Source organism: Vallitalea sediminicola, assembly GCF_054408565.1.
Genome location: NZ_BTPT01000039.1, coordinates 1 through 57,671 on the forward strand (window position 1 = coordinate 1; position 57,671 = coordinate 57,671).

General features: G+C 29.7%; 58 protein-coding genes (1 of these 58 running past the window's edge). 20 read left to right on the top strand and 38 right to left on the bottom strand.

Features of this window, described 5'->3' with window-relative positions; translation table 11 throughout:
• The 11 genes from ACX6CF_RS16790 to ACX6CF_RS16840 form a co-directional block, all read right to left on the bottom strand.
• On the bottom strand, positions 1-227 hold a 227-nt coding region (locus ACX6CF_RS16790), incomplete at its 3' end, for a hypothetical protein (RefSeq protein ID WP_458786510.1).
• A 49-nt stretch (positions 228-276) separates the two neighbouring features.
• On the bottom strand, positions 277-672 hold the full coding sequence (locus ACX6CF_RS16795; protein ID WP_458786511.1) for a hypothetical protein: 396 nt from the start codon (positions 670-672) through the stop codon (positions 277-279).
• Positions 673-731: 59 nt separating this feature from the next.
• On the bottom strand, positions 732-887 hold the full coding sequence (locus ACX6CF_RS16800; protein WP_458786512.1) for a hypothetical protein: 156 nt from the start codon (positions 885-887) through the stop codon (positions 732-734).
• On the bottom strand, positions 880-1,188 hold the full coding sequence (locus ACX6CF_RS16805) for a hypothetical protein (protein ID WP_458786513.1): 309 nt from the start codon (positions 1,186-1,188) through the stop codon (positions 880-882). Before ACX6CF_RS16805 ends, ACX6CF_RS16800 begins: the two co-directional genes overlap by 8 nt.
• 55 nt (positions 1,189-1,243) lie before the next feature.
• A complete protein-coding gene (locus tag ACX6CF_RS16810; RefSeq protein WP_458786580.1) occupies positions 1,244-1,801 on the bottom strand; it encodes a helix-turn-helix domain-containing protein in 558 nt (185 codons plus the stop codon).
• Positions 1,801-1,971: a DUF6906 family protein gene (locus tag ACX6CF_RS16815; protein ID WP_458786514.1), complete on the bottom strand. Its 171-nt coding sequence runs from the start codon at positions 1,969-1,971 to the stop codon at positions 1,801-1,803. The genes ACX6CF_RS16810 and ACX6CF_RS16815 overlap by 1 nt, the downstream gene beginning before the upstream one ends.
• Positions 1,972-2,132: 161 nt before the next feature.
• Entirely contained in the window at positions 2,133-2,696 is a 564-nt protein-coding gene (locus tag ACX6CF_RS16820) for a hypothetical protein (RefSeq protein WP_458786515.1), read from the bottom strand.
• 43 nt (positions 2,697-2,739) lie between these two features.
• Positions 2,740-3,000 (bottom strand): hypothetical protein, encoded by a 261-nt coding sequence (locus ACX6CF_RS16825; protein ID WP_458786516.1) that lies wholly within the window; start codon positions 2,998-3,000, stop codon positions 2,740-2,742.
• A gap of 43 nt (positions 3,001-3,043) precedes the next feature.
• Positions 3,044-3,202 carry a hypothetical protein gene (locus tag ACX6CF_RS16830; RefSeq protein ID WP_458786517.1) on the bottom strand — a complete coding sequence of 53 codons (159 nt, stop codon included), beginning with the start codon at positions 3,200-3,202 and terminating at the stop codon, positions 3,044-3,046.
• Between the two features lie 75 nt (positions 3,203-3,277).
• Positions 3,278-3,436 (bottom strand): hypothetical protein, encoded by a 159-nt coding sequence (locus tag ACX6CF_RS16835; RefSeq protein WP_458786518.1) that lies wholly within the window; start codon positions 3,434-3,436, stop codon positions 3,278-3,280.
• Between the two features lie 82 nt (positions 3,437-3,518).
• Entirely contained in the window at positions 3,519-3,710 is a 192-nt protein-coding gene (locus tag ACX6CF_RS16840; RefSeq protein ID WP_458786519.1) for a helix-turn-helix transcriptional regulator, read from the bottom strand.
• A gap of 145 nt (positions 3,711-3,855) precedes the next feature.
• Between ACX6CF_RS16840 and ACX6CF_RS16845 the strand changes: the two genes are divergently transcribed.
• The 12 genes from ACX6CF_RS16845 (at position 3,856) to ACX6CF_RS16900 (ending at position 15,634) form a co-directional block, all read left to right on the top strand.
• Complete coding sequence (locus ACX6CF_RS16845) at positions 3,856-4,257, top strand: helix-turn-helix domain-containing protein (protein ID WP_458786520.1); 402 nt, start codon at positions 3,856-3,858, stop codon at positions 4,255-4,257.
• A gap of 115 nt (positions 4,258-4,372) precedes the next feature.
• Positions 4,373-4,765 carry a helix-turn-helix domain-containing protein gene (locus ACX6CF_RS16850; protein ID WP_458786521.1) on the top strand — a complete coding sequence of 131 codons (393 nt, stop codon included), beginning with the start codon at positions 4,373-4,375 and terminating at the stop codon, positions 4,763-4,765.
• An 8-nt stretch (positions 4,766-4,773) separates the two neighbouring features.
• On the top strand, positions 4,774-5,169 hold the full coding sequence (locus tag ACX6CF_RS16855) for a helix-turn-helix domain-containing protein (protein WP_458786522.1): 396 nt from the start codon (positions 4,774-4,776) through the stop codon (positions 5,167-5,169).
• A 49-nt stretch (positions 5,170-5,218) separates the two neighbouring features.
• A complete protein-coding gene (locus ACX6CF_RS16860; RefSeq protein ID WP_458786523.1) occupies positions 5,219-5,653 on the top strand; it encodes a helix-turn-helix domain-containing protein in 435 nt (144 codons plus the stop codon).
• A gap of 10 nt (positions 5,654-5,663) precedes the next feature.
• On the top strand, positions 5,664-6,290 hold the full coding sequence (locus ACX6CF_RS16865) for a helix-turn-helix domain-containing protein (protein ID WP_458786524.1): 627 nt from the start codon (positions 5,664-5,666) through the stop codon (positions 6,288-6,290).
• 53 nt (positions 6,291-6,343) lie between these two features.
• Entirely contained in the window at positions 6,344-6,595 is a 252-nt protein-coding gene (locus tag ACX6CF_RS16870; protein ID WP_458786525.1) for a helix-turn-helix domain-containing protein, read from the top strand.
• 341 nt (positions 6,596-6,936) lie between these two features.
• A complete protein-coding gene (locus ACX6CF_RS16875; protein WP_458786526.1) occupies positions 6,937-7,809 on the top strand; it encodes an SIR2 family protein in 873 nt (290 codons plus the stop codon).
• A gap of 30 nt (positions 7,810-7,839) precedes the next feature.
• Entirely contained in the window at positions 7,840-8,286 is a 447-nt protein-coding gene (locus ACX6CF_RS16880; protein ID WP_458786527.1) for an ImmA/IrrE family metallo-endopeptidase, read from the top strand.
• A 10-nt stretch (positions 8,287-8,296) separates the two neighbouring features.
• A complete protein-coding gene (locus ACX6CF_RS16885; RefSeq protein ID WP_458786528.1) occupies positions 8,297-9,577 on the top strand; it encodes a serine/threonine-protein kinase in 1,281 nt (426 codons plus the stop codon).
• Between the two features lie 157 nt (positions 9,578-9,734).
• Positions 9,735-11,336 carry a site-specific DNA-methyltransferase gene (locus tag ACX6CF_RS16890; protein WP_458786529.1) on the top strand — a complete coding sequence of 534 codons (1,602 nt, stop codon included), beginning with the start codon at positions 9,735-9,737 and terminating at the stop codon, positions 11,334-11,336.
• Positions 11,337-11,349: 13 nt separating this feature from the next.
• Positions 11,350-14,013 carry a DEAD/DEAH box helicase gene (locus tag ACX6CF_RS16895; RefSeq protein ID WP_458786530.1) on the top strand — a complete coding sequence of 888 codons (2,664 nt, stop codon included), beginning with the start codon at positions 11,350-11,352 and terminating at the stop codon, positions 14,011-14,013.
• A 118-nt stretch (positions 14,014-14,131) separates the two neighbouring features.
• On the top strand, positions 14,132-15,634 hold the full coding sequence (locus ACX6CF_RS16900; RefSeq protein WP_458786531.1) for a recombinase family protein: 1,503 nt from the start codon (positions 14,132-14,134) through the stop codon (positions 15,632-15,634).
• Between the two features lie 24 nt (positions 15,635-15,658).
• Here the strand turns inward: ACX6CF_RS16900 and ACX6CF_RS16905 are convergent, their stop codons facing one another.
• The 8 genes from ACX6CF_RS16905 to ACX6CF_RS16940 form a co-directional block, all read right to left on the bottom strand.
• Positions 15,659-16,213, bottom strand: a complete 555-nt coding sequence (locus ACX6CF_RS16905; RefSeq protein ID WP_458786532.1) for a polysaccharide deacetylase family protein — start codon at positions 16,211-16,213, stop codon at positions 15,659-15,661.
• An 85-nt stretch (positions 16,214-16,298) separates the two neighbouring features.
• On the bottom strand, positions 16,299-20,723 hold the full coding sequence (locus ACX6CF_RS16910) for a coiled-coil domain-containing protein (protein ID WP_458786533.1): 4,425 nt from the start codon (positions 20,721-20,723) through the stop codon (positions 16,299-16,301).
• A 2-nt stretch (positions 20,724-20,725) separates the two neighbouring features.
• Positions 20,726-21,451: a DUF6063 family protein gene (locus ACX6CF_RS16915; RefSeq protein ID WP_458786534.1), complete on the bottom strand. Its 726-nt coding sequence runs from the start codon at positions 21,449-21,451 to the stop codon at positions 20,726-20,728.
• A complete protein-coding gene (locus ACX6CF_RS16920; protein WP_458786535.1) occupies positions 21,444-22,937 on the bottom strand; it encodes a replicative DNA helicase in 1,494 nt (497 codons plus the stop codon). Before ACX6CF_RS16920 ends, ACX6CF_RS16915 begins: the two co-directional genes overlap by 8 nt.
• Positions 22,938-22,944: 7 nt before the next feature.
• Positions 22,945-23,946, bottom strand: a complete 1,002-nt coding sequence (locus ACX6CF_RS16925; protein ID WP_458786536.1) for a Wadjet anti-phage system protein JetD domain-containing protein — start codon at positions 23,944-23,946, stop codon at positions 22,945-22,947.
• A gap of 165 nt (positions 23,947-24,111) precedes the next feature.
• Positions 24,112-24,939, bottom strand: a complete 828-nt coding sequence (locus ACX6CF_RS16930) for an aldo/keto reductase (RefSeq protein ID WP_458786537.1) — start codon at positions 24,937-24,939, stop codon at positions 24,112-24,114.
• Positions 24,940-25,108: 169 nt separating this feature from the next.
• Positions 25,109-25,687 carry a biotin transporter BioY gene (locus ACX6CF_RS16935; protein ID WP_458786538.1) on the bottom strand — a complete coding sequence of 193 codons (579 nt, stop codon included), beginning with the start codon at positions 25,685-25,687 and terminating at the stop codon, positions 25,109-25,111.
• Positions 25,688-25,776: 89 nt separating this feature from the next.
• Entirely contained in the window at positions 25,777-27,024 is a 1,248-nt protein-coding gene (locus ACX6CF_RS16940; protein WP_458786539.1) for an MFS transporter, read from the bottom strand.
• Positions 27,025-27,604: 580 nt separating this feature from the next.
• On the opposite strand from ACX6CF_RS16940, the gene ACX6CF_RS16945 reads away from it, so the two are divergent.
• Positions 27,605-28,894, top strand: a complete 1,290-nt coding sequence (locus ACX6CF_RS16945; RefSeq protein WP_458786540.1) for an alkaline phosphatase family protein — start codon at positions 27,605-27,607, stop codon at positions 28,892-28,894.
• 148 nt (positions 28,895-29,042) lie between these two features.
• On the opposite strand, the gene rbr is transcribed toward ACX6CF_RS16945, so the two are convergent.
• From rbr to ACX6CF_RS16970, 5 genes are all read right to left on the bottom strand, one after another.
• Positions 29,043-29,627 carry a rubrerythrin gene (gene rbr, locus ACX6CF_RS16950; protein WP_458786541.1) on the bottom strand — a complete coding sequence of 195 codons (585 nt, stop codon included), beginning with the start codon at positions 29,625-29,627 and terminating at the stop codon, positions 29,043-29,045.
• A 34-nt stretch (positions 29,628-29,661) separates the two neighbouring features.
• On the bottom strand, positions 29,662-30,045 hold the full coding sequence (locus ACX6CF_RS16955) for a desulfoferrodoxin (RefSeq protein WP_458786542.1): 384 nt from the start codon (positions 30,043-30,045) through the stop codon (positions 29,662-29,664).
• 107 nt (positions 30,046-30,152) lie between these two features.
• Positions 30,153-30,830 carry a YigZ family protein gene (locus ACX6CF_RS16960; protein ID WP_458786543.1) on the bottom strand — a complete coding sequence of 226 codons (678 nt, stop codon included), beginning with the start codon at positions 30,828-30,830 and terminating at the stop codon, positions 30,153-30,155.
• Between the two features lie 33 nt (positions 30,831-30,863).
• Positions 30,864-31,868: a lipoate--protein ligase gene (locus tag ACX6CF_RS16965; protein WP_458786544.1), complete on the bottom strand. Its 1,005-nt coding sequence runs from the start codon at positions 31,866-31,868 to the stop codon at positions 30,864-30,866.
• Between the two features lie 194 nt (positions 31,869-32,062).
• Positions 32,063-34,303: a glycoside hydrolase family 3 C-terminal domain-containing protein gene (locus ACX6CF_RS16970; RefSeq protein ID WP_458786545.1), complete on the bottom strand. Its 2,241-nt coding sequence runs from the start codon at positions 34,301-34,303 to the stop codon at positions 32,063-32,065.
• Between the two features lie 156 nt (positions 34,304-34,459).
• Between ACX6CF_RS16970 and ACX6CF_RS16975 the strand changes: the two genes are divergently transcribed.
• Positions 34,460-35,260, top strand: coding sequence for a helix-turn-helix domain-containing protein (locus ACX6CF_RS16975; RefSeq protein WP_458786546.1), 801 nt, complete (start codon positions 34,460-34,462; stop codon positions 35,258-35,260).
• Positions 35,261-35,298: 38 nt separating this feature from the next.
• On the opposite strand, the gene ACX6CF_RS16980 is transcribed toward ACX6CF_RS16975, so the two are convergent.
• The 13 genes from ACX6CF_RS16980 to ACX6CF_RS17040 all read right to left on the bottom strand — a co-directional run bounded on the left by ACX6CF_RS16980 (position 35,299) and on the right by ACX6CF_RS17040 (position 49,519).
• Positions 35,299-35,580 carry a DUF6514 family protein gene (locus ACX6CF_RS16980; protein ID WP_458786547.1) on the bottom strand — a complete coding sequence of 94 codons (282 nt, stop codon included), beginning with the start codon at positions 35,578-35,580 and terminating at the stop codon, positions 35,299-35,301.
• A 315-nt stretch (positions 35,581-35,895) separates the two neighbouring features.
• Entirely contained in the window at positions 35,896-36,861 is a 966-nt protein-coding gene (locus ACX6CF_RS16985; protein WP_458786548.1) for a PfkB family carbohydrate kinase, read from the bottom strand.
• Positions 36,862-37,064: 203 nt separating this feature from the next.
• A complete protein-coding gene (locus ACX6CF_RS16990; RefSeq protein ID WP_458786549.1) occupies positions 37,065-39,164 on the bottom strand; it encodes a glutamine synthetase III family protein in 2,100 nt (699 codons plus the stop codon).
• A gap of 317 nt (positions 39,165-39,481) precedes the next feature.
• Positions 39,482-40,051, bottom strand: coding sequence for an ANTAR domain-containing response regulator (locus tag ACX6CF_RS16995; protein ID WP_458786550.1), 570 nt, complete (start codon positions 40,049-40,051; stop codon positions 39,482-39,484).
• A 37-nt stretch (positions 40,052-40,088) separates the two neighbouring features.
• Complete coding sequence (glnA, locus tag ACX6CF_RS17000) at positions 40,089-41,423, bottom strand: type I glutamate--ammonia ligase (RefSeq protein ID WP_458786551.1); 1,335 nt, start codon at positions 41,421-41,423, stop codon at positions 40,089-40,091.
• A gap of 213 nt (positions 41,424-41,636) precedes the next feature.
• The gene (locus tag ACX6CF_RS17005) at positions 41,637-42,824 is read right to left on the bottom strand and encodes an acetyl-CoA C-acetyltransferase (protein ID WP_458786552.1); all 1,188 of its coding nucleotides are present in this window, start codon (positions 42,822-42,824) and stop codon (positions 41,637-41,639) included.
• 1 nt (position 42,825) lies between these two features.
• Positions 42,826-43,488 (bottom strand): 3-oxoacid CoA-transferase subunit B, encoded by a 663-nt coding sequence (locus ACX6CF_RS17010; protein ID WP_458786553.1) that lies wholly within the window; start codon positions 43,486-43,488, stop codon positions 42,826-42,828.
• Complete coding sequence (locus tag ACX6CF_RS17015; RefSeq protein WP_458786554.1) at positions 43,478-44,146, bottom strand: CoA transferase subunit A; 669 nt, start codon at positions 44,144-44,146, stop codon at positions 43,478-43,480. Before ACX6CF_RS17015 ends, ACX6CF_RS17010 begins: the two co-directional genes overlap by 11 nt.
• Positions 44,147-44,157: 11 nt before the next feature.
• Positions 44,158-44,988: a class II fructose-bisphosphate aldolase gene (locus ACX6CF_RS17020; protein WP_458786555.1), complete on the bottom strand. Its 831-nt coding sequence runs from the start codon at positions 44,986-44,988 to the stop codon at positions 44,158-44,160.
• A gap of 1 nt (position 44,989) precedes the next feature.
• Positions 44,990-45,988, bottom strand: coding sequence for a 5-dehydro-2-deoxygluconokinase (gene iolC, locus ACX6CF_RS17025; RefSeq protein WP_458786556.1), 999 nt, complete (start codon positions 45,986-45,988; stop codon positions 44,990-44,992).
• Between the two features lie 21 nt (positions 45,989-46,009).
• A complete protein-coding gene (locus ACX6CF_RS17030) occupies positions 46,010-46,969 on the bottom strand; it encodes an ABC transporter permease (RefSeq protein ID WP_458786557.1) in 960 nt (319 codons plus the stop codon).
• Positions 46,970-46,986: 17 nt separating this feature from the next.
• Positions 46,987-48,477 carry a sugar ABC transporter ATP-binding protein gene (locus ACX6CF_RS17035; RefSeq protein WP_458786558.1) on the bottom strand — a complete coding sequence of 497 codons (1,491 nt, stop codon included), beginning with the start codon at positions 48,475-48,477 and terminating at the stop codon, positions 46,987-46,989.
• Positions 48,478-48,541: 64 nt separating this feature from the next.
• Positions 48,542-49,519: a sugar ABC transporter substrate-binding protein gene (locus tag ACX6CF_RS17040; protein ID WP_458786559.1), complete on the bottom strand. Its 978-nt coding sequence runs from the start codon at positions 49,517-49,519 to the stop codon at positions 48,542-48,544.
• Positions 49,520-49,909: 390 nt separating this feature from the next.
• On the opposite strand from ACX6CF_RS17040, the gene iolD reads away from it, so the two are divergent.
• The 6 genes from iolD to ACX6CF_RS17070 all read left to right on the top strand — a co-directional run bounded on the left by iolD (position 49,910) and on the right by ACX6CF_RS17070 (position 56,680).
• Complete coding sequence (iolD, locus tag ACX6CF_RS17045) at positions 49,910-51,772, top strand: 3D-(3,5/4)-trihydroxycyclohexane-1,2-dione acylhydrolase (decyclizing) (RefSeq protein ID WP_458786560.1); 1,863 nt, start codon at positions 49,910-49,912, stop codon at positions 51,770-51,772.
• A gap of 37 nt (positions 51,773-51,809) precedes the next feature.
• On the top strand, positions 51,810-52,712 hold the full coding sequence (gene iolE, locus ACX6CF_RS17050) for a myo-inosose-2 dehydratase (RefSeq protein WP_458786561.1): 903 nt from the start codon (positions 51,810-51,812) through the stop codon (positions 52,710-52,712).
• Positions 52,713-52,727: 15 nt separating this feature from the next.
• Entirely contained in the window at positions 52,728-53,519 is a 792-nt protein-coding gene (locus tag ACX6CF_RS17055; RefSeq protein ID WP_458786562.1) for a 5-deoxy-glucuronate isomerase, read from the top strand.
• Between the two features lie 20 nt (positions 53,520-53,539).
• Entirely contained in the window at positions 53,540-54,463 is a 924-nt protein-coding gene (locus ACX6CF_RS17060; protein WP_458786563.1) for a sugar phosphate isomerase/epimerase family protein, read from the top strand.
• A 29-nt stretch (positions 54,464-54,492) separates the two neighbouring features.
• Positions 54,493-55,668, top strand: a complete 1,176-nt coding sequence (locus ACX6CF_RS17065) for a Gfo/Idh/MocA family protein (RefSeq protein ID WP_458786564.1) — start codon at positions 54,493-54,495, stop codon at positions 55,666-55,668.
• A gap of 259 nt (positions 55,669-55,927) precedes the next feature.
• Positions 55,928-56,680, top strand: coding sequence for a DeoR/GlpR family DNA-binding transcription regulator (locus ACX6CF_RS17070; RefSeq protein ID WP_458786565.1), 753 nt, complete (start codon positions 55,928-55,930; stop codon positions 56,678-56,680).
• Positions 56,681-56,824: 144 nt separating this feature from the next.
• Here ACX6CF_RS17070 and ACX6CF_RS17075 read toward each other — a convergent pair whose 3' ends face one another.
• Positions 56,825-57,671, bottom strand: partial view of a carbohydrate kinase family protein gene (locus ACX6CF_RS17075; RefSeq protein WP_458786566.1) — the 3' portion only. The gene runs 50 nt beyond the window's last position; only the last 847 of its 897 coding nucleotides appear in the window; the start codon falls outside the window, past its right edge; it ends in the stop codon at positions 56,825-56,827.

Below are 57,671 nucleotides of genomic sequence, written 5' to 3' on the forward strand. Positions count from 1 at the left end.
ATACTTGGTGATTTTATATGTATTGTCAATCCTTCTCCTACTATGTGTCCGTCTATCTGATTGTTAACGTAATCAATGACACCTGTTAGGGTTGTTAGTTGGAATGATTCATCAACTACTGGATCAGTTATCTTAGTACACCTGTTAGTGGCATACTTGAACCCATCTATCTCCTTGATTTCTGTCTTTCCTAATCCTACTAAGTATTCTAATGCTTGTTTTATCATAACGTTTTCCTCCTAAGTTTTATTTGTTTTGTTTAATGATATATCTGATTTACCTTGCTTCATTAAGTCTTGTTACTTTGTCATTGTCTTTATCACTGTCATTATTATTGTCTTCTTTGGTATCAAGATTGATTGACATCTGTCCTGGTATTCCACCAGTGAATTCTTCTGCTACTAGTTTTCCGTCTGTGTCTCTACCTATTGCTATTTCTGTCTTGAGTTTGGCAGCAGGTATCAATGTACATTTTGTCTGAAATGATACATTTGCTGTTCTTCTACTGGAACTAGGCTTTATGGAGAATTCTATTGTTATCTTTCTAGCTTTTTCTGCTGCTGTGTTTGGGTCTGCTATGTTGTCTAGTACTTTTTCAAATTCAACGTCGAATTGTTCAACTAATGCTCCTTGTGCCATCTTGGCAATGTTGAAGTAATCAATGTCATTCATGTTTTTCACCCTTTCCTATCTTTTTATTGTTAATTGCAATGCAATACTTAGATACTGATTCAAACTTTCATCTGTTCTGCTCTCAACTTTGCATTCATCTTAGTGACAAATGTTTCCCACTTTTTTCTTTCATGTATGTACTTCTTGATTTTCTTGATAGTCCATACTGATATGATTCCAATGATAATTCCTATGATGAAACCTCTACTATACAAAAGATTCAGCTCCTTCCTTCATTAAGTCTGTTATATCTATTTTCATGTATAAATACTGAAGATAATTTATTATGGTACTAAGCATGGAAAAACCGCCATCATTGCTATCAAACTTTACATTGAATCTCTTAGTTGGGACTTCATCATTGTGCCACCCATTTTCATAGACTGTGAACTCCATTTCATTCACATGTCCGTAATAATTAATAAAAACGTCATATTCGCTTAGATTGTTTACCAGTAGAGTAATTCTCATAATCTCATTCATTATAAACATTTGTTTCATCAATTGATCATTCATAAATAACACCTTCCTTATCTATTTAATCTATGGTATAATTTCTTTAACAGTTTTTTTAATGGCTCTTATATAAGGGCTTCTTTTTTTGTCTATTTCCTCTTATATAGCCTTTGTATATTAGTTTTCTGTTACATCTTTTCTCTATTTCCTTGACATTGACACCGTATGTATCCATGGTTACAAAATGCATTTTTAGAGCTGAATATACGTCTCCTACTTGTTCCTCTGCATCTAGTAATTCTTTATACTGTTCTTCATTGAATTGTGATACATTGGTTTTGTTTTTGGTGATCTTCTTGATTACCATTAATGCCTTAATCATTTCACTGGCTTCTTCTATTAGACTGTCAATTACTATATGTGGATGTTTGTCTACGTTATTGAGTAGTGGTACATTGAAGAACTCTGTATTTCTTTCATATGTGTATTCAGCCATAATGGATGGAGAACCTAACTCATTGGCAAGAGCCCTAATAATATCATCTGGCATATTTCTTTCTTTTCTTTCGTATGCTCCATAGGTACTGGGTGCGACTCCAATCTTTACTGCTATTTCATTCTGATTCAACCCTAGCTGCTCTCTTGTAGATTTGATGATGTCTACAACACACATCACATGACAACTCCTCTCAATTTTGGATAATTCTTGACCTTACCTGATTTCTTATGTACGATAACAAATGAATCAGCACAATCCTTGACTACTAACCAGTTATTATGATTTAGTTTCTTATTTCCTATCAGCATCTTTTGTCTTCTGGTTGGTCTTTTACCATGTTTCAAAAAATCATCTCCCTTTTTCTATGCTCATATAGTAAAAAATCACTTATAAAACTACATACTGTATAACTTAAGCTATTTCTTTACTACAGGTTATATTGATATAATAAGTACAAGTTAAATCACTTCTTAGATATGTATCAAAATACTATTCACTTCTTAAATCACATCTTATTACCGCATGAAGTACAATAATTATCTTCATCTTGGCAGAACCTATAACCACACTTCTTACACTTGATAAACTTTGGTTTCTTACTAGGGTCTGCCATTATTTCTTTTACTTGTAATAAGATTGTCTTTACTTCTTGGTCTGTATATTCATCTCGTATCAATGTAAATACGATAAAATCAACACTACTTTTAATATCACCATCCAACTTGGGTTGCTCCTTCTCAGTTTCTTTCATAATACCCTGTAATTCTTCTAGATTTTCTTTCATTGTTGTATAGATATGAAATACATACATTCCTCTGTAAGCTCCATATTGATTTTTGGTATCTAGTGATGGTTCCATAAGTGTTTCAGCATATCCAAGCATCTTAGTATAGAGCCTTAACTTTTCATTAGTGGAGAAATTGCTTTCTTCCTTATCTGATCTGATTATTGAAGTATTCCATATCTCCATTGTGTATGCTACGTCTTTTGAAAGTGCTTCACTTACGTTTAACATCAATCTATCAATGTGCTTTTCTAACATTTCTGCTATTTCTTTATAACTTTTCACTGTATTACCTCCTGCTCTTGGTTTACTATTTTCATCATTACAGCTAGATAATTACTTTAAGCTTGTCACTCTTCTTAGTCTCATTAATAGCTTGTACTAACTTTCTCTTCTGTGTTAACAATCGCCGATTGTTCTGACTAACCAGATAACCACCAGAGTAATTAATCATATCGTCTATCCTGCGTATACGCTCCCGATTATCACACCAAGCAAAGCAATTAGTTCCTATTCTCCTACTCATTGCAATACAACCATCTTTAGTATTGTTGGCACAGTTAGAACAGTCCTTTACAAACTTGTCCATGTTTCTCACCTTCTTTCTATAGAATGATGTATAGATAGTTTTTCTATTTAGCACCATTCTTTTTAGCTAGTTCTTTTTCTTTTTTGATTCTTTCATCATGCTCTCTAAAAACTTTGCATACAAAAATGGTATTTTCTCTATCTATTTTTTCTTTTTCTTCAGGAGTTAACTTTGGATGTACATTAATTATTTTGTATGGCATTACATCTACCCCCTATAGCACTACTTTTAGTGCTTACTACTTTGCTAATTTTGTGGTTAACCAAATTATGTAACCTCACTTGGTACGATTCTTTTGCTCTAATTCCTTTTCTCTCTTAATTCTTTCATCATGTCTCATTAATACCTTATATACATATTCAGCTACCTCTTTTTCACGTCTTTTTCTTTCTTCATCTGAAATGTCTGGATAAATATTAACTACTTTGTAAGGCATAAAATCAACTCCTTCTAATGAATTCTATGAGGTACTGTTTGTACATTATTAATCAAAATGAATTCCAGAACAATTCATTCGATTAATTATCAAAAAAAACTTCATCAACAGTTTTATTTAATTCATCTGCTATCATTTTAGCTAATTTAAATGAAGGTGTTCTTCTTCCTCTTTCAATCATTGATATATAATCATTAGTTACATCTAATTTTTGTGCAAATTTTTCTTGTGTATAATTAGCTTTCTCTCTAAATTTCTTCAAATTATTTATCATTTGTAAATATCCTCCATCCCGAACAATTTGTTCTTTAATCATTATATAGAACATTCTGTTCTTTGTCAACTATTTTATAGAACTTTTTGTTCAAATCATTTTATATATTAGAACAATATGTTATAATTCTAAGGAGGTGTGGAATATGTTATTCGGAGATAGATTAAAAAAACTAAGAATTGATAAAGAAATTACCCAAAAAGAATTAGGTGAAATTATTGGTATATCTGATAGAGTTATTGGCTATTATGAGTCCAATAATAGATTTCCAAAAGATGAAGATACACTAAAGCGTATCTCAAAATATTTTAATGTATCTATAGACTATCTTCTTGGAAATAATCACAACGATACTTCTTCAAATCAACCTTTAAATAGTATCAAAATAGATAAGAAATTAGATAATTTTATTGAAGAAATAGAAAAAACTAATGGACTAATGTTTAGTGGTAGTGAGATGGATGAACAAACAAAAGAAGTTCTTCTAAAGATGTTAAAAACTACTAAAGATATGGCAGAAAAGATGAATGAAAACAATAAAAAATAAGACATTTTACTAATCTTATAAAGCTCAAACGACTACGAAAAAGGCATTTTAGATGAGCAGTTGGATAATATTATCCACTGCTTTTTTGCGTATATATATAACTAAGGATGATTACATGTTTAAAAAAAGATTGAAAAAACTCCGTATTGATAATCATTTAACTCAAGAAGAATTAGGTAAAAAAGTAAATCTTAAAAAAGCTGCAATATCTAAATACGAAAATGGAAAAAATGAACCTAATATTGATGTTATAATTAAATTAGCAAAAATATTTAATGTATCTGTGGATTATCTTGCTGGTAAAACTGATAATTTTACTCCCATTTCAGATAATATCACTATAAAAGAAATAGATAAAAAACTAGATCATTTTATAGAAGAAATTGCAGAAACTAATAATCTTATGTTTAACGGTAATCCAATGGATGAATTAACTAGAGAAGTTCTTTTAGATATGTTAATAACTACTAAGAATATGGCTAACAAAATAAACCAAATCAATAAGTGAGTGATTTTGTGATAGGTGATATATTAATTAGTTTAAGAAAAGTAAAGGGATATGAAGCTCAACATATAGCTAACTTATTAAATGTGGCAAAATCTACTTATTCAGGATATGAAAATAACAAAAGTGTACCTAATTATGAATCATTAAAAAAAATTGCTGATTTTTATTCAGTATCTGTAGACTACATATTAGAAAGAACTAATGATGATATACCACCAGGTCACTCAAATAAAGAAAAAGAAATTAATAAAAAATTAGATGCTCTTATGGAGTATATTGCTAAAACTGATGATATTACTTTATGTGGTAATCAAGTCCATGAGCCAACAAAAGAATTTATTATAACAATGTTAAAATCTACAAAAGATATTGCTAAAAAGATGAATGAGAATAGTAAAAAATAAGTTAAAAGTTTTTGTCTAACTACTTTTAAATAATAAGAGGGCTTTTTATATGCTTCGTAAAAGATTAAAACAATTAAGAATTAGTAAAGGATTAACCCAAGAGAGATTTGCTAATATTTTAGGAATATCCAGAGCACGTTATAATAATTTTGAAACTGGAAAAAGAACACCTAACGATGATATTAAAATTCAGATTGCCAGTTTTTATGGAGTATCTATTGATTACATGATAGGACAAACTGATAACCCCACTCCATATGATAAACCTAAATTAGAAATTAATGATAAACATATAGATAAAGAGATACATAAATTAATAGTTAAAGTTGAAAAAACTAATGGACTTATATTTGATGGTTGTGTAATTGATGAGCCTACAAAAGAGGTACTTATAAAGATGTTAAAAACTACTAAAGCTATAGTTAAAAAGATGAATGAGAATAATAAAAAACAAATTAATTTTTATAAAAACTCAGGTATATAGGAGTAATCAAATGTTTTCTGAAAGATTAAAGTTACTTAGAAAGAATAAAAATCTATCTCAAAAAGACCTAGCTAAGACTTTAAATATTTCTCCTAGCACTATAGGTATGTATGAACAAGGAAGAAGACAACCAGATACAAAAACTTTACAACATATAGCTAATTATTATGGAGTATCTATTGACTATCTTCTTGGTCAAACTGATAATTCAATACCATATAGTATAAAAAGAGTTCCATTAAAGGATAGACTTAAAGAAATAAGGATTACTAACAAATTAAATGCTAAAGAATTTGGTGGTAAATTTGGTATAGCCGAATCAACAATTTCACTCTATGAAAGTGGAAAAAGAAATCCTAATAAAGAGTTACTTATAAAGATAGCTGATAATTTTAATATATCTACTGATTATCTTCTTGGTAGAACTGATAATCCTACTCCTTATAATAAGAAAGTGAATTCTAATGATAGACATATAGATAAGAGACTTAATGAACTTATTGAAGAAGTTGAAAAAACTGATAACCTTATATTTGATGGAAGTAATATTGATGAACAAACAAAAAGGATCCTATTAAGGATGTTAAAAAATACAAAAGAAATGATTGTAGAAATTAACTTAAATGCTAAAAAATAAACTACATATAGTTTAATAAGCATTATTAGGTTTTATGTATCAGAGGTGATATTTTGTCAAGTTTCGGAGAAAAGTTAAGAAATATAAGATTACAAAATAATCTTACACAAGAACAATTAGGTAAAATAATTGGTAAAACCAAATATAATATATCAAAGTATGAACTTAATCAAAGACAAGCTGATGATGAAACCAAAAGACAAATTGCTGAATTTTTTAATCTCTCATTAGATTATTTATTAGGAATTGATTATAATCCAATACCTATCAAACAATCAAAAAAAAAGAGATTAATGAAAAACTAGCTGATCTAATAGAAGAAATTGAAAAAACCGATAAACTTATGTTTAGTGGGGGTCTGATGGATGAACCAACAAAAGAGTTTCTTTTGAGAATGTTAGAAACTACTAAGGATATGGCTTTAAAAATTAATGAAAATAATAAGAAATAATATTTATTCTAATCTTATATAGCTCAAACGACTACGAAAAAGACATTTTAGATGAGCAGTTGGATAGTATTATCCGTTGCTTTTTTTGCGTGGATAAATTTCTGAATATTTTGTTGAAATTAAGGAAATAAAAGTGTTAAATGAAGCAATTTTTATAAATTTTAATAAAAATCTTTATTTGAGAGGTAAAATTTAATGTGTGAAAATACAATATTTATTGGTAATGGTATAAATAGGATTACTAATGATAATAAATCATGGCAAAATATACTTTGCAAAATAATTAGTTATTTACATAAAGCTGGTAGCATTGAATATAAAGATAAACCTTTTACTTTATTATACGAAGAAATATTTCTAAGAGGATTGCGGTTTAGAGAGGTATCTGAAAAAGAATTAAAAAGTGTAATTGCCAAAGAAATTCTAAATATGAAACCAAATAATTATCATGAAGAATTATATAACCTACCAGTAAAAAATATTATTACAACTAATTATGATTATACTTTGGAACGTAATAAAAATCAAAAAAAAGAAATAAAACCCCTTACAACTACTGGTAAAAAGCCACAAACCAGATATAGAATTAATACATATAATAATGAACAGAATAAAAAAATATGGCATATTCATGGAGAAGCAAAAAATCCAGATACCTTAGTTTTAGGACATGAAAAATATTCAAACGTTCTAAAAAAAATTATGGAACATGTCAGCAATTATAATGTAAATTCACCATCTTCTAATAATAGTTGGATAGATTTGTTCTATAATACAAATGTACATATTTTAGGTTTTGGTTATGATTATACTGAAATTGATTTATGGTGGTTGATAAATAATAGAGCTCGGTCAAAATATAAAGAAGAAATAAATATTACAAACAAGCTAATTTATTATATTCCTAAAATTAATAATACTATATCAGACAAAGAACAAAAAAAACTTCAACTTTTAAATTACCATGATGTGGATATAGAAGAAATAGGCTGTAGTTCATTCAAGGACTTTTATAATAAATCATTGATAAAAATCAAAAAAACATTAGATAATATAATAGAAATATAATTATAATAATAACTAAAATGAGATGTAAAAATGAAATATATAAAACTTACAATAAATAATTTACTTGAACAATATGGAACAAATGAACCAACAGAATTAGCAAATTACTTAGGTATAACAATCATTTATGAATACTTAGGTAATAATAGTGGGTTATATATAAATCAGAATGGTTGTAAGTTTATTCTTGTTAATAATAACTTAGATTATTATGACCAACGAGTAATTATTGCTCATGAATTAGGACATGCCGTACTACATGACAATCTTAATATGGCTTACTTAGAAAATAATACATATTATTCAAGAAACAAATTTGAATACCAAGCTAATTATTTTGCAGCTAACCTACTTCTACCAGATGGGTTTGAAAAAGATATAGAATTTAAAGATATGACAATAGAACAGATTTCTTCTATGGTAGCAATACCAGTAGAATTAGTAAAAATAAAATTGAATAGCTTAGAAAATTTATAGGAGTGATATTGTGATAACGTGGACAACTGGAAAGTTAATTGGGCAACCAGGAGGTTTTGGTGCAGTATATGAATCTCAAAAAGATGTAAATAATAATTTAGATACCAAAATATATGCAAAAAAAGTATTATTAAATAGTGATGATGATTCTATTCAGAGATTTAAAAGAGAAATTAGAATATGTAAAAGGCTTAATCATCCAAATATTATTAAAGTAGTCTCTTATGAACTTACTTCACCACCTTATTATTATATAATGAATAAATACAATTATAGCATGGAAACTATAATACAAGATATTAGATTTAATTATGATAGGTTAAAAATAATAACTAATTCAATTTTTGATGGCATTGAATATTTACATAATGAAGGAGTCCTTCATAGAGACTTAAAACCTGCAAATATATTAATGAACTCAGATAATGATTTAGTCATCGCTGACTTTGGATTAGGTATCCAACTCAATTCATGCTCTGCTAGATTAACAAGAACAAATATAGGTATTGGTACTAGATTTTATATATCGCCAGAACAAATGAATGATTTAGCTAACGTAGATGAAAAAACAGATATATACAGCCTGGGCTGTATAATTTATCAATGTGTTGCAAATGAATTTAATTATATACTTGATTACACTAAAATTCCTACTAGTTTTGATTTTGTAATATCTAAAGCTACAAAAACTAATAAACAAGATAGATTTAGTAGTATTTCAGAACTTCGAAGTGCTTTTAATTCGGCAATAACTCTTGTTAACGAAAAATCAATAAAATATGATGGTGAAGAAATTATTGCAAAAATAGATTCTAATATTTGTACCCCTACATTTATTTCTTCTGTAGCAAACTATTTGGAAGATAATATTTCAAACGTAGATTTAATACACGATCTTATAATGAAATTAAACGCAGAGCAACTTAATTTACTAGAAAATAACCATTTTAATCTATTAAAACAAATCATTAAAAAGTTTACAGACGATACTATAAGTCATAGATGGGGATTTAGTTATACCGATACTATAGGGGATCAATGTGACTATTTAATTAAAAATACTTCAAATAAAGAGATTATTGCTAATTTATTATTTATATTAGTGGTTGTTGGTTATGAACATAATAGATGGTACGTTATGGATTTAGCTAGTAAAGCATTATGTTCTATAAAGGATGACACTACAGCTTTCTTATTTATTGAATTATTAGGTAAAAAGGAACGTTATGTAGAAGCTTTAAATTTATCTATAGAAGATTTAATAAGTCCATTACAAAAATTTGCAGAATAAGATTTGTATTTAGCTACTGTAATAACCTCTAGTAATTAATTACTCTATCTAAAATACTATTTGTTTATATTATAATTTTGATTTTCTATTTACACTTTATAAAATAAGTTGTAAAATTTTATAATACACAATTTTAAAATATAAAGGAGATAATACTATGCCATCTTTAGATTGGATTGGAAAAGATAAAGTTATTAATTATCATCAAGAAGTACCTTTGAAAACATTAAATCTAAAATATAGTTATAATGATGGAGACTCAACTAAAAAAGAAAAAAATTTTGCAAATAAAATAATTAAAGGAGATAATCTAGAAGCCTTAAAAGCTCTACTACCTCAATATGAAACACTTATTAAAAGAATCTATATAGACCCACCATATAATACCGGGAATAAAATATGGGTTTATAATGATAATGTAGATCATCCAAGAATTAAGAAATGGCTTGGTAAAGTTGTTGGTAAAGAAGGCGAGGACCTTTCAAGACATGATAAATGGCTTTGTATGATGTATCCTAGATTAAAACTATTACATAAATTATTAAGTCCCGATGGTATTATTTATATATCTATTGATAATAATGAAGTAAGTCACCTGAGGCTTATTATGAATGAAATATTTGGTGAAAATAACTTTTTAGCAAAATTAATATGGAGAGGTATGCATACTGTTAGAAATTCTAGTAAAGATTTTAACCATAACACAGAATACATTTTAGTATATGCTAAAAATAAAAGTAAGCTCATTCCAACAAGCAAAAAAGAATATTATTTAAGAGCACCAAAGGATAAAACATCCGATTACCCATATGACGATAATGATGGTAGAGGATTATATAAATTAGACCCTATATATGCTAGAAATCCTTATACACCTTATGAAATTATTTTTGATAATGGAGTTAAATGGAAAGCAAAAAAGGGAAATTATCCTAGATATTCGAAAGTTAATCTAAAAAAAATGTATCATGAAAATAAACTAGTTTTTAGTGGTAAAGAACCCAAAGCCAAAAGATATTTGAAAGATGTACAAATTGGAGTACCCCCAGACACATTGCTAAAACCTGAAGATGTTGGGTTTAATAAAGATGGTACAAGTATATTGTATAGAATATTTGATAATGAAAAGTTATTTGATCAACCAAAACCACCTCAATTAATTGAATATCTTTTAAATATAGATAGACAAGTAGATACAGATGATTATTATGTGCTTGATTCATTTGCTGGATCTGGTACTACTGCTCATGCAGTTCTAAATCTTAACAAACAAGATGGTGGTAATCGAAAGTTTATATTGATAGAAATGGAAGATTATGCTACAAACGTTACTGCTGAAAGAGTTAAAAAAGTTATTACTGGTTATGGTAGTGATGATAAAATAGTTAAAGGTACTGGTGGTTCATTTGAATTTTATGAACTTGGAGAACCTATATTTACACCCGAAAATACTTTAAATAATAATATTGATATTGATGTTATAAGACATTATATTTATTATACTGAAACTAAGCAAACTATAAATAAAGACATAATCACTTCAAATAAGTATTTTTTAGGTTCTTATAATAACTGTGATTATTACTTTTATTATTATAAGAATAAAGATAGTATCTTAAATTACGATTTCTTAAATACTATAGATAGAAAAGCCGAGCAATATATCATATATGCTAACAAATGTACATTAAGTAAAGAAACCCTTTATAACTATAAAGTAATATTCAAAAAAATACCTAGAGATATAACTAAAATATGAAAGGATTGATTAAATGGAACTAAAGAAATTCCAACAAAAAACTATAGATGATTTAATATTATTTTTAGATTTATTAAATACTCATCAACATGCTGATATTGCATATGAAAAATTTTGGGAACTTAAAGATATTATTGTAGGTTTGAATGGTCTTGAAAAATACAAAAACAATATTAAAAATGTTCCTCATATTTGTTTTAAAGTTCCAACTGGTGGTGGAAAAACATTTTTAGCTTGTAATGCAATTAAACCAATATTTGATGCTATGCCCTGTATTATATCAAAAACTGTAGTATGGTTAGTTCCTTCAAATACTATTTTAGAACAAACAATTAACAATTTAAAAGATCCTTCTCACCCCTATCGTCAAAGAATTAATACACACTTTAATAATCGAGTGGAAGTATATTCAAAAACAGAACTTTTATTTGGTAAAAATTTTAATTGTTCTGTTGTTAATGAACAGTTAAATATTCTTGTTTTAAGCTTTGATACTTTTAGAAGTCGTAAAAAAGAAGATAGAAAAATATATCAAGAAAATGGGTATCTAAAAGATTTTGTTAATAGAGTTAATAACAGAGATGAATTAATTAAAGATGTTGATGAAACTGCTCTTATTCAAGTAATTAATCAACTAAATCCATTAGTTATAGTTGATGAAAGTCATAATGCAGAAACAGAATTAAGCATAGAAATGTTACGTAATCTTAATCCATGTTTTATTTTAGACTTAACTGCTACACCACGTAAAAACAGTAATATTATAACATTTGTAGACTCATTGCAATTGAAGAAAGAAAAAATGGTTAAAATTCCAGTAATAGTCTATAATCATCAAAATAAAGAAGACGTAATTATAGATGCTATTACGCTAAGGAATAATCTTGAGATAAAAGCAATAGAAGAAGAAAAAATTAATGATAAGTACATAAGACCTATTGTATTATTTCAAGCACAACCTAAAGGAAATGAAGATAACAAAACATTTCATAAGCTAAAAGCAGATTTAATTGAAATGGGTATACCTGAAGACGAAATAGCTATTAAAACTTCAAATATTAACGAACTAAAAAACGTAAACTTAATGAATAAAAATTGTAAAATAAAATATATTATTACAATTAATGCATTAAAAGAAGGTTGGGATTGTCCTTTTGCTTATATACTTGCTACTTTAACTCATAAAAGTTCTAGAGTAGATATAGAACAAATCTTAGGTAGAATTCTAAGACAACCTTATACCAAAGAGCATAGTAATGAATTGTTAAATCTATCATATGTTTTTACTTGTTCAAATGATTTTCAAAATACATTAAATAATATTATAAGTGGTTTAAACAAGTCAGGTTTTAGTAAAAAAGATTATAGATTGATTAATAAAAATATCATGAATATTTCTAATGAATCAGCAGACAATGAAGAAGATACTGATGAAACTCCAAAATTGATCCAATTACCAATTGAGGATAGTTTTGTAACTGATGATAATAACTCTCATGAAACCGAAGAATTTGATACAGATGAATCATTACATTTTGAAGTTGATAAAGTTAAAACTTCTATTATGACTGATAATACATTAAACAATACAATAATTGATTTAGCACAAAAAGAGGGGGAAAAGTTTAATAACATACTTAATAATATGATTGACAACGAACCATTTTTTAATACTGAATTAAACTCAAAGAAAAATAATATTTACATAAAAGAAGCTTATAAAAATCAAATTCTAGAAATAAAAATACCACAATTTTTTATGAAATCAGCTGAAAATACAATTTTTGGTATTTCTGATATATTATTAACAAAAGAAAATTTATTAGATAATTTTACATTAAAAAATAAAGATACCATTATAGAACTTCAGAATATTGATACTGAAATGTATGAAATTGATCTAGAGCAACAGCAAAAAGGCGAATTCGTCCCTAGATACCTTAAATTAAATAATAAAGATGCTAAAATTATTACTGAATTTTTATCTAGGCTTCCAGAACATAAAAAAATGAACCAATATAAAGAATTACTATTTAAGCAGCTAGGTAAAATAGATACTTTAAGTGATACTGAAATTAAAGATTATATAAAAAGGATACTAGATACTTTAAATACTGAGCAATTAAATAGCTTAAATTCTTCTATACATAAATATGCTAAAGTAATTAAACAAAAAATTAAGAAACTTGAATATAAACATAGATACAAGGAATTTTTTAATAGAATTGAAAAAGAACAGATAATATGCAAAGAAAATTATACATTTAAAAATGTAATTAATCCTACTAAAATTATAGAAAATATGGCTAAATCATTATATGAAGCTGAAGAAAATATGAATAACTTTGAAAATATGGCCATAACTAGAATTGCTAGTTTAGATAATGTACTCTTTTGGCATAGGAATATTATGCATAAAGAATTTTGTATTAATGGTTTTACTAATCATTTCCCAGATTTTATTGTTATGACAAAATCAAAAAAAATTATTGTAATTGAAACAAAAGGTGATTATTTAACTAATGATATGGAGCTCAATAAATTAAGTCTAGGAAGAAAATGGGCTCAATTGGCAGGTGAAAATTATAGATACTATATGGTCTTTGAAGATAAATCACAGAGGATAGATGGAGCTTATACACTTAATGAATTTATAGATATAATTAAAGATTTATAAGTAATAATTTAATGGGGATATTAAAGTAATCATTAATTTGATAATTTCTTACTTTACTTTTTATCCCTTTTACATTATTCTAATAAATATATCCTAATTAAAGAAACAGGTGATATTAATGATAGCAATATACGCTCGTCAATCCATAGATAAAAAAGATAGTATTTCCATAGAAAGTCAAATAGATTTCTGTAAAAAAGAATTTACTACAGAAGAATACAAGGTGTATAGCGACAGAGGTTTCAGTGGCAGCAACACTAACCGCCCCCAATTTGAACAGATGCTAAAAGATATCAAGCGTGAAGATATCTCCAAAGTGATTGTTTACAAATTAGACCGTATCAGTCGTTCTATCTTAGACTTTGCTAAGATAATTGAACTATTCAAGAAAAGTCATGTGGAATTCACTAGTGCTACTGAGAAATTTGATACTAGTACTCCTATGGGTAATGCTATGCTTAATATCACTATGGTATTCGCTCAATTAGAGCGTGAGACTATCCAGAGACGTATTAAGGACAACTACTATGCCCGAGGAAAGAAAGGCTTTTTTATGGGTGGTAAAACCCCTTACGGATGTATAAAAGAAAAGATAACTATAGATGGTGTTAAGACTTCAACTCTAAAACCTAATCCTGAAGAACATAATGTTTTAATTAAGATGTTTGACCTCTACTCTACCACCGATATATCACTAGGTAAACTTTCAGCATTATTGAATCAAGAAGGTCATAAATCCCCTAATGGTGTTAACTGGGACGGACAGAAAATCCAGAGAATACTCCGTAACCCTGTATATGTCATGGCTGATGCTGATATTTATTCTTATTATCAAAATAAAGGTTGTAAAATAAGTAATGATATATCTGAATTTATTGGTACTAATGGCTGTTACCTATACGGTAAGAGGGATCGTAACGCTGCTAAATATACTGATGTAAAAGACCATGTGTTATCTATCGGCTTACATGAAGGTTTTATTAGTAGCCATACTTGGATAGCATGTCAATATAGGCTTGATAAGAATAAGCAGGTTAAGAATACTGGAAAAGGTAAATATACTTGGTTAAGTGGTCTAGTAAAATGTGGGTATTGTAATTATGCTATGACTGTTAAGACATTCAAAAGCTATAAATATCTCGCCTGTTCAGGAAAAACTAATTATAAAATATGTACCGGCGAACATCCAACTCATTATGTTGGTGAAATTGAAGACTATGTACAAAAAGAGTTAATTAAGCAACTATCAACTTTAAAAACTGTTAAGCAAGATACTCCAAAAAAAGTTAGTTATGAACTTAATCAATTAAAATTACAGGTTATAGATATTGATAAGCAGATAGACAACTTAATTAATCAACTGGCACAAGGTAGTACAGTGATATCAGATTATATCAATAATAAAATAGAACAATTAGATTCTGAGAAAAAGGGAATACTAGAAGAGATGAAACAATACATCGTGAACGATACTCTAAGTTCAGAACAGATATTAGATGCGACCAAGGATGTCAATCGTTGGGACGAACTCACTCTAGTAGAACAAAAAAATATTGCTAAGCAATTCATTAATAAGATTTTTATTACTAATGGAGCTATTAAGATTGAGTGGAAAAGCTAGAAAAATAGGGGCTTGTAGAGTTTGTCATTTTATAACTAAAGATTCAACATCCCATTGTATAGTATAATACCCACACTCTCTAGCTGTCTCCACCAACTTATCATTATAATCTCCAAATGGTGGTCTAAATAATTCCATTTCATATCCTGTCAAATTCTTAACTTTTTCATGAGCTCCCATAAGTTCATCCTTAATACCTTCTTTTGATAATTGAGACATATGAGGATGACTACTAGAATGATTGCCAATATCATGACCAGCATCTAATATCCTCTTAACATCATCAGGATATTTCTCTACCCACATACCAACCAAGAAAAAAGTGGTTTTAATATTATATTCTTTTAGTATCTCTAATAAATTATCAGTATCATCATTCCCCCACGCTGCATCAAAACTTATTGCAACCTTCTTTTCCTCTGTATCAACACAATAGATAGGCAATTGTTTTTTACTTGACGATAATGTAGCAATTGTTTTTTCAATCAACATATTACTAAGCATCATTATCGCTAAAATAATTAACAATACCCCAATAACCTTAATCAAAACTGTTGTATTAAGACGTGTTCTATTCATAATCCTCCATCACACTTCTATAAAACCTTTATTATATTCTATTCTAATATTTTATAAAAAATTAATAAAAGTAACTCTTTAATCGTTATAACAATTCCAATTGTTTAATTTCTTGTAATCTATAAACCGATAAAGGCGATTTTTCTTTTAAATAAGCCATATTAATATGACGTTCATTAGTCATAATTTGCTTGTCTACACCTACAGCCTCTCTTAATCTACAACTATAAACTATAGGAAAATAATCAGATATAAATTTTCCTTGAGCATGGGCAGTTAATGCAATAATTTGAAAACCTAACTTTTCAGCTATGAAAAATACAGGTTCCAAAACATGCTTGCTAGAAGCTTTTCCAAATGGATTATCTAAAATAACTGTACGATTATTTTTTTGACTTATAGTTAGATGTTGTTTTTTCTCAGCTAAATAATTAAGTAATCCTAAGAATAAAGTCATATTTTTACTCCATTTCTCTCCTCCAGACCATTTATTAGAGTTCTCCCATGACATAGGTATTTTAGTTATTTTCATATCATTAGTTACTTTGCGACATTTAACTTTAATACTTTTATCCTTCATTACTATGTTTAATAAATTCTTTATGCTTAATTTTTTTTCAATTAGATGACGAATAGATACTGGATCATTATGGCTCTTTTCACACTCTCTATCAAATTCATCAATAATAATATCTATATATTTTCTTAATTCCTCTTTACCTTGAGCATCCTCCCACATAGGGATAGTAAAAATAAAGATTTGTTTGTTTTCCCCATCAACTTTAATACTTGTTTTACGCTGAATAACATTAAGTTCATTAGCAACGCTTTTTAAATATGAATGAACATGTGTGAGAAATGTCTGCACTTCAATGTCACTCTCTCTTCTATCATTCTCAGCTATCTTTATTATATTAGTTATAGTTTTACTCATTCTATACTGATAATCTATCAGCTCTTTATAATTATCTTTATTCTTTATGCCCCTTATAGCCATTTCTCTTAAACGACTATCTGTAATATATTCATTACAATATTCAATAAAAGATTCCCTATTTTGCTTAATCCTATTATATTTCTTATGGCATTTTTCTTGTAAAAGTTCCATGTTTTTGCACAATGACTCCATATTTTTTTCCATTTTATAATTGAAATCTAATAATACTTGTTCTTCTAAAACTTTCATATTAACTGTTTCGTGTAAAATATTATGTTTTACGTTTTCAACTTCAAATCTATTATTTATACTATCTAATTGACTGGTTCTTAGTACAATATTTTGTTGTTCTCTTACGACATCTTTTTCTAATTTATTAATCTCAGATTTTTCTTTTTGTAAGATATCTGGTATGTCAATAATATCACTGTTAAAGTCATAAAACACTTTATTTTCTTCTCTTAAAACATTTATTAATTCTTCTTTTTTCCAATTTAATTTACTGCAATTATCTTTCAACTTTTTAATTTTAGTCTCTAATAGTTTAGCTTTTTGACTAACTTCTCTTATTTTATCTATAAGCTCACTTATCTCTTTTTCATAATATATTGTGACTAATTCCAATGGAAACTCAGCTTCTTTAGCTTTATATTCTCCATTTGTTTTATTTTCCTTTAAGATTTTTTCTTCTTTTTGAAGGTTGTCTTCAACAATACTTCTACTAACATTAATTCCTCTTAATTTATCTTTTAATGTTTTTCGTATTTCGGTTAACACTTCTAGTGAACTCTTAGTAAATATTACATCACACATTTTAATTTCTTTGTAAATTTCATTATCAGCTAAAATAGCTTTTTTACGATTCAATTTAGATATATTGTCTTTTAAATCAGCTATAATATCCTCTACTTTTTCAAAATCATTTTTTAATAGTTTTTTATCATCATTATAACTCTCTATTAATTTATTTTTTGATTTAAGCATTTTTAATTTAGCATTTTTTTCATTACTTCTATTATTATACTCAATAGCCTTGGTCACACTATCTTCCGTTACTTGTATTTCTTGTCTACATTCTTCTTGTTCATCATTAATATTAATAATCCCTATATTGCCATTAGCAATCTCTGTATCTATACTATTTTCCTTTTCTTTTAAATTAATTGATTTCTGCTCAAACTCACTAATGCCTTTTTCTAAGTCACTAATTTCAGCATAAGGATATTCTCTAAAAAAATCATTTGCATTATTAAGTACCCTAGTACAATTAATATACTCTTGTTCATTTTTTCTACGAATATTTTCTGTTTTTTTTGCTAATTCTTCATTAACCAACTTCCACTTCACAAATTCATCATTAGATAAATTATCCAACCATATACTAGGAAGTATAGGTTTATTTTCATCTAATATGTAATTACTATCTTCCTTACTCACATACTTCTTCATATCATCTAAAGATATAATAAAAATAGGATATATTAATTCTCCCTTAAAAGAATCTATCTTTTTTTCTACCACTGCTTTATCTTTCTCAGTAGTTATAATAGTTATTGCCCAATATGGGAAACGTCTAAACAATATATCTTTTGAAAAATTACCTTCATTAACAAGCGCTTGTAAATATTGACTTCCAAGATTAATAAAACCAACATTGTTTTTAAGGCTATTAACTATTTTCTCAATAACAGGCTCAGCACAAAAAACATCCATATTTTCATACAAATCTTGTAATCTCTTGCTAATACGTTCTTTTAATAATGATTTTTCTTTAATGTCATTAAGCAATTTTTGTCTCTCAATTAATCTTTGTAATATACTTTCTTCTTTAGTATATATATTTGAATTCATATTTATATATTGTCCTTGCTCAATTAACTCTTGATATAGTTTTTCCTCTACAATTTTTTGTTGTTTTAACGCTCTTTTCTTTTCCTCTAATTCTAACTTAGTAGAATAATAAATTTCTCCCATTCTTTTTCTCAATTGCATCTGCTCTTTTATTTTATTGTTTAATTCTTGTTTATCCCCTATAAGTTTTATTTTTTTCTCTTCAAGCAAGGTTAGTTTGTTCTTCCACTCTCGTATATTTTCACTAACATTTTCTTTATTTAATTGCATAAATATCCCATTAGCAATTTGCTCCATATTTTTATTTAACATTTCATTTTGGGCTTCTAGCCTATGAATTTCTTCTTTTACCTCATCCTCCTGAGTATTAATAGCATCTATTTTATTCTTCAACTCAATATATTGGCTTTCATATCGTTCATTTTGGGCATTAAATTGCTGTTTATCTTTTTCTATTATTTGTAATTCATTCTCATAATACCCCTTTAAATTACTGCTATTTAATTCAAGCTGCTCCTCCAATTCACTAATTGATATATCTTTTTCATATTCCTGTAATTTTTGTCTATACATATCAATATTTTCATTATTAATCTGTATTTTTTCTTGCAGTCTTGTCCATTCAATATTTTGTTTTCTTGATTTAAATTTATTTAGCTGTTCCTTATATTTAGATGATAGTTTGTCTTCTATATCTAGCTTATTAGCCTCTTCTTTTAGTTGTTCATCAATAATCAATATTTTATATGATAAGTTTTTTCGTCTATATTCCTCTTTCTTAATTATTAGTTTTTCTTTTTGTTCTACATTCCCTTTTTGTTTTTCTTCATTCTCTTCAACTAATTCCTTCAAATATTTATTTAGTGTTTTTGCTTTTCCCTTTTCTTCATCATATTCACTAAAGTAATCATCATATTGCTTGTATTCTATAATAAAATTATCTACTTGTTCTTTCACATTTTTACTCTGAACTATTTTTTCTTGTAGATATTTGTTTTTCTTAAAATGCTCTCTCTGTTTTTCAAAAGTATCAACAAATCCCTTAGCTTGATCACCTTCAATAGCTTCTTCGACAACTGGTATAAGAAGATTATTTAATAACGCCGTAGTTGTCTTACATTGATTGAAAAATTCGTCCACATTACCTTCACTACTATTAATTAAAGCTATTTTACGCCATTCCGATGGGACAATCTTAAAATGTTCTTCTATATAGTGACCGTAATCAGAGATACTATTAAATACTTTTGCTTGGATATACTTATTATTCATACGATGATAATATTCGGATATTTCACTTTTACTAGAAGAACGTTTTTTACCATTTTGTTGTTCTATTGAAAAAGGTATACTACCTATATCATGTTCATCTTTCATACCATATTCATAAGCATATTTTAATGAGCATAGAGTATTCTTTTCAATAAATAAACTAGTAGCTGTAAGAGCATACCTTCTAGGGGATTCATTTATAATCCATTCAATAGCAATATGAGAAGGTCCCCCTTCTAAAGACAATGTATCTTTTATTTTTCTATTAGCCATATCAATATGAGGAATAATAGCCTGCAAAGCTGTTTGGATGAAAACTGTTTTTCCACCACCATTTTCTAATAATAAAGCTCCATTTAGTCCATCGAACTCAAAAAGCATATCATTATATCTTTTTGCTCCATTTTCATATATTACATTAGTAAATCTTATTTTTGAAATCGTTGGCATATCTATCCCTCCTGATTCTCCAATTGATAAATAATATCTAATATACCCCTGTTATACTCATATTCCATAAAATATCTTCCAACAATAGCTTTAGTTTTTTCTGTTAATTCCAGTTCACTAGGACCTATCTCATTTACTAACTTTTGATCTATCATAAACTTTTTAACAACGGTCATGAATCCCATACGACTCACAGTTTTAGCAGTCTGTTTGCTAACTCCTTCTTTTATATTATCCATAGCTTCCCATTTCTTTAATATACCAGTCCAATTATATTCATATTCCTGTTCCAGATTATATAAAGTTTCCTTATCAACTTGATTCAAACTCTCCATACGTTTATTTATGCTATCAAGCCAATCATTTATAGTAATAAAATCTCTGGTTGAATTAGCTGATTGATAACTATCATAGAATTCTCCTATAAAAATAATTATAGCAACATACATAAGATAAATATCCATATTAAGGGTTTTACCAGAAAAATACATTCTTTTTATATCACTATTGGTTATATGATAAATAGAATTTTTAGTCAGTGGCACTATATATATGTAATCAACCGCAGTAATTATGGTACAATCTACCTCTATAGCAAATTCCATGACTAAATTTCTTACTATTTCATCTGTAAAAAACCTACTACATTCAGTTTTTTGAACTTCTCCATTAGCATTTAATTCAGAAAATATTTTAAAGGCTTCAATTACGAACTCATGATTAATCATTTTCATTTCCTCCTAATTCAATTAACATATTTTTCACATAATAATTACCATCGTAAGTGATTTCATCTGTTAATTCCGTAGCTGTTATAGTGTTACATATATCTGCTAACTTATTGAATGCTAATGAAAAAACATGCTCCCTACTCTTAGCAACATCTAATATATTAATAGGCGATAATTGATGTAATATAATAAAGAAATCATAGAATTCTCTGGTACTAAACAGAGGATGATCGTGAGATTCAATTATTTCCTTTAATGTAATAGACTTTTTATCTTTAATAATTGCTAATAATTCTTCAATAATATATGCAAATAACTTTTGTTGTTTTACTAAAATTTCACTAATATCTCTTTTATCATCAACATCAATATAACCATCATTTTTTACTTGTTCTTCTTCTCTTCTTATTTTCTGTCTTTCAAAAACTGTCAACAAAGACCAGGTAGAATAATTTTTCAGTTTCAAAAATGGACTAGCTAATATTTTACCACTTTCAAAAGGTAAAGGAGCATTCATATATTTTCTAGTTATTTCTTGGTCAAAATTAAAAGATGTTAATCCCACAAAATAAAGAGATTCAGTGGCAGATTCAAGTGCTGTTGTTTTTAATTCAATGCTTTCTTCTAATAAAGTTGCATGTAAATAGTGAACATTTCCAAGTTCATTATCTATTTTTATTATCTTAACTAAAGCTTCTTTCTCTCTTTCAGCATGCCCCGTATTGTCATCTAACCTTATTTTAGTATCCCTAATAAATTCAATAAGTTCTTCGAATTCCTCATGTTCTCTAGTAAGTCTCCTATTAATATCATCTATTAGCTCTTTATATCTTTCATAAGTATCATCAGAAATTATATTTCTTTGAATATCATGTTTTATATTATGTATTTTATCTTTTATGGTATTAACATTAATCCGCATTTCGTCAATCTGTCTTAATGCACTGGAAAATTCACCCTTTTCTAATTGTTTTCTTAATAATAATTGGCTAATAGATATCTGAAATTCACTATAATACTCTTTAGTTGCAAAAATAAGTTCTAGCCCTTTTTCGTCTAAAACATAATATTGTATATTTCTAGTACTATCCCAAGAATCTGCTTTTAATATTGAATAATCTACATAATCCCTTGTCCCTGTTTCATAATTATAAAATTCTCTCCTATTTCTTTTCCCAGATGAAGGACGAAAAACATCTATAATACTTTTACTTATTTCAATAAAACCCCCTTGGTCTAACTTTATCCTATCTAATGATACCTCTTGTAGATAATTGGCTAATTCCGTAATACCTGTTTTTTTATTTCTTATAAGCATATTTTCAAAGAAAAACATTAAAGTAAGTAATCCTAGTCCAAAAAAATCAATAGAAATACCATTTTTATCCTTTTTCTGTTTTTTCTCTAGACGATATAAGCAATCAAATAACACTACTCTTTCCATTCTATCTTTGAATCCTTTTGTAATATTGCTATAATCCATAATTTCTTCATCCTTTTAATGTTTTACACAAAATATTTTTGCTTAGTATTTCCTGTGGATAATATTCTTTATCCTTTAATACTTTCTTTATTAAATCTTGCTGCTTATTAGTAAAATAGCTAAGAAAATTATCAATTGCAGCTTCATTGATCTTTTGATTTTCTTTACCTTTAACACTTTTATAATTCATCATCGCTTTATAATAATTAACAGCAGGTTTAACATTTATTTTTTTAGTTAAACTATCAAATATACTAAGACCTTCATTATCCATATCTCCAAAATATTCGTAGATATTTTCCCCCTTAATATTTAACTGTTTATTAAGTAGTTTAATACTAGATATAATTTGCCATCCCTTCCCATAGATAATAGTAGTATATTTTGATTCATTTATATAATTAATTAAATGTAAAAAAGGTGTCTTATTTTCAATAATTAAATGATAGTGTATATCTTCATTACATTTATTTTTATTAATAGCAAAAGAAAGTGGTTCAATACGTTCAAATAATAATAGCTTATCCCATAAATGTAGTCTTTTTAATATTGCTTCGCCACCTTTATCTTGTATCCATTTTTCATCTCCAACCATATCAAAAGACAACTCTGGAATAAATTTTTCATCTATCATATCTGGGTTATTATTAATATAATTACTTATTAGATCAATATAAAACTCATCTTTATTAAATATAGTTTCATTTAATGTAAAATAATCTTCTAAACTTAAATGAAGATTTATTTCCCATTGTTTTTTATATAAACGAGTATAGTAGCTTTGGTGAAAATATGGTTTATTAATTCTATACTTATAGTAAAGAGGTATTAGCATATTATTAAGTCCTGATTTTTTCACTGGCTCTATCCCGCCATTTTTCTCTATACTTTTAATAATCCTCGCTAACTCACTATAGCTTATACTATTATCATATATTTTCATTATCTCATCTAGGAGTACATAAGTTTTTTTATAATTACCAAGATACTCTTCTAATTTCTTTTTCAATCAATGAACCCCTTTCTTTCAAATATTAACATTACTTGTTTTATTATAGCATATTATCTGTAAATAAAATAAAAAAACCTATAAAACTACATTTACTAAAAATGTAATTCTATAGGTTACATCATTACTCCAATATAATTTAATTATCTACCTCTTCAATTCCTACTAAAAACTAATATTATCAGGCTCAGGAAATAACTTCCTTCCATTATTCAACCCAGCAATAATATCCATATCTTCCTTAGTAAGTAAAAAATCAAATACATCTTTATTGGATACAATACGCTCTGGTGTAGATGATTTTGGTAACGGAATTATATTTCTTTCCAACAAAAATCTAATAGCTACTTGTGGAACAGTTTTACCATATTTCTTAGCAATATCAATCATATGTTCATTATTTAATAATTCACCAATATTGCTACTCATCAAAGGAGCATAAGCTTCTAGATAGATACCAAACTTCTTACAATAATCTTGTAGAACACGATTTTGTAAACCAACATGACATTCAACTTGGTTTACTACCGGCATGATTCTAGCTACTTTGATTAAATCATCCAAGTGATGAATATTGAAATTAGATACACCTATAGCACGAATCTTACCTTCTTCATATAACTCTTCCATAGCACGCCATGAAGCACGAGCTTTATCATAGCCTTTTGGCCAATGTATAAGATATAAATCAATATAATCAAGTTGTAATTTATTTAAAGAATCTATAAAAGCTGCTTTTGTCTCATCATAACCTTGATTATCATTCCAAAGTTTTGTTGTAACAAAAATCTCACTTCTATCTACTCCACTATCTTTAATAGCTCTTCCAACACTTTCTTCATTACCATAAGCTGCTGCAGTATCAATATGACGATAGCCATTATCAAGAGCGCATTTTACATTATTGTAAGCTTCTTCATCTTTAGCACGAAATGTTCCAAATCCTAATTGTGGTATTTCAACACCATTATTTAGAGTTAACTTTTTCATCATATACAACCTCCTAATTTAAGTTAAATATATTGTACTATATGTTGTCAATAATAGCTACTACATATTAGTATAAAAAATAAAAGCTATTCGATAGCTTTTATTTTTTATCGTCACTGTATTCCATTTATTATATATACTATATTTAAATATTTCAAAACTAATATGATTATTAAATACTGTTTTTGCTAACACCACTCATAACTCCTGATCTTCTCAATGTAGGAATTATAATTGTTGAAGAATAAGCCGCTATGATGACTAGTATAAAATCTTTTACCATAAACGGTGTCATTGATTTAAAAATACCAATAAGAGAAGTTGGTTTATTAAGATATAAATCTTTTATAAAATAAAGATAGACATTACCAATTACGTAAATAGCTATAAACCCAACTACAGATACTCCTAAAACTTTAATGAAATTAATATCCTTTTTGTTGTTTAATAAAAATCCTATAATTAATGGTGCAACCGCAAATCCTATAATGTACCCAAAAGTTGGATTAAATATATATGCTATCCCTCCTCCCATAGTAAATACTGGAAGTCCTACAAGACCTAATAATATGTATATCAATTGAGATAGAAACCCTGCTCTTGCTCCTAATAAAAGACCAGCATAAATACTGAAAAACAGTTGAAATGTTAAAGGCACACCAAAAGGTGTAGGTATACTTAACTTAGCTCCAACTACCATTAACGCTGCAAAAATACCAATCATAATCATTTCTCTAAGTTGTAATTTCATAATTTTATCTCCTTATCAATATTAATTAATTAGTATTATACATTTGCCAACGCTAATTGTCAACCTCAAAATCATTCTAGTTAACAATCTTAAGCAGCAGTCTCTTCATCACCTACTCTGCTTTTTATCTCATTTTTATTAATTCTAATCATCCATAATGCAGATAGACCTACAACTAAGCTACATAACTTCCAACCAACAGAAAAACTAGTTGCTTCAAGAACATATCCCATGACTAATGGTCCTACAGTAAAACCCGCTCCCATTATAATAGGTAGAACCGAACTCATTCTACCTCTATGAGTCGCTGGAGTATGATTCATAATAAATGGCATTACACTTATAGCTTCAAGTATTTCACCTAGAGTAAATATGAATACTGAAATAAAAAATGCAACTTTAGTTGAAATGAATCCTAACATTCCAAACCCTATTGTAAATAAAATCCCTGCATAAAATACTCTCTTTACATTAGGTCTCTTACTGAACAAAGAAGTCAATATAGGTGTCATTACAACAACAATCACTGCATTAAAACTTCCTAACGCACCATACAAAGCCGCACCATTCGTTGGGAAATTACTTTTTGCATGTAATGGTAACATGAATGACCATTGAGAATATACAAATCTATACCCAAAAAGTGCTAATGCAAATGCAATCAGTATTGGTCTAGATAATAATACATCCAATATGGAGCCTTCTTCTTTTTGTTCTAATTTTCGATCTTCGGTCAACTCTTCACACTCATTATGCAGTGTCTCACTAACAAATAATCCTATAAGCGTAACTCCAATTAAACCAGTTACAACATCCAATAGAAAAAACAGTTTCAGATTGTATTCAAATAAAGTTCCAGCAAACAACATTGCTATAGCATATCCGAAGTTGAAACCTAAATAATTAAGTGAATATGCTCCTTCTCTCTCTTCAGGTGTAGTTAAATCAGCAGTCATTGCATCGTGAGCTGGTCCAGCTATACCAAATAATACCCCAGACAATAACAGTAAATAAGCCATTGACATAGTTGGTTGAATAAAGCAACAAGAACCATAACATAATATGCCCAATGTCTCAAATATGATTATAAGTTTCTTCCTACCTATAACATCTGATAACTTTCCACCTATTAGACTTGAAGGCATATATAGCAACCCGCTTATAGCTATAAAAACACCTGTTTCCGCTTCTGATAAACCTATTTTATTATTTAATAATAATGTTAGAAATGGAAAAACAAAAGCTCCCATCGCATTTACAGTTTTTGCAATAAAAATAATATATATCTCTCTTTTTAATCCTAGATATGGTGATAATAATTTTTTCAACCTATTCATAATCCTATTTCTCCTTTTGTCTGTATCAGTTTTTATCATAGTCATTTTATAATTAAATCCATATATAGCTGCTATAAGATAAAAAAAAAGCCATGTTTACGTTATTAACGTTCCACGGCTTTATATCTTCACAAGGTATGCATAATTTATAGTCATAGTAATGATTCATATTTTAACAAACCAATATTACATAACATCAAATTAAGCCTTTCTTATAATAAGGCATAATAATAGCCACAGTTATATATACCTGTAGCTAGCTAACTATAATTATATAAGATTCACTTATAATATTTAACTATTCTTACTTACTAACACAGGTTGTTTTATTCTTAGATTTTAATTGGGTATTCGCTTTTTTATTTGATGTGATATGTAATTTAATTATCATAAAACAACCTTCCTTTCAAAATAAATTCTTATAAAATTATATACTGATATGTATATCCCTGTCAAGAACTATTTAAATATCTATAAATATTTCCATATATGGATATACTATTTATTGCTTGTATATATTTAACACGAAATTAAAATATGAGCATAGTTGTATATTATAACAAAAACTTAGGAGTACCATATGAATAAACATAATAAATATATTATAGTCATTAGTATCGACGCATTAAATTCTCTCGATTTTAATTATATTAAAGACTTACCTACCTTTAAATCATTTGTTTCTGAAGGTTCTTATGTAAGAAATATGTATAGTATCTATCCTAGCCTGACATATCCCTGCCATACTTCCATAATAACTGGTACATATCCTAATAAACATGGTATTGTATCCAATAAAATATGCCAACCTAAAAGATATAAAAAACCAGAATGGTACTGGTATGAAAAATCCATAAAAGTCCCAACAATATTTGATTATGCGATGAATAAACAATATACCTGTGCTACTATTTTATGGCCAGTGATGGCTGGTGCTCACATAAATTATAATATACCAGAACTATGGCCAGTCAGGCCATGCTGTTTCATTAGTAAATATATAAAAAATAGTAGTAAGAATCTTATTTTACCTGTACTAAAAAATTTTAAATTAAGTTGTTCAGTTCAACCAACATTAGATGATATTGCAGACGATATTTCTAACTATCTTATATTAAAAAAGCAACCAAACTTGTTATTTGTTCATTTTACTCAGTTAGATTACATTACTCATAGATTCGGTATTAATTCAAGCAAGGTAAAAGAAATATTAAAAAATATGGATATTAGAGTATCAAGACTCATTGCCTCTACAAAAAAAGCTAATATTTATAATCAAACTGATTTTATAATATTAGGGGACCATGGTATGAACAATTATAAAAACTATATATGCATAAATTCAGTATTCAAGGATAAAAAATTACTTATAACAGATGATAAAGATAAAATTATATCTTGGAAAGCATTCTGTAATGCTTGTGGTGGATCTGCACAGATATGTATCAGTCCTAAAGAAGATAAGAAATTATACAAAAGAGTTTATGATCAACTATTAGAATTACAGACTAACCCCGAGAGTGGACTTAAACAAGTATATACTAGTGAAGAAACCAATAGATTGTTTCGCTTATATGGTGATTTTCAGTTTGTTCTGGAGGCTAAAGATGGGTATGTATTTAATAATCATATATGTAATAAATTAATAGTACCTAGAACCCAACTATCCAAACCACATGTAGCTAAACATGGTTTTTTACCTAATCATCCTAATATGAGAACACTTCTTTTTGCAAAAGGTAACGGAATTAAAAATACAACTATCCCGCACGCTACTTTAGTTGATATAGTCCCTACAATAGCCAGATTAATGAATATACCTATGAAAAATTTAGATGGTAATTGCTTAACTTCAATATTAAAATATTAGTTAAATCTATATATTGAACATAAACATCTATATACCCATTTCAATCAATAAGTTTAAAATATTTCCCTTGATTTTATTAGTTCAACTAATACATTCACAAAAGGACTGTCTTACATATAAGACAGTCCAACAGTTATTTAATTCTTTATTAAAAATTATCACACAAAAGTTCAAAATATGATTGTGGATGCGCACAAGCTGGACATACCTTAGGAGCACTGTCTCCTTCATGGATATAACCACAGTTATCACATTTCCATAATGTTTTTTCTTCCTTCTTGAAGACACTATCATTTTCAATATTGCTCAATAATTTTCTATATCTTTCTTCATGATGTTTCTCAACTGAACCAACTTTTTCAAATACAACTGCAATTGCATCAAATCCTTCTTCTCTTGCTACTTCAGCAAAAGCTGGATATAGATCTGACCATTCTTCATTTTCTCCATTAGCTGCGGCTAACAAATTATCTTTAGTATCTCCTAGAGTAATAGGGAAACCTGCAGTTATTTCAATAGCCTCATGTTTATAATCTTGTTTTAAAAATTTAAAGAATCTTTTAGCATGTTCTTTTTCATTATCAGCTGTTTCAGTGAATATATTGGATATTTGAATATATCCTTCTTTTTTAGCGGCTGATGCATAGAATGTATATCTATTTCTTGCTTGTGATTCTCCAGCAAAAGCTTTCAATAAATTTTCAGCAGTTTTTGTTCCTTTTAATGATTTCATTTTTAATTCCTCCGTATTCCATTAATAATTTATATTAATTTTTTCTCCATAATCCATGAACATTACAATATTCTCTTGCAAAAACTTTCTCTGCTTTTGGAACTATAAATGTAGCTTCTGGTTCATCAGCAGGAGTTAATTCTTTTCTATAGATATGTGAATCTGCAACTAATTCTATCCACATGATATAATGTTTTTCTATCATTGGATGAGCTTGATTTTCTCCTATTCTTACTTTATAACCCTCTTCTGTTTCTTCAATGTATGGTACATGCTTCTCTTTTGATGTATCAGCTGTTTGTTCTTCTAACAACTCCATTTTTTCCCCACAACATACAATGGGTGCACCATTTCCTACAAAAATCTCAACTATGTTGCCACAATGTGAACACTTATAAATTTCTAGTTTCTTAGTCATTTTAATTCCTCCTAATGATTTAAATTAGTTTATTATAATTGAAAAATTAATCAACTTATATATTATATTCTACTCTATACCAAGTTTTCCTTGTAAAAATAGTAATTCTAGCATTCCTCACCTGACTTCTTGATTTCAGTAAGCTTGATGTGTTCATTAGTACTAAAGCCATAATACAGACCTTTAATTTCAATTATAGCACAGCCACTAGTTATATCCATCATTTTCTTCTCAAAAGTATCTTTTTTATCGTACTCTGCTAAAACCTTGTAACAGACATTATCTTGATAAATAGTATCATATATAATATATTCATTCTGTAAAATCTCATATTGTACTTTACCTGATAAAGTATAATCTACTTTTATATCCATTAAATGATACAATATATTTTGTTCCATAGTAGCTGTTTCTATTCCTAACTTAGCACTACCACTATATGCCCTAACAAGTCCTCCTGTACCAAGTAAGGTTCCTCCAAAATATCTGGTGACAACAACTATTACATTACGCAAATTATTGCCTCTAATTACTTCCAGAATAGGCATTCCTGCAGTACCACTAGGCTCACCATCATCGCTACAACGTTCTAATGGTTGTTTTAAACCTATACTATAAGCAAAAACATTATGGGTTGCATTCCAATATTTTTTCCTTATTTCTTCTAGAAAATCTTTAATTTCTTCTTCAGTTTCTACATGTTTGATTGTTGCTATGAATCTAGATTTTTTTTGGACTAATTCAGCTTCATTATCTTCATATATAGTCAAATAATTTTCTACCATTTGTTATATCATCCTTAAACTTCTTATTTATTATTAAAATTTCTTATTCTCTATCCAATCAGCAATATCATCTACCATCTTTTGTCTATCTTCTGATAGTTTCTTATTTCTTAATTTTTCAGCTAGATTTGATGAGTTATATTTTTCGTTTACAAAAATTGCTGGTAACGCATCAATAAAATCTTGATCTAGACAATCCGAATATATGGCAACTTCATCTATTATAGCATTCTTAGTATTAATATGAATCTGTATTTCTCCCCAATTGAATCTCGTTTCAAGTATCACTTGAAATTTGCCTACTTTACCATATCTCCAATCCCATGAAGAATTCTTATCATACAAAATATTAATATCTTCATCATTAAACCACATAGGATCTTTTTCTATTACTACATCTTCACTTGCTTGTCCATATTCATCAATAAAACTCTTAATACACATATCACTAACTATTTCTGTACTTAGACCTTCATAGTAATTTGCAAGATTAGCGACTCTTGATTTGACTGATTTTACACCCTTTGAACTTATTTTTTCTTTTGAAACATTTAGGTATTTTGCTAGATTACTCATATTCTCATTAATAAGTAGAGTTCCATGATGTAATGATACTCTTTTACCATGATAAAATGCATTTCCAGAGAATTTTTTTTCATTCACTGTTAAATCATTACGTCCTGTGAGTTTACCATATATACCTAACTTTTGACACATATTTAAGATTACCTTCAATTGTCTTTCTAGGTTATAATCACATTTATTCATTACAAATGAAAAATTAAGATTTCCAAGACCATGATAAACCGCTCCTCCACCAGTTATCCTTCTTGCTAATTTAACGCTATCATCTTCTAGAAGCGATATATTGCATTCCCTCCAAGGATTCTGGTTTTTACCTATAACTACAGTCTTGTCATTTTTCCATAGATATAAAACGGATTGATCTTTCTCAAGATTCTTTACCAAATATTCTTCAATAGAAAGATTTCTCCATGGGTCTAAGCCCGTACTTATTACTACCTTTACTCGTTTCATAAATACCTCCTCTAACAAGAAATAATTTGTGATTTGTATAATTTGATTATACTTGTTATTGACTATTATTTCAAACAAAATGATGTATTAATCTAATAAAATAGTAAGTGGTCAATGATAGAATTCTAATACCTTATTTAACAATAAAAAACAAGTCAATCATAATGATTGACCTGCACTATTATTAATTGATATCAAGAATTCAATTGACTAATTAGATGTTGTAATTCTTCTTCATTCATAGCACCAAATGTTATAAGTGATTTTAGAGTATTAGTCGCTGCCATTTCCTCTATTGCATTTTCATTAAATATATCTGTATCATTGAACATTTGTTTCATATTCTCAGTGATTTGTTTTACTATCATTGCACCCACAGGATGTTTGGCTATCTCTACGAATGTTGAACTTCTATCAAATACTTTCTTGATTTTTCTAGTTGAGTTAACTGTAATAGTTGTTTTAAGAAATATATTTATTGCTGAAGAACCTACTAATAATTGGAATTCACCTGTTTCTACATACCATTCTGTAATATCTACATTATAATAAGCAAAAGAACGTTTATTCAATATAAATTTTACTTTCTTTTCTTCACCTGGTGATAATTCAACCTTAGCAAATTCCTTTAATTCTTTTATTGGTCTTATTACTGATGATTCAATATCTCTTACATATAATTGAACAACTTCTTTTCCAGCTGTATCCCCAGTATTTTTAACCGTTACAGTAACTTCCACATTTTCTGAATCTTGTATTTTATTTTTGTTTACTTCAATATCAGTATATTCAAAAGTGGTATAACTTAGTCCATGTCCAAATGGAAATAGAGTATCCATATCTTTTGCATCATAATATCTGTACCCTACAAATAAACCTTCCTTATAGCAAACCTTATTTTCTTTGCCTGGATAATTCAATGATGATGGGTTATGATTTAGCCTAATTGGAAAAGTTTCTGCTAATTTACCAGATGGATTTACTACGCCATATAATATATCAGCGACAGCTCCTCCTCCTGCTTGACCTCCTAGATATCCTTCTAATACTGCTTTCACACTATTTATCCAAGGCATTTCTATAGGAGAACCATTAGATAATACTACTACAATATTATCATTAGCTTTGCTAAGTTCCTCAATTAAATGAATTTGGTTCTTAGGCATTTGCATATGTCTTCTGTCATATCCTTCAGATTCATATCTATCAGGAAGACCAACAAATACTACTACCACTTCATTCTCTGTTGCTAACCTGACTGCCTCATTTTCTAGTTCCTCATTAGATTCATCAACATCAATATCATATCCCTTAGCGAAACTTATTGTTCCTATCTTCTCCATTTCTTCTAATGCATTGTGTAAAAATGTAGGATTGATATGCGAACTCCCTCCACCTTGGTACCTTGAATTACTGGCTAATCCACCAACTACAGCAACTTTTTGATTTATATCAAGTGGAAGTATTTTATTATTATTTTTGAGAAGTACCATACATTCTGAAGCAACTTTCCTTGCTAATGAATCATGTTCTTTTTTATCAAACTTCATATCTCTTGTATTTTCTATTCCTTTAAAAACTAGTTCCAATATTCTCTTGACAACTTTATCTAAATCTTTTTCATCTAGATTACCATTTCTAACTGCTTCAACAATTTTTTTATCATTAAGTCCCCCGTTACCAGGCATCTCCAAATCCATACCTGCTTTGATTCCTTCTACTCTATCATCTTCTGCTCCCCAATCAGAGACTACCAGACCTTCATAACCCCAGTCATTTCTAAGGACCTCTGTTAATAACTTATAATTATCAGCACAATAAGTCCCATTTAATTTATTGTACGCACACATAACCGTCCATGGTTTTGCTTCTTTTATAGCAGTTTCAAAACTTGCAAGATATATTTCTCTTAAAGTTCTTTCGTCAACCAAAGTATCTACACTCATTCTTTTGTACTCTTGGTTGTTCGCTGCAAAATGTTTAATGGATGTTCCTACCCCTTGACTTTGAACTCCTAATATATGATGTTTAGCTATTTGAGATGATAAATAAGGGTCTTCTGAAAAATATTCAAAATTTCTACCACATAGTGGTGAACGTTTGATATTTACAGCTGGACCTAATAGAACCGATACATTCTCTGTCTGCGTCTCTTCACCTAATGCAATCCCTACTTTCTCAACTAAATCTCTATCCCATGAAGAGGCTAATCCAACCCCTGAAGGAAAACAAGTTGCTGGTACAGAAGTATTGACTCCTAGATGATCTGAATCACCTGCTTGTTTTCTTAATCCATGAGGTCCATCTGTTACCATGATTGAAGGTATACCTAATCTTTCAACTGACTCGGTGGTCCAGAAATCCTTACCTGAGCATAAAGAAGCTTTTTCTTCTAGTGTCAATTCTGATAGAAGCTTATTAATCTTTTCTTGCATACAATCTCCTCCTAATTTCACCTACTTATTTACCTTTTTATCTGATATAATGATATTATTGATTGATATTGATTATATTGTAAAGATTTTTCTATATAATGTATATCATTTTATTTACTATTTTTTTCGTATATTTTACTTTTTGGAGGGGATTTTGTGTTTATCGGTAATATGGATTTTAGTCAGATTTTCAACTCACTCAAAATAACTGATATGTCCAAGAAAGAAGAATACTTATACCAAGAATCCAAAAATGATTCTATTAACTATTCTCATTATCCTTATGAACTGGAAAAGCGGCTTTATCAGGCTATTATTACTGGTAATTTAGATGAAATAGAAAAAGTTGGATATGAGTATAGTACTTACCCTCCCTCCGTCTTATGTCAAAACAACTCAATCAGATCTCTTAAAAACAATTTGATTTGTAGTTGTACACTTATAACTAGAATGGTTATTGAAACAGGTTTAGAAGAAAATTATGCATATTTTCTTAGCGACCTTTATATTAATAAAATTGAATCTCTAATTGACGAAGAATCTTTGCTGAATCTGAATGCTATAATGATACTTGATTTCATGATTCAGATAAAAAACAGCCTATCTTCCAATAAAAACAGTTACTCCTCGTTAACTAAGGAAGTAATTAAATATATTAATGATAATCTTTGTACTACCTTTACCTTAACGGATGTTGCTAGTTACGTTAACGCTAACAGCAGTTATTTATCAAGAACTTTCAACAAAGAAGTAGGAATAAGTTTCACGAAATATATTCATCTAAATAGAATAAAAAAAGCTAAACATTTACTTCTCTTCACTAATTTATCCTTAGTTGAGATATCAGCAATATTAGGCTATACAACTCAGAGTCATTTTAGTAAGATATTTAAACAGATTAGTGGAATGACTCCTAACTCGTTCAAGCAGAATCATATAAAAACTGATAATGAATGATTAAAAGCAAGCCCATACTATAAGGCTTGCTTTTATATTTAAAATAATTCATCAACTGCATAAACCATACCCACAGGGGTTACTATATTAGCTATAAGTTTATTAATTATAGTTATAATTTTATCTTTGCTATCAGTCACCTTAGAAACAATATCTGATTCTAGATAATTATAATTATCTCTCTTAAGTATTTCAACACCATATGCAACTTTCGTTTCATCTTTATCGTAGTATGTAGATTCGATTAAATAATACTCTAGGTTAATACTTAGATTATTCTCAGTTATAATTTGTCTTGTTCCTTTTAGGTATTTCTTCATAATAACATCCCCGCTTTCTGTAATATAATCTCATAGACATGTCTAAACTATCTCCTAGCTTCCTAGAAACATCTTTAGTATTTCCACAATATATAGTACTTATTTTTTTCTCTCACAATACATATTGTAGTTTCATGCCTTATCATCATTATATATTACTTAAAACAGGTATTCTATATAAATATATCGCAAATGAATATAGAAAATCACTTCTTTCGACGCATCGTCTCAATACATCTTAGTATCTCTGTATAATACCGTCATATATATGATATTACTGCGATATTTTTATTTTCATATTCAACCAATTATATTTTATTCTATAAAACCTTTCTTTCTATTCATTATTTCAACAATTTTTACCTTATTATTATAATAGTCTATATCTTTTCTATTGCATATAGTAGGATATTTTGAATTTTTCACAGCAATGCTACTTGCCATAACAAGTTTTGCTATCTTTTCTTGTTCATATTTTCTTTCTATAGAAACCGCAAGGGCTCCAACCATGGAATTACTTGCACCAATACCGTCTGATATTTCTGGAACTTCACTAAGTATTACTTTACAGATTTTGCTTTTTGAAAGTACATATAGACCCTCACTAGAATCATACAACATGTAATGAATATTATTAGATATAAGAATCTTATATAGCTCTTTTATTACATAGTACTTATCATATGTCAACGTATCTATATTTACTAAATCCGAAATATTCTTATCACTTATCTTTAATGCATAAGGATTAAGATTTAATGATTTACGAAGACTTTGTCCTTCCAATGCTGATATAACCTTTATATCGTGTTTTTTAGCGACTTCACTTATATCTTCAATCAAGTTAAAATCTGCACCTCTTGGTAAATCTCCACCTAAAACCATTACTTTAGCATCTTTTATCTTATTTTGAAGTTTGTGTTTTAGATTCTTCTTATCTCTCTCATCTACTATCATATTATCATCCAGTAATGCTGTCTTAGTTCCATTAACTGAATCTACAATTCTGTATATGGATTTACTTTCACCCATGTTAAATACAAAATCAGATTTTATTCTGTTTTTCTGCATTACATTATGAATGAACCTTCCGCCCATTCCTCCTAAAAATCCTAATACATATGGTTCACCTTGAAGTAACTTTATTATATACGCTGTATATATCGGGCTCTCTCCAAGACTTATACGATAATCCTGTACTTTGTTTTCACCATCCACTTCTAACCCATCAATAACTGCCAATTTGTTAATCGAAGGATTAAGTGCTATAGTAACAATCATTATTTTCCACCTCAACAATATGTTTAATCTTATAGATTATTTAATATTATAACAGACCTTTCAATTATAAACAAATGTTTAATAAAAATAGAAAAATAGAAAAACCATGAAGTTGCTGTAACAGCTTTCTTCATGGTTAAGCTAGTATAATATATTTACATTAAGGAGTATATTATTACCATAATTAAATGTAACTAATAAAACTAAACTCTAAACAATAACTCATCATATGTTGGGTATGGCCATGCTTCTTCTGAAACTATCTTCTCAAGCTCATCACATGGTTTTCTTAACTCTGCCATAGCTGTAAATACTTTTTCTCTATAGGCAAATGCCATACTTTCAATATTGCTAATGCTTTTAGCTTCTTCAATTGCTTTATTTAGGTCAGCAACTTTTACTCTTACATCAAATAATAGTTTTGAAATCTTATTAACAATTTCTTCTTGAACGGATACATCTACTGAAGGGCAAACGCTCTTAACCTTGCTGATAGATTCAGCAACACCAGTCATGTAATTGATACATGCAGGAATAATTTGTTTCTTAACCATTTGAGACATTGTAAGTCCTTCAATATTGATTATTTTGGCATATTCTTCAAAAACAATCTCTTTTCTTGATACTACTTCACCTTTTGTGAAAACACCATGTCTTTCAAATAATTCAAGAGCTTCTGGTTTATCAAAGTAAGTATACGCTTCAACTGTTGATGAAAGGTTAGGAAGTCCTCTTCTAGCTGCTTCTTCAATCCAATCATTAGAATATCCGTCTCCATCAAATATGATTCTCTTATGGTCTTTAATTAATCTAACAATTACTTTTTTAAGAGATTCATTAAAATCATCAGCTTTTTCTAATTCATCAGCCACTCTTCTAATATACTCAGCAACAATTGTATTAAGAACAATGTTAGGTCCAGCAATTGATGCTGATGAAGGACACATTCTGAATTCGAATCTATTACCAGTAAATGCGAATGGTGATGTTCTATTTCTATCAGTAGAATCTTTTGGAAGTTTTGGAAGTGTAGAAACACCTACTTCAAGTAATTCTACTTGTTTTTCTATATTAAGGTCTCCTGCTTCTATTTGCTCCATAATCTTAGTTAATTTATCACCTAAGAATACTGATATTATAGCTGGTGGAGCTTCATTCGCTCCAAGTCTATGATCATTACCAGGATTAGCTGCTGATAATCTTAGTAACGGAGCATATTCATCAACTGCTGCTATAATTATTGATAAGAAAAGTAAGAATCTTGCATTTTCTTCAGGTGTTTTTCCTGGATTCAATAAGTTAATACCATCATCAGTAGCTAATGACCAGTTATTATGTTTACCAGAACCATTAACTCCAGCAAATGGTTTTTCATGCAATAGACATACTAGATCATGTCTAATCGCAACTTTTTGAATGATTTCCATCATTAATTGGTTATGGTCTGTTGCAATATTTGTAGTTGAGAATATTGGTGCTAATTCGAATTGGGCTGGAGCTACTTCATTATGCTTAGTCTTTGCTGATACTCCTAATTTCCAGAGTTCAATGTCTAATTCTCTCATAAAATTAGCTATTCTTTCTTTTATACTTCCAAAATAATGATCATCCAACTCTTGACCTTTTGGAGGCATTGCACCAAATAATGTTCTTCCAGTAAATATTAAGTCTTTTCTAGCTTGATAATATTTTTTATCTACTAGAAAATATTCTTGTTCCGCACCCACTGTAGTTATAACTTTTTTGGTAGTTGTATCTCCCAATAATTTTAACACACGCATTGCTTGTTTAGATATAGATTCCATTGAACGTAGTAATGGTGTTTTTTTATCAAGAGCTTCACCAGTATAAGAATAGAAAGCAGTTGGTATACATAGTGTTACACCTGCTGAATCTTCTTTTAAAAATGCTGGTGATGTTGCGTCCCAAGCTGTATATCCTCTTGCTTCAAATGTAGCTCTAAGTCCTCCATTAGGAAAAGAGGAAGCGTCTGGCTCTCCTTGAATTAATTCCTTACCAGAAAATTCCATAGTAGCTCTTCCATCGGGAGTTAATGATATAAAAGAGTCATGCTTTTCAGCTGTTTTTCCTGTCATTGGTTGGAACCAATGTGTGTAATGAGTTGCACCTTTTTCAATAGCCCAATCTTTCATAGCATTTGCAATTACTTCAGCTGTTGTTTTCTCAAGTGGTTCCCCAAGCTCTATTGTCCTTTTAAGTGACTTATATATTTCTTTTGGTAATCTTTCTTTCATAACTGCATCACTAAATACATTTGTTCCGAATAAATCGTTAATACTCATATTATGTCCTCCTATTAATACTATAATTTTTATATTTTTTATATTTATCGTTGGTATCTATCTTGCATTATTAAACTAATTTTCCAGTGTAAAAACTAATATTTATTAAGCTATCAGAGCATAAAACTATACTTTTTATATAAAAATGTAATAAAAAAAGCGTTACTAAGGGAACTCCCTAAGAACGCCATTGCTCTAAAAGTTAAATTAATATTGGACTCCATCGTCCACATATATTTATATATAATATAACACAGAATATACAATAATGCAAGTATTAAATAGCCAAAAATTATTTTTCAGAATTTTCTTTTATATTATTTGTATTTATTAATAATTTCATAAGCTACTAATTTTTTGGATATACCTTTATTCATACTAAGCTTTTGGATTTTTCTATGTGCTTCTTCTTCTGTTAGTCCACTATGTTCCATAAGTATTTCTTTAGCCTTATTGATTAATTGTTTATCCTCTTGTTTCTTTTTAAGAGTACTGACCTCTTTTTTTAATTTAGTTATACTTTTTGATGTTTTAACTAATAAATCAATACTATTGACTAGAGAATCTTTATTAATTGGCTTAACTAGCAAACTGAATATGGGTTCATTTCTTAAGTTAGTAAAATAATGCAACTCAGATGAACCAATTATCGTAACTATTGGACATACATTATCTGCTACCAACACTTCACTTACGTCATGGCCATTTAACCCTTTCATATTGAAATCCATAATACATATATCTGGATAAACAGTATGTATTCTTCTTAGAATATCATACCCGTCAGTTGTTTCACCTACTACATTATATCCATTTTCATTAAGGAAGTGTGATAATTGCTTCAATATTTTTTTGTTAGAGGATCCTACTATAATTCTAGCTCCCATACACAAAACATCCTTTTACTCAGCTATGAAATATTTTCTAATATCTTGAAATATATTTTTCAACTTCCCATGAATGAACCATTGATATATATTCATCCCATTCTAGACTTTTTGCCTTCATGTATCTTTCGTAAACATCACCTAATGCTTCTTTTATAATTTCATCTTTTGACAGATCTATTAATGCTTCTTTCAAGGTACTTGGAATTGTTGATTCCACATCTAGTGTATCTAATACTTTACTTAACTCTTTCTTCTCCATCATTTTTGGTGGTTCTATTTTATTCTTGATACCATCAAGTCCAGCTTTCAACATTGCTGCTACTGCCAAATAAGGATTACATGAAGGATCTGGACTTCTTAGTTCAATTAAAGAATTCTTATTTCTACCTCTTGGAACTCTAATAAGAGGACTAGCATTAATAGTTGACCAACCTATTCTAACTGGAGCTTCAAATCCAGATACTAACCTTTTGTAAGAGTTAACTGTAGGATTAGTTACAGCTGTTAAAGCTTTTGCATGTTCTAATAATCCACCAATAAAATAATATGCTTCTTTTGATAAGTTAAGTTCATCTTTTTCATCATAGAATATGTTCCTGCCATCTTCATTATACATAAGCAAGTTGCAATGCATTCCTGAACCACTTATTCCAAAGATAGGCTTAGGCATAAAAGTAGCATGTAGACCATGTTTTCTTGCTATAACTTTTACTACTAATTTAAAAGTAACAATATTATCTGCCGACCTAAGTGCATCACTATATTTAAAATCTATTTCATGTTGTCCAGGGGCTACTTCATGATGTGATGTCTGAATATCGAATCCCATTTCTTCAAGTGTAAGTACTATGTCTCTTCTCACATTTTCACCTAAGTCAATTGGTCCCAAATCAAAATATCCTGCATTATCATGGGTAGTGGTAGTAGGATAACCATTTTCATCAATCTGAAATAAGAAAAATTCAAATTCTGGACCTACGTTAAAATCATACCCCATATCTGCTGCTTCTTTTATAACTTTCTTGAGAACATATCTAGGATCACCCTGAAAAGGAGTACCGTCAAGATTATATATATCACATATCATTCTACCTACTTTACCTTGATGAGGTCTCCAAGGAAATATCTCAAAAGTATCTAAATCTGGTTTTAGATACATATCAGATTCTTCCATTCTAACAAATCCTTCTATTGATGAACCATCAATCAATATTTGATTGTCTAATGCTTTTTCAAGTTGTTCATCTGTAATAGCTACATTTTTAAGCGTACCTAGAATATCTACAAATTGTAGTCTAATGAATTTGATATCCTCTTCATGTGTAATTTTGATTATATCTTCTTTTGTATATTTACTATCTCCTAACATAACAACGCCTCCTTTTCATATAGTATTGTTAATATCTGCAATCTTTATTAGTTAAGAGTATATTATAAAAATATTAATCTGGCAACACTTTTTCATCAATCTACTATATCAAAGGCAAATAAAAATCATTAAATCCAACTATTCTGCAACAAAAAAAGGCTGTCAAAATACATACTATCGTGAAATGTATTTTGCAGCCAGTTATATATTTTTTTATATATTCATATTTTCAACAATGATTGATGTTCCCATGCCACCGCCAATACACAGAGCCGCAACACCATATCTAACTTTACTTTTGACCATTTCATGTAATAATGTCACTAATATTCTTGCACCCGAAGCTCCAATAGGATGTCCTATCGCTATAGAACCACCATTTATATTTACCTTTTCTTCTTGTATACCTAATTGTTCCAACACCCCTAGAGATTGGGCAGCAAAAGCTTCGTTTAATTCAAATAACCCTATATCATCTACAGATAGATTCGCTTTTTCTAATGCTTTTTTTACAGCATTCACAGGTCCAAGTCCCATTATTTTTGGATCTACTCCAACTGAAGCATAGCTTAATATTCTAGCAATTGGTTGCAATTTGTTTTCCAACGCATATTCTTCATTTGCTACAACTATCGCAGCCGCTCCATCATTTATACCAGAAGCATTTCCAGCTGTGACAGTACCATTTTTCTTAAAAGCAGGTCTTAATTTAGCTAAGTGTTCATTAGTCACACCAAATCTAACAAATTCATCATTTTCAAAAATAGTTGTTTTGCCTTTACGACCAACTAACTCAATAGGAATGATTTCATCTTTGAAACGACCTGTTTTTTGGGCTTTCTCTGCTTTATTTTGAGATTTTACTGCAAATTCATCTTGTTGTTCCCTAGTATAATTATATTCTTCTGCAATATTTTCAGCTGTAACACCCATATGATAATCATTGAATGCATCCCATAATCCATCTTTTATCAGCATGTCCACCATATTTGCATTACCCATTCGATAACCGAATCTAGCTCTATCTAATATATATGGAGAAGCGCTCATATTCTCTGTTCCACCTGTAACAACAATATTATTATCTCCAGCAACAACAGTTTGAGCTCCTAAGCTAACCGTTCTTAATCCAGAACCACAAACTTTATTTATTGTCATACCAGGTATCTCTTCAGGTATCCCTGCATTAATAGCTGCCTGTCTAGCGACATTTTGTCCTAAACCAGCTTGTAATACACAACCAAATAATACTTCATCAATTTCTTCATTTGATATTTTGGCTCTTTTGATTGCTTCTTTTATAACTATTTCTCCTAATTTTACAGCACCAGTATTTTGCAATGCTCCACCGTAGTTTCCTACAGCTGTTCTTACGGCAGATAATATAACAACAGAATTCATATTATTCATCCTTCCATACTTTAATATCTTCACTAACTGTCAATTCTGCTTCTGTTAATTCTATTACTTCTTCAACTGTAGTATCATGACTTATTTCTTGTAATACTAATCCATTTTCAGTTACTTGTATTACAGCTAATTCTGTAATTATAGTATCAACCTGCCCTACTGCAGTTAAGGGTAAAGTACATTTTTTTAAGATTTTAGGTTTCCCTTTATTAGTGTGAGTTGTAGCTATAATGACTTTCTTCGCTCCAGTGACCAAATCCATTGCTCCACCCATGCCCGGAACAATTTTACCTGGTATTATCCAATTAGCCAAGTTACCTTCTTCATCAACTTGTAATGTACCTAAAACACATACATCTACATGCCCACCACGAATCATAGTAAATGAACTTGTACTATCAAAAGATGCTCCATGTGGTAATAATGTGGAATACTGGCCTCCCGCATCAACTATATCAAAAGATTCCTCACCTTCTTCAGGAATACTTCCCATACATAACATTCCATTTTCAGATTGAAAGAACACTTCAACACCACTGGGAATATAATTAGCCACCTTAGTCGGTAGACCTATTCCTAGATTAACCACATCTCCATCATTCAACTCAAGGGCAACACGTTTTGCAATACGTTTTTTCATATCATTAATAGACATATTTTCTGTTACCTCCTCTAATAATATAATCCACATATATACTTGGTGTACTTATACATTCTGGAGATAATGTTCCCCCATGAACCACTTTTTCTGCTTCAACAATAACAGTTGTACCTGCTGTTGCCATTACTTGATTAAAATTATTAGTTGTACCTCTATAAATGGTATTCCCATAGACATCAGTAATACTTCCTCTAATCAAAGATACATCCGCTTTTAGATTTTTTTCTAGTATATATTTTTTACCATCTATTTCTAATACTTGCTTTCCTTCTTCAACTATAGTTCCAATACCTGTTGGCGTTAATACACCTCCAAGCCCTGCACCACCTGATCTAATTCTTTCTGCTAAAGTTCCTTGAGGCACAAGTTCAACTTCCATTGTTCCTTCATTCATTTGATTTCCAGTTTCAGGATTAAGTCCAATATGTGAAGCAAATAATTTCTTAACTCTTTTTGCAACAATTAATTTACCCACACCACGTTCTACTGTTGCTGTATCAGTTGATATAAGTGTAATATCTTTAATTCCTAGGTCCAGAATATAATCTATAAGTGTTACTGGTGCTCCACAGCCCATGAATCCTCCAACCATCAAAGTCATACCATCAAAAAAGCAATTCTTAATAGTATCTAGATCGACCACTTTCCTCACAATTTTACCTCCTACCAACCAAGTAAACGATATTTTTCAGTGACAACTTTTTTCATTTTTTCCATTGGTTTTTGAAATAATTGTATTCTATCAAAAATATGTGGATTTTCATTAGAAAAATCCCTGACAGTATTACCAAAAGCCATACGTACTGCTGTTCCTATATTCATTTTACCAACACCGTGATATCTTAGCTTTTCTATCTGGTCATCAGGTATTCCTGTTGACCCATGAATAACCAATGGTACTGGGCAAGCTTTTGATATTTTTTCTAGTCTTTCAAAATCAATTATAGCTTTTTGCTCTGTCATACGATGAACATTCCCTACAGCAACTGCAATACAATTTACATTGACTTCACTAGACATAGCCAAAATATCTTTCACTTCCGTTAATTTTTCGCTTACATTTAGCCCTGGTTCACTGTAAGAAACACATCCTACCTCTACTTCTAGCGAAACATCACAAGGGCTACAAATACTATAAATATCTTTGGATTTTTTTATATTCTCTTCTATAGGATTAGCTGATCCGTCATACATTACTGATGTATATCCTGCTTGAATAGCTTTTGCAATATCAACCACATTTTTCCCGTGATCCAAATGGATACATACATCAACATTTGCTTCTTCGGCCATTTTTCTATATAATGCACCATAATATTTGACTGGCATAAAATTGGCTGCATCCCTATTTGTCATTAATAATACAGGAGCTCCTATTGTTTGTGCTACTTCGATTATTACTTTTGCATCTTCGTAACCAAAAACATTGAACCCTGGTACGATACGATTATTTTTAACAGCAGTTTGCAGCATATTGTTCATATTCACTAACATATCAATGCTCCTTTTTATAGTTTTTTATAAAGTCTGTAATCTCTTCTTCTGTCGGCATTGCATCAGAACAACTATTGTTTGTTACAACTATCGCAGCTGCACCTGCTCCATATTTCATAGCTTCAGTAATACTTTTACCCTTTATCAATGAACTAATTACTCCTCCAGCATAAGAATCACCAGCACCTTGAGTTTTTAGTGGCTTAACAGGGAATACTTCACCTTGCTTTTCTTCACCATTTTTCAAATATGCTATAGAGCCATCTTTTCCATGTTTCACGATGACTATTTTAGCATTATGTTCAAACCAATGATTAGAACTTACTTTATCATCTTTATTATCTGGTAAATCTATTTTTTCAAGCATATCAAATTCTTCTCTAGTACCAATAATTACATCACATTTTTCAGCTGCAAGACTATAATACAAACCTGTCTCTTCTTCTGAATTCCATGTATATGGGCGATAATCTATATCAAAGAAGACTCTTGTCTTATGTTTTCTAGCTAATTTCATGGCTAAGAGTACAGCTTCTCTTGATGGAGATGCTGCTAGAGCTGTACCTGACACTACTAATACCTTAGAACTTCTAATATAATCTTCTGAAATATCTTCCATAGTAAGTTTTAGATCTACCGCATTAGATCTATACATTATTATATTGCTTTCTTTTGGACTTACTATTTCCACATAAGCAAGGCCCATTTTGTTATCAGATTTATCTACAACTAATCCTTCAGTATTAATGTTTTTTCCTTGTAAATATTTTATGGCAAATCTCCCAAATGCATCATCTGCAACTCTGCCGATAAATCCAGTTTTCATGCCGTATCTTGATGTAGCAACTGCAATATTGGCTGGAGATCCTCCCACAGTTTTAGTAAATGTTTTTGTTTCTTCTAATGGACAATTATATTCATTCGGAAAAAAATCAATACCAATTCTACCTATTGCTATAACATCAAGTTTTCTATTTTGTTCAAAACTAATTCCATCCATTCTGAAACCTCCCAGAAAGTTCTATCTTTTATTTTTATATGCATCAAGAATTACTGCTCCTACAATAATTAATCCTTTTACAACTTGCTGCCAATAAGGAGAAACTCCTATAAGTGTCAGACCATTATTGAGTACACCGATTATCAATGCACCAATTATAGTTCCGGATATGTAACCTACACCACCTGATAAGCTTGTTCCCCCGATTACTGCAGATGCTATGGCATCTAATTCATATGATAATCCAGCAGTTGGATTACCTGAACTTACTCTTGCAGTTAAAACGATACCACCAACAGCTGACATTAATCCTGCAAAAGTATAAATAAGAATTTTGATTTTCTTTACATTCAAACCACAAACAATTGCTGCTTGTTCATTTCCACCAATAGCATAGATTGATTTACCGAAAGTACTTTTTCTAAGAATGATATGAGTCAATAATCCAGCTAATAAGAAAATGATAACGGCGATTGGAACTGGCCCTATTTTTCCAGTACCTAGAACCAATAAACTTTCATCAATATTACTTATTGGACGACCATTTGTATATAATAAAGCGGCTCCACGTGCTATAGTCATCATTCCGAGTGTTGCAATGAACGGTGGGATTCCTGTGTAAGACAATACAATACCGTTAATAGCTCCACACAATGCTCCTACTAATAATCCAATGATGATTGCAATGATAATATTATCTCCAGGAGCAGAGAAACTAGCTACTACTACCCCAACCAATGCAACTACCGAACCAGATGATAAGTCAATTCCACCAGTGATGATGATTAAGGTAACACCATATGCAATTGTTCCGATTACTGCAACTTGTTTAAAAATATTAATAATATTTGAAGTATTAATAAATACAGGTTTAATTAGGGTCATTACAATTACCATCAAAAATAGAATAATAACCATGCCATATCTATTAAATATCTCTCTTCTACCTTCTTTTGTCTTTAAAAAGCCTATCTTACCCATTATGTTTCCTCCTATAATTATTTAGTGGCATATTTCATAATTTCTTCTTGATTAGCTTCATCTCTTGCCAATTCTCCTGTGATCCTGCCTTCATGCATTACAATTATTCTGTCACTCATACCTAATACTTCTGGTAATTCAGAAGATATCATAATTATTGCTTTGCCTTGTTTAGCCAATTGTGACATCAGTTTATGAATTTCAGATTTTGCACCTACATCAATTCCCCTCGTTGGTTCATCAATTATAAGAATATCTGGGTTCATCAAAAGCCATCTAGCAATTAATACCTTTTGCTGATTACCACCACTAAGATTATTAATTGTTTGAGCTATACTTGGGGTTTTTATCTTCAAATTATCTTTTTGCATAAGACATGCAGAGTTAACCTTCTTTTCATTAACGATTCCAATATTGTTGGCATAAGTATTTAAGTCTGACATAATGGTGTTATCAGAAACTGAAAGAGGTAGAAATAACCCAGTTCTCTTTCTATCTTCTGTTAATAATCCAATACCATGTTTAATAGCATCTTTTGGTGATTTTATTTTAACTTTCTTACCATTGACATATATTTCCCCTGAAACTGATTTGTTAATACCAAAAACCGTTTCCATAACTTCTGATCTTCCAGCACCCATAAGTCCTGCAAAACCTAGAATTTCTCCAGCTCTTACATTGAAACTGATATCTTGAAAATATTCTTCATGACATAGGTTCTTAACTTCTAATAATACTTCTCCAAATTTTTCAACTTCTATTTTAGGAAAAATCTGATTTACTTCCCTACCAACCATCATAGATATAAGCTGTCCGCTTGTTAACTCTGATGATAATCCTGTTCCAATATATTGCCCATCCCTAAAAACAGTACATTCATCTGTTATTTGAAAAACTTCGTCCATTTTATGAGTTATATATATTACTGCTACGCCTTTTGCTGTTAGCTTTTTAATCATGTTAAATAGTTGTAGGACTTCTCTCTCTGTAATAGCTGACGTAGGTTCATCCATAATAATCAAATCAGAATTATAGGAAATTGCTTTAGCGATTTCTACTAATTGTATATAAGCTGTACTTAGGTTTCTCATTTTTTTATGTGGATCAATTGTTATTCCCAGTTCGTTAAGCAACTCTTTTGTTTTCTTATATAATTTTTTTTCGTTTACCATTCCCCATTTTGAAGGTTCTCTTCCCAAAAATAGATTTTCTGCAACTGTCATATCTGGTATAGGACTTAATTCTTGATGAATCATTGATATCCCTGCATTCAAAGCATCTGCAGTAGTTTTTATATTTAGCTTCTCACCTTTGAATTCTATTTCTCCAGTATCTTGTTGTAAGATACCAATAAGAATATTCATAAGAGTTGATTTACCAGCACCATTTTCACCCATTAGTCCATGAACAGTTCCTTTTTTAACCTCTAAACTGACATTATCTAAAGCCTTAACACCAGGGAATGTTTTAGTAATATTTTTCATTTTTAATATAATATCAGAACTCATGTACATTCTCCTTCATTTAATACCAGAGCTTTCGCTCCGGTATATTTTTAGTAATCCCTATTCCCTATTCCCACTTAGCAATATATTCATCAACATTTTCTTTATTTACTATTTCAAATGGTACCCAAACCACTTCCTCTACTGTTTCACCTTTAGCCATTTTAAGTGCAGCCTTCAATGATTCTGACCCTTGACCGAAAGGACTTTGGAATATTGTAATATCCAGAGTTCCATCTTTTACATACTCCAATGCATCAAGTGTAGCATCAATACCAGCTACAACAATATCAGTATTACCAACAGCTTCCAGAGCACGTATTGCACCTATTGCCATCTCGTCATTATTAGCTACTATTGCATTGATTTCTTCGCCAGATTGTAACCAGTTTTCTGCAACTTCCATTCCTTTTGCTCTATCCCATTTTCCTGTATCTTGGCGAATAATATTTATTTCTTCATATTTATCAGCTATTTCTATATTACCTGCAGTTCTTTGTACAGCTGCTTCATATCCAGGTGCTCCTTCAAGTACACAAATATTTCCTTTTTCACCTAGTAATTTTACAACATGCTCCATTTGCATCAATCCAGCTTGAATAGATTCAGAACCTACATATACATCTGCTCCTTCAAAAGTACGATTAACTCCAATAAGAGGTATTCCTGCTTCTTCACACATTTTTACATATGGTTTGGCTCCTTCTGTATCTACCATAACAACAATTATTGCATCAACTTTTTGAGCTATTAGATTTTCCATATTTGCAATTTGTATTGAACTATCATCTTTAGCATCAGTAAAAATTGCTTCTACTTCATCCAATGAGTCTGCTTCTTCTTTAATTGCATCATATAAATAAGTTTGCCATTTGTCTGCAAAACTAGAACCTGCAACACCAATCTTATATTTTTTTACAGTATCATTAGTATTAACATTATCTTTTGCATTGTTACCTTCATCCACATTATCTTTTCCACCACATCCAACAACCCAAATCGACATCAAACTAATAATTAGTACTAGTGATAAAAGTTTTTTCATAAATAAATCCTCCTAATTTAGTTAATCCATATTTTTTTCATATAATTATATTTTCTGCTTACTTCATTAAATTATTTGTTAATATCATAAAATCTTAAAATTCATTTAAAATAATTTAATGATAAAAACCTAATAATATAATTACTAACATATCCTAATAAAAAAAGAACAAATATATGCGCATCTATCGTGTTCTGTTTGATTACATTATATTTCATTTATTTTCGTTTGTCAATATGTTTTGTCATATTATACAAAAATATGTTTTTTTTAAAATTATTATTGACAAATATGTACTATACGATGTACTATTTAAAAGTAATCAAAAGTAAATAAAACTCAAACATAACTAAGTAATATATTTTACTACTAAATAAGGAGGAATTATTTATGGAGTCTACCATCAGACTTACAACCGCTCAAGCATTATTGAAATTCTTGAACAATCAATATATTGAAGTGGATGGAACAGAAATTAAATTTGTTAAAGGTGTTATGGGAATATTTGGTCACGGTAATGTTGTTGGACTTGGTCAAGCTCTTGACGAGTACAAAGATGAAATGATTTATTATGCAGGTAAAAACGAACAAGAAATTACTCATGTAGCTGTAGCATATGCAAAACAAAAACGCAGGACTCAAATTTTTGCATGTACAGCATCTATTGGACCTGGTTCACTTAATATGGTAACAGCGGCAGGAACTGCAACAGTTAATAGAATTCCTGTACTTTTACTACCTTCTGATAGTTATTCAGATCGCCAACCAGATCCTGTATTGCAACAAGTAGAACAATCATATGATTATTCGATTTCAGCCAATGACTCATTTAAAGCTGTTAGTAAATATTGGGATAGAATACAACGTCCAGAACAACTTATGACATCTGCAATTCAAGCAATGCGTGTATTAACCAATCCTGCCGAAACAGGGGCTGTTACACTTTGTTTACCTCAAGATGTACAAGGCGAATCTTATGATTTTCCAGAATCTTTCTTTAGGAAAAGAGTACATCGTATAAGAAGAATTGATATTGATGAATATGATTTAAGTTCAGCAATCAATCTTATTAAGTCCAAGAAAAAACCAATGGTAATATGTGGCGGCGGCGTTCGATACAGCTTTGCAGAACAGCAATTACTTGATTTTTGCAAAAGTTTCAATATTCCTTTTGGTGAAACTCAAGCTGGAAAAGGTATAATACCTTGGACTCATGAATTCAACATGGGCGGTGGCGGTGTTTGTGGTACCTTAGCAAGTAATCGTTTAGCAAAACAAGCTGACTTAATTATTGCTGTAGGAACAAGACTTAATGATTTCGTTACCTCATCAAAATTTGCATATCAAAATCCAGAATTGGATATATTGACAATAAATATAAATGACTTTGATGCATATAAAATGAATGCTACTTCTATAGTAGCTGATGCTAAAAAAGCCTTAGAGAAATTAACTAAAACTCTAAAAGAGAACAATTATAAATCAGAGTATACAACAGAAATAAGTGATGCAAAAAAGGACTGGCAAATAGAACTGGATAAAATGGCTAATGCAACCAACGAAAATGGATTATGTCAAACTGCTGTTCTATCAACTATTAATAAAACAATTGATGAAGATGCAATTATTGTATCAGCTTCAGGAAGTATTCCATCTGACCTCGAAAGAATTTGGTGTCCAACAAAGCCTGATACATATCACCTAGAATATGGCTTCTCATGTATGGGATATGAAGTTAGTGGTTCATTAGGAGCAAAACTCGCAAATCCAGATGTTGAAAGTTACTGTTTTGTTGGTGATGGTGGATTTTTAATGGGTCATTCAGACCTATATACCAGTATACAAGAAGGTGTTAAGATTAATGTACTCTTATTAGATAATAATGGACATCAATGTATCCATAACCTTCAAAGATCACAAGGTATAGATACTTTTGGAACTGAATTCAGAGCAAGAAATGGTAATGCTTTGCTTGGAGAATATGTTCCTATCGACTTTGCAAAAATTGCCGAGGGATATGGAGCTAAGACTTATAGAGTTAACACAATGGAAGAACTAATAGAAGCTATTGAAGACTCTAAGAAACAGATTGTTTCTACTTTAATAGATATCAAAGTATTACCAGGTACAATGACTGGTGGATTTGAACATTTTTGGCGAGTTGGAACTGCACAAGTTGCAAAAGATCAAAGAGTCGTTGAAGCAGCACAAAATGTGAATAATATCGTAAGCACAAAATGTTTACCATACTAAAATACAAAACTAAAAATAACAAAAAGGAGAATGTAAAATGAATTTATCTAATCACAATATCAAACTAGGATGCGCTCCTATTAACTGGACTAATGATGATATGCCTGAATTAGGAGGCGAATTGACTTACCAACAATGCCTAAGTGAAATGGCACTCGCAGGATTTACAGGTAGTGAAATCGGTAATAAATATCCAAAGGATCTACCTACATTAAAAAAAGCATTAGAAATAAGAGGTATGCAAATATGTAATGCTTGGTTTAGCTGCTTCTTCACTACTAAACCTGAGGAAGAAACATTAAAAGCATTTGTAGAGCATAGAGATTTTCTACACAGCCTTGGTGCAAAAGTAATTGGTGTTGCTGAAGTAGGTGTTAGTATTCAAGGTGATATGGACGCTCCTATGTTTGATGCAGCTCCAATACTGACTGATGAACAATTTGAAAAAATTGCTAATGGTCTAAATAAAATGGGTGAATTAGCAAAAGAAAAAGGTATGAGTATTGCATATCACTATCACATGGGAACTGGAATTCAATCTTTAGAAGAATTTGATAGATTAATGGATATGACTGATCCTGACCTGGTACATGCACTTTTTGATACTGGTCACGCTACATTTGCTGGTGAGAATGCTGTAGAATTGCTAAAAAAATATATTGATAGAGTAAAACATATTCATTTCAAGGATGTACGCAGTGATATATTACAAAAAGTTAAAGATGAAAAATTAAGCTTTTTACAAGCTGTAAAAGCTGGTATATATACCGTTCCAGGCGACGGGGATTTAGTTGATTGGGATGGTGTTTTCAAGGTACTATCAGATAGTAATTATGAAGGATGGATTGTTATAGAAGCAGAACAAGATCCTGGAATAGCTGATCCATTAGAATATGCTATAAAGGCTCGTAAGTTTATTAACGAAAAAACTGGTCTTTAATTAGGAGGAAATAAAATGAAAATTAAACAACAACAGGATTTTAAACCTGGCACAACTACAATTGTTGACTCAAAAGGACCTTACAAAGAGTTTTTGATGGATTTTGAAATGTTGAAGATGGACCTAGGTCAGCAATATAATAATTCAGAACCTTTAGAAAGAGCTTACCTTCTTATCTACGGTAAAATCAAAGTTTCTTTTCAAGGTAAAGAAGAAATCATTGAAAGAGAAAATTTTTATGATTATGATCCAATTCTGGTACAAGTATGCAATAATACGAAAATAGAAATTGAATGTTTGAATGAAGATACAGAAATAGCAATTTTCAAAACTGAAAATGATAAACTTGATTATTGTAGAATATATACTAAAGATGATATTAGGATTGAGATTCGCGGCGAAGGTGCTATGAACGAAACTGCTACTCGTATAGTACGTACAATAATAGACCATACAATTAATCCTGATTCCAATTTAATGATTGGTGAAGATATGCATTATCCTGGAAAATGGGCTGGTTTCCCATCACATTACCATCCTCAACCTGAAATATACTTCTATAAGTTCTATCCTTCTAATGGATTTGGCTTATTAAAATTAGAAGATGAAGGAGTATTACTAGAACAAAATGATACTGTTCTTATCCATCCTAACTTGGACCACCCTCAAGTTGCAGCTCCTGGATATGGAATGTATTTCATTTGGACAATTCGTCATTTAGAAGGGAATCCATATCTAGCTCCAATTTTTAAAGACGAACATAAATGGGCAGGAGAACCAGATGCATTAATTTGGCCAAATAAATAATTACTCAAAGGAGGACAAATATGAGTTTCAAAATAGCAAGCGCTCCATGTTGCTGGGGAGTTGAAGATGCTAATAATCCTAATAATCCCCCTTGGCAAAAAGTACTGGATGAAGCTTCAGTTTCAGGTTATAAAGGCATAGAACTAGGTCCCTTTGGTTATTTACCACAAGACGCTAAAATACTATATGAAGAATTAACCAAAAGAAACTTAGAAATTGTTGCAGGAACTCTATATGATAATTTAGTTTCACCTGATAATTATGAAAACATAGTAAACAAAACACATATTACCTGTAAACTGATATCAGAGTTGCCTAAGTCCTCTACTATTAGAGGTCAGCATTACAAAACACCTTACCTAGTTATAATTGACGAAGTTAATAAAACAAGAAGTCCATATGCAGGGCATCCTGATAAAGCTCCTAGGTTATCTACCAAAGATTGGAAGCTCATGATGAAGCATATCTATGAAATATCACGAATTGCTTCTGAACAATACGGGATACGTTCAGTAATCCACCCTCATGCTGGAGGCTATATTGAATATGAAGATGAAACAATTAATCTTCTTAATGATATTTCATCTGATATAGCTGGATTATGTTTAGATACTGGTCATCTGCATTATGCATGTATGAATCCTATTGAATGGTTAGGAAAATATGCAGACAGACTGGATTATGTACACTTCAAAGATATTGATCAAATCATTTATGAAGATGTAATAGGTAGAAAAATCGGTTTCTTTGAAGCATGTAAAGAGAAAGTTATGTGCCCTATTGGTCAAGGAGTTATTGATTATAAATCAATAAAAGGCAAATTAAATGAAATAAGCTATAAAGGTTGGATTACCATTGAACAAGAGCGTGATCCATTAGATGCTGATGGTAGTCTAAATGACATTAAAAAAAGCAGAGAATATCTAAGCAACTTAGGTTATTAGATTAAAATATTGATTGGGAGGTAAATTCAATGTTTAATGAAGAACTAAGATTCGAACAGCCTATAAGATGGGCAATGATTGGTGGAGGCCGAGGCAGTCAAATTGGATATATTCACCGAACTTCTGCAGCCCGTGATAATTTATTTCAATTAGTAGCAGGCGCTTTTGACATCAATCCAGAACGTTGTGTAGATTTTGGTAAAAACATAGGAGTAGATACCAATCGTTGTTATTCAGATTATAAAATAATGATTGCAGAAGAATCAAAACGAGAAGATGGTATTCAAGCTGTTTCGATAGCTACTCCAAACAAGTTTCATTATGAAATGGCAAAAGCTGCATTAGAAGCAGGATTACATGTAATATGTGAGAAACCTTTAACTTTTACAGTAGCTGAAGCCGAAGAATTAAAAGCTATAGCGAAAAGAGAAAATAAAGTTATAGGTGTAACTTATGGTTATACAGGACATGAGATGGTCCATCAAGCACGTAAAATGATTGAAAATGGAGACCTTGGTGAAATCAGAATAATTAATATGCAATTTGCTCATGGATGGCATTCAGAAGAAGTGGAAAAAAATGATCCAGGAACCAAATGGAGAGTTAGTCCTGAAGTTGCAGGTCCTACTTATGTACTTGGTGATGTTGGTACTCATGCTTATTATCTAGCTGAAGTCATGGTTCCAAATCTGAAAATAGATGAGTTAATGTGCACAAGACAGAGCTTTGTAAAAAGTCGTGCTCCATTAGAAGACAATGCTTTTGTTCTAATGCATTTTGATAATGGTGCTGTAGGTAATCTGTGGGCTAGTTGTGTTAATGCAGGTGCAATTCATGAACAAAAAATTAGAATTGTAGGCTCAAAAGCATCTATTGAGTGGTGGGATGAGCATCCTAATCAATTAGTATACGAGATACAAGGAGAACCTAAACGTCTCCTAGATAGAGGACATGGTTATAATTACAATGATGACCCTGGTGTTGGAGCTAACAGAATCGGTTGTGGACACGCTGAAGGATTATTTGAATCTTGGGCTAACATTTATCATCGTTTTGCTTTAGCCATGGATGCTATGGATAAGGGTAATACAGAAATAATAGATAACCTATGGTTTCCTGATATTGAAGCAGGAATTGAAGGAGTTCGTTTGATTGAAAAATGTGTAGAATCAGCTGATAATGGTTCTAAATGGGTTAAATATTAATCATATAATAGTATCATTAATTCTTTTTTAAAATAATATATTTTGTATCTAATCGATAGTTTTAATATTATTTTTATAGCATTAAATCAATTAACTAATGTTCTTATGTTTGTTTATGTTTTCTTTTGTTTGTAATCAAAATATAATCAAATGTTAATAAAAATAAAATATTCTTTTGAAAAAAATGGTCATTTATGTTATAATCATTAAATCAAAATGTAATTTTTTATATATTCGTCATAGAAAAGAAGGAGTTATTATGTTTGCTATACAAAGATTAGATGCTATTTTAGATTTATTGAAAAAAGATAAAATTGTCCAAGTTCAAGCCTTAGCAAAAATTTTTAACGTTAGTGATGTTACAATTAGAAAAGATTTAAATCTATTACAGAAAAAAGGATTAATTATCAAAACACATGGAGGAGCTGTTTTAGCCGATTCCACTAAAAATATGCCTATATCGGATACACAATTTTCTACATTAGCTTCAACTAACAAAAATGAAAAACTTGCTGAGTATGTATATAAATTCATTCAACCAGGTGATACTATTTTTTTAGGTTCTGGATTAACTTGTACCTACCTCTCAAAATATATTAATATCAACGATAACATATCAATAATAACCAATAATATTGAAGCTATCAAACATCTTAAAGATAGATGTAAAACATTGATTTTAGTAGGTGGAGAGGTTGTATTCCATGAAAAACATTCATTTACCGCTAGTAATAAGATAAATGAATATTTATCATTTTATAATATAAACAAAGGTATTACAAGTTGTTCAGGTATAGACTTAGACTATGGTATTTCAGTATCCACAGAAGTTAGTAAGAATATCTATACTTCCATAATAAATAAATCTCAAAGCTGGTTATTACTTGCTGATAGTGATAAATTTAATAAGGTTGCACCTTATAGGATTGGTGATATATCCAAACCAACTAAAATCATTACCAATAAGCTATTACCAAAATATAATGCTGTAGATAATATATTAGTTATATAATTATCATTGAAAGTTAATGAATATAGAATAATGCCCAGCAAATAAAAAATGTTCCTTATACAACAGAGAAATGACTCTGTTATTAATAAGGAGCATTTTTTATAGAACATTCACAGTTGAGCTTATTCTATTCATTTTAACCTATTAATATTTTCGCATTATTTCCATAGCTTCTTCGTATGTAATATTAGCTCCATAACAACCAATAGTTGTAGTTGAATAGCCTCCTAATACATTACCCATTTGCATGCATTTTACTACGTTCCATTCATTGTATAACCCATACATAATACCAGCCAAAAAGTTATCGCCTGCTCCAGTTGTATCAATTGCATTAAACTCCATTGGCATTGGTACATGTATAATCTCTTCGTTTCTTAATGTCATACAACCATTTCCTCCAATTTTCACAATTGGAAAAGCTACATACTCAGCTAAAACTTCTAATGCATCTTCTACATTATCAGTACCTGTCATTTTCATTGCTTCTTTATCATTAGGCGTAAATACATCTGTATAGTCTAATATATGTGCAATATTCTTCACATTTAAGTTATCATCCCAACCTAAATCATATATAATTATTGTTCCTTCTTCTTTTAACCTTTTAAATACGTCATCATATCCTTCAAAAACAAAACATATTTTTGCACCTTTATAAAATTCATATACTTCTTTAGGTGTTAAATACTTTTCATGTAATCTTGGATTATGACATGTAAAACATCTATCTTGTGGAAAAGTTGATACACTGGTTACTACAACAGGACTTTTATCACCTTTATATAGATTTTTATACGTTATTCCTGTTTTTTCTAACAGACTTCTTGAAAGACTACTAGTTATATCATTAGCCAGAAATGTTCCTAGTCTTGAATCAACCTGAAATCTACTTAACAAGATGGCTGGAACCATGGATCCTCCACCTAGTTGGATATCAAATTTATCTGCAAATACTTCTTCACCATATTGTGGCATTCTTGGCATATCT

Coding starts and splice junctions, on each gene's coding strand:
- ACX6CF_RS17040 (WP_458786559.1), bottom strand. CDS start 49,519: ATGAAAAAACTTTTATCACTAGTACTAATTATTAGTTTGATGTCGATT.
- ACX6CF_RS16905 (WP_458786532.1), bottom strand. CDS start 16,213: ATGAATAGAACACGTCTTAATACAACAGTTTTGATTAAGGTTATTGGG.
- ACX6CF_RS16930 (WP_458786537.1), bottom strand. CDS start 24,939: ATGATGAAAAAGTTAACTCTAAATAATGGTGTTGAAATACCACAATTA.
- ACX6CF_RS16985 (WP_458786548.1), bottom strand. CDS start 36,861: ATGATTGTTACTATAGCACTTAATCCTTCGATTAACAAATTGGCAGTT.
- ACX6CF_RS16995 (WP_458786550.1), bottom strand. CDS start 40,051: ATGGGAGCTAGAATTATAGTAGGATCCTCTAACAAAAAAATATTGAAG.
- ACX6CF_RS16850 (WP_458786521.1), top strand. CDS start 4,373: ATGTTTAAAAAAAGATTGAAAAAACTCCGTATTGATAATCATTTAACT.
- ACX6CF_RS16965 (WP_458786544.1), bottom strand. CDS start 31,868: ATGAAACGAGTAAAGGTAGTAATAAGTACGGGCTTAGACCCATGGAGA.
- ACX6CF_RS16830 (WP_458786517.1), bottom strand. CDS start 3,202: ATGCCATACAAAATAATTAATGTACATCCAAAGTTAACTCCTGAAGAA.
- rbr (WP_458786541.1), bottom strand. CDS start 29,627: ATGAAATCATTAAAAGGAACAAAAACTGCTGAAAATTTATTGAAAGCT.
- ACX6CF_RS17065 (WP_458786564.1), top strand. CDS start 54,493: ATGTTTAATGAAGAACTAAGATTCGAACAGCCTATAAGATGGGCAATG.
- ACX6CF_RS16835 (WP_458786518.1), bottom strand. CDS start 3,436: ATGCCTTACAAAGTAGTTAATATTTATCCAGACATTTCAGATGAAGAA.
- ACX6CF_RS16970 (WP_458786545.1), bottom strand. CDS start 34,303: ATGCAAGAAAAGATTAATAAGCTTCTATCAGAATTGACACTAGAAGAA.
- ACX6CF_RS16860 (WP_458786523.1), top strand. CDS start 5,219: ATGCTTCGTAAAAGATTAAAACAATTAAGAATTAGTAAAGGATTAACC.
- ACX6CF_RS16895 (WP_458786530.1), top strand. CDS start 11,350: ATGGAACTAAAGAAATTCCAACAAAAAACTATAGATGATTTAATATTA.
- ACX6CF_RS16900 (WP_458786531.1), top strand. CDS start 14,132: ATGATAGCAATATACGCTCGTCAATCCATAGATAAAAAAGATAGTATT.
- ACX6CF_RS17005 (WP_458786552.1), bottom strand. CDS start 42,824: ATGAATTCTGTTGTTATATTATCTGCCGTAAGAACAGCTGTAGGAAAC.
- ACX6CF_RS16980 (WP_458786547.1), bottom strand. CDS start 35,580: ATGAAGAAATACCTAAAAGGAACAAGACAAATTATAACTGAGAATAAT.
- ACX6CF_RS16810 (WP_458786580.1), bottom strand. CDS start 1,801: ATGTGTGTTGTAGACATCATCAAATCTACAAGAGAGCAGCTAGGGTTG.
- ACX6CF_RS16990 (WP_458786549.1), bottom strand. CDS start 39,164: ATGAGTATTAACGATTTATTCGGAACAAATGTATTTAGTGATGCAGTT.
- ACX6CF_RS16875 (WP_458786526.1), top strand. CDS start 6,937: ATGTGTGAAAATACAATATTTATTGGTAATGGTATAAATAGGATTACT.
- ACX6CF_RS17070 (WP_458786565.1), top strand. CDS start 55,928: ATGTTTGCTATACAAAGATTAGATGCTATTTTAGATTTATTGAAAAAA.
- ACX6CF_RS16880 (WP_458786527.1), top strand. CDS start 7,840: ATGAAATATATAAAACTTACAATAAATAATTTACTTGAACAATATGGA.
- ACX6CF_RS17055 (WP_458786562.1), top strand. CDS start 52,728: ATGAAAATTAAACAACAACAGGATTTTAAACCTGGCACAACTACAATT.
- ACX6CF_RS17010 (WP_458786553.1), bottom strand. CDS start 43,488: ATGTCTATTAATGATATGAAAAAACGTATTGCAAAACGTGTTGCCCTT.
- ACX6CF_RS16940 (WP_458786539.1), bottom strand. CDS start 27,024: ATGAATAGGTTGAAAAAATTATTATCACCATATCTAGGATTAAAAAGA.
- ACX6CF_RS17030 (WP_458786557.1), bottom strand. CDS start 46,969: ATGGGTAAGATAGGCTTTTTAAAGACAAAAGAAGGTAGAAGAGAGATA.
- ACX6CF_RS16935 (WP_458786538.1), bottom strand. CDS start 25,687: ATGAAATTACAACTTAGAGAAATGATTATGATTGGTATTTTTGCAGCG.
- ACX6CF_RS16845 (WP_458786520.1), top strand. CDS start 3,856: ATGTTATTCGGAGATAGATTAAAAAAACTAAGAATTGATAAAGAAATT.
- ACX6CF_RS16865 (WP_458786524.1), top strand. CDS start 5,664: ATGTTTTCTGAAAGATTAAAGTTACTTAGAAAGAATAAAAATCTATCT.
- glnA (WP_458786551.1), bottom strand. CDS start 41,423: ATGTTAGGAGATAGTAAATATACAAAAGAAGATATAATCAAAATTACA.
- ACX6CF_RS16795 (WP_458786511.1), bottom strand. CDS start 672: ATGAATGACATTGATTACTTCAACATTGCCAAGATGGCACAAGGAGCA.
- ACX6CF_RS16910 (WP_458786533.1), bottom strand. CDS start 20,723: ATGCCAACGATTTCAAAAATAAGATTTACTAATGTAATATATGAAAAT.
- ACX6CF_RS16805 (WP_458786513.1), bottom strand. CDS start 1,188: ATGAATGATCAATTGATGAAACAAATGTTTATAATGAATGAGATTATG.
- iolD (WP_458786560.1), top strand. CDS start 49,910: ATGGAGTCTACCATCAGACTTACAACCGCTCAAGCATTATTGAAATTC.
- iolE (WP_458786561.1), top strand. CDS start 51,810: ATGAATTTATCTAATCACAATATCAAACTAGGATGCGCTCCTATTAAC.
- ACX6CF_RS17035 (WP_458786558.1), bottom strand. CDS start 48,477: ATGAGTTCTGATATTATATTAAAAATGAAAAATATTACTAAAACATTC.
- ACX6CF_RS16825 (WP_458786516.1), bottom strand. CDS start 3,000: ATGGACAAGTTTGTAAAGGACTGTTCTAACTGTGCCAACAATACTAAA.
- ACX6CF_RS16890 (WP_458786529.1), top strand. CDS start 9,735: ATGCCATCTTTAGATTGGATTGGAAAAGATAAAGTTATTAATTATCAT.
- ACX6CF_RS16915 (WP_458786534.1), bottom strand. CDS start 21,451: ATGATTAATCATGAGTTCGTAATTGAAGCCTTTAAAATATTTTCTGAA.
- ACX6CF_RS16955 (WP_458786542.1), bottom strand. CDS start 30,045: ATGACTAAGAAACTAGAAATTTATAAGTGTTCACATTGTGGCAACATA.
- ACX6CF_RS17020 (WP_458786555.1), bottom strand. CDS start 44,988: ATGTTAGTGAATATGAACAATATGCTGCAAACTGCTGTTAAAAATAAT.
- ACX6CF_RS16920 (WP_458786535.1), bottom strand. CDS start 22,937: ATGGATTATAGCAATATTACAAAAGGATTCAAAGATAGAATGGAAAGA.
- ACX6CF_RS16840 (WP_458786519.1), bottom strand. CDS start 3,710: ATGATAAATAATTTGAAGAAATTTAGAGAGAAAGCTAATTATACACAA.
- ACX6CF_RS17060 (WP_458786563.1), top strand. CDS start 53,540: ATGAGTTTCAAAATAGCAAGCGCTCCATGTTGCTGGGGAGTTGAAGAT.
- iolC (WP_458786556.1), bottom strand. CDS start 45,988: ATGGATGGAATTAGTTTTGAACAAAATAGAAAACTTGATGTTATAGCA.
- ACX6CF_RS16945 (WP_458786540.1), top strand. CDS start 27,605: ATGAATAAACATAATAAATATATTATAGTCATTAGTATCGACGCATTA.
- ACX6CF_RS16960 (WP_458786543.1), bottom strand. CDS start 30,830: ATGGTAGAAAATTATTTGACTATATATGAAGATAATGAAGCTGAATTA.